This window comes from Rhodococcus sp. 15-725-2-2b, from assembly GCF_002259075.1.
GTDB lineage: Bacteria > Actinomycetota > Actinomycetes > Mycobacteriales > Mycobacteriaceae > Rhodococcoides.
Map to the genome: position 1 here is coordinate 1 of NZ_NPFL01000006.1, position 57,671 is coordinate 57,671.

At 62.4% G+C, this 57,671-nt stretch carries 56 protein-coding genes (1 of these 56 running past the window's edge); 25 read left to right on the forward strand and 31 right to left on the reverse strand.

The annotated features are described in order from the left end of the window. The 19 genes from CH306_RS05775 to CH306_RS05865 all read right to left on the reverse strand — a co-directional run. Positions 1–93, reverse strand: a 93-nt coding sequence (locus CH306_RS05775; protein WP_256981115.1) for a sugar phosphate nucleotidyltransferase, incomplete at its 3' end; no start/stop codon positions are given. Positions 94–229: 136 nt separating this feature from the next. Further along, positions 230–1,147: a glycosyltransferase gene (locus tag CH306_RS05780; RefSeq protein WP_094645984.1), complete on the reverse strand. Its 918-nt coding sequence runs from the start codon at positions 1,145–1,147 to the stop codon at positions 230–232. Continuing rightward, positions 1,116–2,384: a hypothetical protein gene (locus tag CH306_RS28770; RefSeq protein WP_143545371.1), complete on the reverse strand. Its 1,269-nt coding sequence runs from the start codon at positions 2,382–2,384 to the stop codon at positions 1,116–1,118. The genes CH306_RS05780 and CH306_RS28770 overlap by 32 nt, the downstream gene beginning before the upstream one ends. After that, the gene (locus tag CH306_RS29745) at positions 2,381–3,001 is read right to left on the reverse strand and encodes a CatB-related O-acetyltransferase (RefSeq protein ID WP_094645985.1); all 621 of its coding nucleotides are present in this window, start codon (positions 2,999–3,001) and stop codon (positions 2,381–2,383) included. Before CH306_RS29745 ends, CH306_RS28770 begins: the two co-directional genes overlap by 4 nt. Next, positions 2,998–4,269, reverse strand: coding sequence for an oligosaccharide flippase family protein (locus CH306_RS05790; RefSeq protein ID WP_143545370.1), 1,272 nt, complete (start codon positions 4,267–4,269; stop codon positions 2,998–3,000). Before CH306_RS05790 ends, CH306_RS29745 begins: the two co-directional genes overlap by 4 nt. Before the next feature lie 136 nt (positions 4,270–4,405). Next, positions 4,406–5,473, reverse strand: a complete 1,068-nt coding sequence (locus CH306_RS05795) for a polysaccharide pyruvyl transferase family protein (RefSeq protein ID WP_094645987.1) — start codon at positions 5,471–5,473, stop codon at positions 4,406–4,408. After that, a complete protein-coding gene (locus CH306_RS05800) occupies positions 5,470–6,357 on the reverse strand; it encodes a glycosyltransferase family 4 protein (RefSeq protein ID WP_256981053.1) in 888 nt (295 codons plus the stop codon). Before CH306_RS05800 ends, CH306_RS05795 begins: the two co-directional genes overlap by 4 nt. Positions 6,358–6,494: 137 nt before the next feature. Then, on the reverse strand, positions 6,495–7,526 hold the full coding sequence (locus CH306_RS05805) for a glycosyltransferase (RefSeq protein ID WP_256981054.1): 1,032 nt from the start codon (positions 7,524–7,526) through the stop codon (positions 6,495–6,497). A 300-nt stretch (positions 7,527–7,826) separates the two neighbouring features. Next, the gene (locus CH306_RS05815) at positions 7,827–9,338 is read right to left on the reverse strand and encodes a sugar transferase (RefSeq protein ID WP_094645990.1); all 1,512 of its coding nucleotides are present in this window, start codon (positions 9,336–9,338) and stop codon (positions 7,827–7,829) included. A 495-nt stretch (positions 9,339–9,833) separates the two neighbouring features. Next, the gene (locus CH306_RS05820; protein ID WP_094645991.1) at positions 9,834–11,153 is read right to left on the reverse strand and encodes a UDP-glucose dehydrogenase family protein; all 1,320 of its coding nucleotides are present in this window, start codon (positions 11,151–11,153) and stop codon (positions 9,834–9,836) included. Positions 11,154–11,311: 158 nt separating this feature from the next. Beyond that, the gene (locus CH306_RS05825) at positions 11,312–11,611 is read right to left on the reverse strand and encodes a hypothetical protein (RefSeq protein ID WP_094645992.1); all 300 of its coding nucleotides are present in this window, start codon (positions 11,609–11,611) and stop codon (positions 11,312–11,314) included. A 51-nt stretch (positions 11,612–11,662) separates the two neighbouring features. Further along, positions 11,663–13,168: a sugar transferase gene (locus tag CH306_RS05830; protein WP_230596900.1), complete on the reverse strand. Its 1,506-nt coding sequence runs from the start codon at positions 13,166–13,168 to the stop codon at positions 11,663–11,665. Positions 13,169–13,422: 254 nt separating this feature from the next. Next, positions 13,423–14,292 (reverse strand): sialate O-acetylesterase, encoded by an 870-nt coding sequence (locus CH306_RS05835; RefSeq protein WP_256981055.1) that lies wholly within the window; start codon positions 14,290–14,292, stop codon positions 13,423–13,425. Beyond that, complete coding sequence (locus tag CH306_RS05840) at positions 14,289–15,506, reverse strand: lipase family protein (protein ID WP_256981056.1); 1,218 nt, start codon at positions 15,504–15,506, stop codon at positions 14,289–14,291. Before CH306_RS05840 ends, CH306_RS05835 begins: the two co-directional genes overlap by 4 nt. Positions 15,507–15,510: 4 nt before the next feature. Continuing rightward, positions 15,511–16,782 carry an acyltransferase family protein gene (locus CH306_RS05845; protein ID WP_045197109.1) on the reverse strand — a complete coding sequence of 424 codons (1,272 nt, stop codon included), beginning with the start codon at positions 16,780–16,782 and terminating at the stop codon, positions 15,511–15,513. Positions 16,783–16,798: 16 nt separating this feature from the next. Further along, positions 16,799–18,037, reverse strand: a complete 1,239-nt coding sequence (locus CH306_RS05850) for a lipase family protein (protein WP_094645994.1) — start codon at positions 18,035–18,037, stop codon at positions 16,799–16,801. Further along, a complete protein-coding gene (locus CH306_RS05855) occupies positions 18,034–18,711 on the reverse strand; it encodes a YveK family protein (protein ID WP_052049840.1) in 678 nt (225 codons plus the stop codon). The genes CH306_RS05850 and CH306_RS05855 overlap by 4 nt, the downstream gene beginning before the upstream one ends. Further along, entirely contained in the window at positions 18,708–19,952 is a 1,245-nt protein-coding gene (locus CH306_RS05860; RefSeq protein WP_045197116.1) for an alpha/beta hydrolase family protein, read from the reverse strand. Before CH306_RS05860 ends, CH306_RS05855 begins: the two co-directional genes overlap by 4 nt. A 5-nt stretch (positions 19,953–19,957) precedes the next feature. Then, positions 19,958–21,418 carry a polysaccharide biosynthesis tyrosine autokinase gene (locus CH306_RS05865; RefSeq protein ID WP_094645995.1) on the reverse strand — a complete coding sequence of 487 codons (1,461 nt, stop codon included), beginning with the start codon at positions 21,416–21,418 and terminating at the stop codon, positions 19,958–19,960. A gap of 110 nt (positions 21,419–21,528) precedes the next feature. Between CH306_RS05865 and CH306_RS05870 the strand changes: the two genes are divergently transcribed. The 10 genes from CH306_RS05870 (at position 21,529) to CH306_RS05910 (ending at position 33,120) form a co-directional block, all read left to right on the forward strand. Then, positions 21,529–22,950 carry an O-antigen ligase domain-containing protein gene (locus tag CH306_RS05870; RefSeq protein WP_256981057.1) on the forward strand — a complete coding sequence of 474 codons (1,422 nt, stop codon included), beginning with the start codon at positions 21,529–21,531 and terminating at the stop codon, positions 22,948–22,950. Between the two features lie 138 nt (positions 22,951–23,088). Continuing rightward, positions 23,089–24,582, forward strand: coding sequence for a cellulase family glycosylhydrolase (locus CH306_RS05875; RefSeq protein ID WP_230596906.1), 1,494 nt, complete (start codon positions 23,089–23,091; stop codon positions 24,580–24,582). A gap of 427 nt (positions 24,583–25,009) precedes the next feature. Next, positions 25,010–26,143, forward strand: coding sequence for a glycosyltransferase (locus CH306_RS05880; protein ID WP_094645996.1), 1,134 nt, complete (start codon positions 25,010–25,012; stop codon positions 26,141–26,143). Further along, on the forward strand, positions 26,140–27,135 hold the full coding sequence (locus tag CH306_RS28775) for a GDP-mannose 4,6-dehydratase (protein WP_143545369.1): 996 nt from the start codon (positions 26,140–26,142) through the stop codon (positions 27,133–27,135). The genes CH306_RS05880 and CH306_RS28775 overlap by 4 nt, the downstream gene beginning before the upstream one ends. Next, entirely contained in the window at positions 27,132–28,106 is a 975-nt protein-coding gene (locus CH306_RS28780) for a GDP-mannose 4,6-dehydratase (RefSeq protein WP_230596908.1), read from the forward strand. The genes CH306_RS28775 and CH306_RS28780 overlap by 4 nt, the downstream gene beginning before the upstream one ends. Next, positions 28,103–28,720 (forward strand): acyltransferase, encoded by a 618-nt coding sequence (locus tag CH306_RS05890; protein WP_032396559.1) that lies wholly within the window; start codon positions 28,103–28,105, stop codon positions 28,718–28,720. The genes CH306_RS28780 and CH306_RS05890 overlap by 4 nt, the downstream gene beginning before the upstream one ends. Beyond that, positions 28,720–29,787: a glycosyltransferase gene (locus CH306_RS05895; RefSeq protein WP_256981058.1), complete on the forward strand. Its 1,068-nt coding sequence runs from the start codon at positions 28,720–28,722 to the stop codon at positions 29,785–29,787. Before CH306_RS05890 ends, CH306_RS05895 begins: the two co-directional genes overlap by 1 nt. A 30-nt stretch (positions 29,788–29,817) precedes the next feature. Next, positions 29,818–30,978, forward strand: coding sequence for a lipopolysaccharide biosynthesis protein (locus tag CH306_RS05900; protein WP_094645997.1), 1,161 nt, complete (start codon positions 29,818–29,820; stop codon positions 30,976–30,978). After that, positions 30,975–32,084, forward strand: coding sequence for a glycosyltransferase (locus tag CH306_RS05905; protein ID WP_094645998.1), 1,110 nt, complete (start codon positions 30,975–30,977; stop codon positions 32,082–32,084). Before CH306_RS05900 ends, CH306_RS05905 begins: the two co-directional genes overlap by 4 nt. Position 32,085: 1 nt before the next feature. Then, positions 32,086–33,120, forward strand: coding sequence for a hypothetical protein (locus tag CH306_RS05910; RefSeq protein WP_256981059.1), 1,035 nt, complete (start codon positions 32,086–32,088; stop codon positions 33,118–33,120). Positions 33,121–33,127: 7 nt separating this feature from the next. Here the strand turns inward: CH306_RS05910 and CH306_RS05915 are convergent, their stop codons facing one another. The 3 genes from CH306_RS05915 to CH306_RS05925 are packed head-to-tail and all read right to left on the reverse strand — an operon-like array spanning position 33,128 to position 35,965. Further along, positions 33,128–33,748, reverse strand: coding sequence for a GntR family transcriptional regulator (locus CH306_RS05915; RefSeq protein ID WP_032396563.1), 621 nt, complete (start codon positions 33,746–33,748; stop codon positions 33,128–33,130). A gap of 28 nt (positions 33,749–33,776) precedes the next feature. After that, on the reverse strand, positions 33,777–34,721 hold the full coding sequence (locus CH306_RS05920) for a pyruvate carboxyltransferase (protein WP_094645999.1): 945 nt from the start codon (positions 34,719–34,721) through the stop codon (positions 33,777–33,779). Further along, entirely contained in the window at positions 34,721–35,965 is a 1,245-nt protein-coding gene (locus CH306_RS05925; protein ID WP_045197130.1) for a CaiB/BaiF CoA transferase family protein, read from the reverse strand. Before CH306_RS05925 ends, CH306_RS05920 begins: the two co-directional genes overlap by 1 nt. Positions 35,966–36,133: 168 nt before the next feature. On the opposite strand from CH306_RS05925, the gene CH306_RS05930 reads away from it, so the two are divergent. The 5 genes from CH306_RS05930 to CH306_RS05950 all read left to right on the forward strand — a co-directional run bounded on the left by CH306_RS05930 (position 36,134) and on the right by CH306_RS05950 (position 40,693). After that, positions 36,134–37,480 (forward strand): 2-hydroxycarboxylate transporter family protein, encoded by a 1,347-nt coding sequence (locus CH306_RS05930; RefSeq protein ID WP_256981060.1) that lies wholly within the window; start codon positions 36,134–36,136, stop codon positions 37,478–37,480. Between the two features lie 72 nt (positions 37,481–37,552). Further along, the gene (locus CH306_RS05935) at positions 37,553–38,215 is read left to right on the forward strand and encodes a TetR/AcrR family transcriptional regulator (protein ID WP_094646395.1); all 663 of its coding nucleotides are present in this window, start codon (positions 37,553–37,555) and stop codon (positions 38,213–38,215) included. Positions 38,216–38,307: 92 nt separating this feature from the next. After that, positions 38,308–39,462 (forward strand): FAD-dependent oxidoreductase, encoded by a 1,155-nt coding sequence (locus CH306_RS05940; RefSeq protein WP_094646000.1) that lies wholly within the window; start codon positions 38,308–38,310, stop codon positions 39,460–39,462. A gap of 74 nt (positions 39,463–39,536) precedes the next feature. Next, on the forward strand, positions 39,537–39,821 hold the full coding sequence (locus CH306_RS05945; RefSeq protein WP_094630476.1) for a hypothetical protein: 285 nt from the start codon (positions 39,537–39,539) through the stop codon (positions 39,819–39,821). 86 nt (positions 39,822–39,907) lie between these two features. Beyond that, positions 39,908–40,693: a hypothetical protein gene (locus tag CH306_RS05950; RefSeq protein WP_094646001.1), complete on the forward strand. Its 786-nt coding sequence runs from the start codon at positions 39,908–39,910 to the stop codon at positions 40,691–40,693. Positions 40,694–40,695: 2 nt separating this feature from the next. Here the strand turns inward: CH306_RS05950 and CH306_RS05955 are convergent, their stop codons facing one another. After that, positions 40,696–41,103 (reverse strand): hypothetical protein, encoded by a 408-nt coding sequence (locus CH306_RS05955; RefSeq protein ID WP_032396566.1) that lies wholly within the window; start codon positions 41,101–41,103, stop codon positions 40,696–40,698. Positions 41,104–41,228: 125 nt separating this feature from the next. On the opposite strand from CH306_RS05955, the gene CH306_RS05960 reads away from it, so the two are divergent. Next, positions 41,229–41,672 carry a VOC family protein gene (locus CH306_RS05960; protein WP_094646002.1) on the forward strand — a complete coding sequence of 148 codons (444 nt, stop codon included), beginning with the start codon at positions 41,229–41,231 and terminating at the stop codon, positions 41,670–41,672. Here CH306_RS05960 and CH306_RS05965 read toward each other — a convergent pair. Further along, on the reverse strand, positions 41,669–43,429 hold the full coding sequence (locus tag CH306_RS05965; RefSeq protein WP_094646003.1) for a 2-isopropylmalate synthase: 1,761 nt from the start codon (positions 43,427–43,429) through the stop codon (positions 41,669–41,671). The two genes, CH306_RS05960 and CH306_RS05965, sit on opposite strands and share 4 nt — an antisense overlap. A 177-nt stretch (positions 43,430–43,606) precedes the next feature. Between CH306_RS05965 and CH306_RS05970 the strand changes: the two genes are divergently transcribed. Together CH306_RS05970 and CH306_RS05975 are read left to right on the forward strand one after the other, a co-directional pair. Beyond that, positions 43,607–44,287 (forward strand): FadR/GntR family transcriptional regulator, encoded by a 681-nt coding sequence (locus CH306_RS05970; protein ID WP_094646004.1) that lies wholly within the window; start codon positions 43,607–43,609, stop codon positions 44,285–44,287. Positions 44,288–44,314: 27 nt separating this feature from the next. Then, positions 44,315–44,797, forward strand: a complete 483-nt coding sequence (locus tag CH306_RS05975; RefSeq protein WP_256981061.1) for a hypothetical protein — start codon at positions 44,315–44,317, stop codon at positions 44,795–44,797. A 7-nt stretch (positions 44,798–44,804) separates the two neighbouring features. On the opposite strand, the gene CH306_RS05980 is transcribed toward CH306_RS05975, so the two are convergent. Next, a complete protein-coding gene (locus CH306_RS05980; RefSeq protein ID WP_094646005.1) occupies positions 44,805–45,185 on the reverse strand; it encodes a VOC family protein in 381 nt (126 codons plus the stop codon). Between the two features lie 102 nt (positions 45,186–45,287). Between CH306_RS05980 and CH306_RS05985 the strand changes: the two genes are divergently transcribed. The 6 genes from CH306_RS05985 (at position 45,288) to CH306_RS06010 (ending at position 50,618) form a co-directional block, all read left to right on the forward strand. After that, positions 45,288–46,340 carry a YihY/virulence factor BrkB family protein gene (locus CH306_RS05985; protein ID WP_032397217.1) on the forward strand — a complete coding sequence of 351 codons (1,053 nt, stop codon included), beginning with the start codon at positions 45,288–45,290 and terminating at the stop codon, positions 46,338–46,340. Between the two features lie 58 nt (positions 46,341–46,398). After that, positions 46,399–47,376, forward strand: a complete 978-nt coding sequence (locus tag CH306_RS05990; protein WP_094646006.1) for a bile acid:sodium symporter family protein — start codon at positions 46,399–46,401, stop codon at positions 47,374–47,376. 172 nt (positions 47,377–47,548) lie between these two features. Then, a complete protein-coding gene (locus tag CH306_RS05995) occupies positions 47,549–48,529 on the forward strand; it encodes an SDR family oxidoreductase (protein WP_094646007.1) in 981 nt (326 codons plus the stop codon). Continuing rightward, on the forward strand, positions 48,526–49,311 hold the full coding sequence (locus CH306_RS06000; RefSeq protein ID WP_094646008.1) for an SDR family NAD(P)-dependent oxidoreductase: 786 nt from the start codon (positions 48,526–48,528) through the stop codon (positions 49,309–49,311). Before CH306_RS05995 ends, CH306_RS06000 begins: the two co-directional genes overlap by 4 nt. A gap of 57 nt (positions 49,312–49,368) precedes the next feature. Next, the gene (locus CH306_RS06005) at positions 49,369–50,085 is read left to right on the forward strand and encodes a TetR family transcriptional regulator (RefSeq protein WP_094646009.1); all 717 of its coding nucleotides are present in this window, start codon (positions 49,369–49,371) and stop codon (positions 50,083–50,085) included. Positions 50,086–50,174: 89 nt separating this feature from the next. Further along, positions 50,175–50,618, forward strand: coding sequence for a GNAT family N-acetyltransferase (locus tag CH306_RS06010; protein WP_094646010.1), 444 nt, complete (start codon positions 50,175–50,177; stop codon positions 50,616–50,618). A 13-nt stretch (positions 50,619–50,631) separates the two neighbouring features. Here CH306_RS06010 and CH306_RS06015 read toward each other — a convergent pair whose 3' ends face one another. The 4 genes from CH306_RS06015 to CH306_RS06030 form a co-directional block, all read right to left on the reverse strand. Then, on the reverse strand, positions 50,632–51,375 hold the full coding sequence (locus CH306_RS06015) for an EAL domain-containing protein (protein WP_176459100.1): 744 nt from the start codon (positions 51,373–51,375) through the stop codon (positions 50,632–50,634). 45 nt (positions 51,376–51,420) lie between these two features. Continuing rightward, positions 51,421–52,713, reverse strand: coding sequence for a lipase family protein (locus tag CH306_RS06020; protein WP_256981062.1), 1,293 nt, complete (start codon positions 52,711–52,713; stop codon positions 51,421–51,423). Between the two features lie 21 nt (positions 52,714–52,734). Continuing rightward, positions 52,735–54,324 carry a GMC oxidoreductase gene (locus CH306_RS06025; protein ID WP_094646011.1) on the reverse strand — a complete coding sequence of 530 codons (1,590 nt, stop codon included), beginning with the start codon at positions 54,322–54,324 and terminating at the stop codon, positions 52,735–52,737. A gap of 102 nt (positions 54,325–54,426) precedes the next feature. Next, the gene (locus CH306_RS06030) at positions 54,427–54,978 is read right to left on the reverse strand and encodes a TetR/AcrR family transcriptional regulator (RefSeq protein ID WP_256981063.1); all 552 of its coding nucleotides are present in this window, start codon (positions 54,976–54,978) and stop codon (positions 54,427–54,429) included. A gap of 95 nt (positions 54,979–55,073) precedes the next feature. Between CH306_RS06030 and CH306_RS06035 the strand changes: the two genes are divergently transcribed. Then, complete coding sequence (locus tag CH306_RS06035) at positions 55,074–56,378, forward strand: carboxylesterase family protein (RefSeq protein ID WP_256981064.1); 1,305 nt, start codon at positions 55,074–55,076, stop codon at positions 56,376–56,378. Positions 56,379–56,400: 22 nt separating this feature from the next. On the opposite strand, the gene CH306_RS06040 is transcribed toward CH306_RS06035, so the two are convergent. Together CH306_RS06040 and CH306_RS06045 are read right to left on the reverse strand one after the other, a co-directional pair. Beyond that, positions 56,401–56,781, reverse strand: a complete 381-nt coding sequence (locus CH306_RS06040; RefSeq protein ID WP_094646012.1) for a hypothetical protein — start codon at positions 56,779–56,781, stop codon at positions 56,401–56,403. 11 nt (positions 56,782–56,792) lie between these two features. Further along, a protein-coding gene (locus CH306_RS06045; protein WP_094646013.1) for an NAD(P)/FAD-dependent oxidoreductase crosses the window boundary here: on the reverse strand, positions 56,793–57,671 show its 3' portion. Its footprint extends 264 nt past the window's final position; the window shows 879 of its 1,143 coding nt (coding positions 265–1,143); the start codon falls outside the window, past its right edge — the gene reads right to left on this strand; its stop codon occupies positions 56,793–56,795.

Here is a 57,671-nt window from a genome sequence, read left to right on the forward strand (position 1 = left end):
TTTGTCGTAGACCGGGACCAGCTGCTTGCTGACGCCCATCGTGATCGGATGAAGACGCGAGCCCGTGCCGCCCGCCAGAATGATTCCCCGCATGACGGCAACTCCCTTGTCTTTGGATCTTCAGGTTGGTCCGAGAAACGAAATGCAGGAAATCCGGGTAATATCTGGAACGCTTAAGCCGCACCGTGACGTCGACAACCGTTCGGACTTGGCAGCCCATTAAGACTGGTTAGGGACTGTACGGCGGTGCATCAGACATTAGACCCCACCGCCTTACCTGCTTGAGGCGGTCCAGCCGTGCGCGTCGAGTAGACGAGGAAGCACCGCCTGCCACAGCCCCTACCAACGTAATAATGAAAAGCTCAAATCGCTGCAAAAGACTAACGACCCTATTGCGATGATACGAAGTTATCCTTATTGCCGCATCGGCTCGTGCCTGTTCAACCAGAGACCCGTACGACTTTTGGGAGGACGCCGAAATATGTTCGACCGGGGCGTGTCGCGCCACCAAAAGGCGTACACCTAAACTAGCAGCGCGCCTGGACAAATCGGCATCTTCACCGTACAAAAAGAATCTCGGATCGAACGGGCCCAATTCCGCCAGCAGACGACGATCTGCAAACAATGCGCCACCACAGACTTTTTCGACATTAACGACATCCAACGCCGAATCCATCAACGTTGAGGCAAACCTCCCGCGACTCCAGAGCCGAGTGACAGAGAAGTCCCACTGCATATAGGCGTCCGACTGCACTTTGCCATCTCGTTGCAGCCACCCACCGACGAGCGAACGCGGCTGCTGCTTCACCACATCGCTCAAGCGGCGAATACCATCTGGCTTTATAGCAGCATCCGGATTTAGCAACAGAACGTGATCCGCGTCAGAAATCGAGACCCCGTGATTGACTGCACGCCCGAAACCAACATTCGAGTCCATTCTATAAACGCGCACACCAGACGCATCAATAGTGTGCTCGACCGGGATATCGCTGGCATTGTCGATCAATATGACAGTTCCTGGAATGTTCGACTCTGAATAAGAAGAGGACACCGAATCAACGCAGCCCTTAAGCAGAACAGGGTCAGAGTTAAAGCATACTATTATCACGTCGACACTAGCGTTCCGCTTCACGATCAACCCTTTCATTTTCAGTACACTTGAGACCAATCAAACCGATACCAATTCCAAAAAGCAACAAAACTGGACGAATGTAGAGCGCATCGTAGAACAGTCCAGAAAAGATAATTGACAGCACAATAACTGCGCCGGCCCGGTTTACCGCGAAGGGGGACTTAATCAGCACTCGCACTGCTATTACCACAAAGACCAAGACACCGAGTAGCAAGCTGATGCCGAAATCCCAGAGTAGACTCAAGAATAGGTTGTCTACCGTGGTGAAGCCCCTGAATCCCAACCCACTGCTGAGCGCCTCAAGTAGAGTCCGTGCCCCTGACCCGAAGAATTTACATGTGCCTTGACAGCTCGCACTCCAATCATCGAAAACAAGTGCAGCGTAGTTCCGATTATCAAGCGAGGCTGAACCCGATAGCGTTGAGAAGCTGAATACCCGCTGAGTAGCCAAAGCATTCCAACCAAAAGTAACCGCTCCTAAAACTACAGCTGCCGCCAAAGGAGTGGCCCAGGCCGCGATATTCCCGATCTTCAGACCACCGGATCGCCCACGGATATAATTCGCCAAGAGGACAACAAGCGCCATCGCTACAGCGCACAGAACCGCAGAACGCGTACCTGATGCAAACACCGACACGGATACCGATAGGACAATAACGGCACGAATGAAATTACGGTACCGGCGCAAATCAGCAGAAAGCAATATAGCGCCCGCCGCGAGTGCAACCGCGACCATGCTTGCGGGAACAGGTTGCCCCAAAATTCCTCTAGCTCGAAAGACATCCTGTGAATACGCGACATAGTTATCCGTACCGAACATCCTGCCGAAAACGTGATCCTTGAAAAATAAATCCACGAGCATCGAAACTGACAAAAAAACTGACGCCCAAACAAGAATCGACAATGGCCGTTTCACAGAAAGCGCAACGCCAATACCCAAGACAATGGGTGCCCACAAGGTGACGAATCCTATCGGGTTCAGCCTCACTACCTGATTCAGGCAGAGCACTATAAGTACAAACACAATCACCGGACGCACTATTACGGTCTCTTTTTTAGAGACTACCCAAAGGGCTCCTGTTGCACCCAATGCCAAACTAGCCAAAGACAGGTAGAGCCACCCCTGAGTGACCCGCACGAAGTCTACAGGGACTAGGGCCGCCAACGTTGCAAGAAGGAGGAGACCAATACGTACAATCCTTCCGGGTACATACGAGCGCACCTGAACATTTAAAGACGCTGTCATCGTCAAGCCGTATACCCCTCCTTTGTAATCCGTTTCAAACGAGATAACGCCTCCGGCATGTCCAAGGCAACAAGATCCGAGCAATTCTGGATTACGCTCTCATCGCTCCAATCCCACCACCTCATCGTCATTAACTGCTCAACGACAACCTTGTCGAATCGCATCCTAATAATTTTTGCGGGGTTGCCTCCGACTATTGCGTACGGAGGGATGTCGCCGACTACGCTGCTCCCTGCAGCTACCACGGCTCCGTCGCCGATCTTGACACCCGATACGATCGTGACGCCGAATCCGATCCAGACGTCATTCCCAATCCGCACATCCCCTTTGCTAGATGGGTATCCATCGGTGCCAGCGCCTGGAAGTCCAAGTTTGTGTCGCAAAGGAAAAGTGGTGATTCGGTCTGTTGGATGATTGCCGCCCAGTAATATATTCACCTCAGCTGCTATCGAGCAGTACTTACCAATATGGAGAGATGTATCTGCGTCGTTGTCGTAAAGGTGAAGTATTGGAACGCCATAGCTGTGATCACCAATTGACACGCGGCCGGCATCGGTCAACCGCCGAAGCTGGCGCTTTCGATAGCGCACTGGGTCCACGACACGCAGAATGCGGTCAATCATGAGAGCACCTCATTGATATATTTGTTGGACACTACGGAAAACCAAATCGAAGATATCACCATAGCGCCAGCCCAGATAGAGATCTGGACCATCCCATTGCCTGAGATAATTCCTACACCGTAAGAAATCGCTACAACACACGCGAGCGGAAGAAGATAGCGCAATTCGAAGTCCGGTCGGCCTATTCCTGACAAGATATTCACTGGTGCAATAGTTAGGCAATTTGATCCATGTGCCACGGCAACCAAGGTCACTACAAGCAATGATGGCACGGCCCCGATTGCAGTCTCTTGAGCCAGGAATGCAACCACCGACGCGGCAGCCAGCAGAGGAACCGTAGCGAATATCACCAACTTCTGAACTCGAAAGAGCAACAGTCGCCCCTGCGACTTGTCGTTCAGCCTGCTTGAATCTGCGACCAGACCTGCGGCCAAGGCTATGATGATGATTTTGGGGATCATTATGAATCTAGTAGCTATGTCATATTTCGCAAGGAGACTTGGATTTCCTATCAATCCCAGGCCCCATCTATCGAGTTGCGTGATAAACAAACCCAGTGTTGCGACTAAAAGTCGGGTTTTCATAAAAAGGATAATTGTATTCTTCACAGATACGGACTCGTCGCGTCTGAGTCGCGGATCGTTGCGGGAGGGCTGCCCTTCGAGTGCAAATCCGATCACAAACTGCAAGAAGCCCGCAGAAATTATGCCGATTCCAAGCGAGACTATACCGAAGCCGGATTCGAGCGACGCTATAGTAGCGATCAGCTGAATGGACCCTCCCAGAAATAGAATCGCTGTCCGTCGCATGAAGTGGGATCGCCCCAATGCAGCCGCACCATAGACTATCCCAATACTTCGGAAAACACCGCCTACCGAAACCAACAGTATCAGGTGCGTAGCACTTGAATCGTCCGTTACAAGGTTGGCTGCATGAGCGTAGTGCGGCCAGACAGCGATAGCGACGCAGCCCAGCACAATTGGAGGAATCGCAGAAAGCACGCACAACGTGAGTGCAGTACGGAAGTCCAACTTATTCGCCCCTGCAAGCTTGGTAGCTAGTGTTGGGGTCCCAAAATCAAATACAATAAATATGGTCGACAGTGTTGCAGCCAGCGCCCAAACAGCATATTCTTCCACGCTCAAGTATGCCGACCCGATAATCGGAACAAACGCCACAAATGCGCTCGCGGCAATGGCTGGAAGACCCCCCTTCATCAGTCTGCCTACGAGAGGGCCGGGGGTGGTGGCTGGTGCTACGGGCTCCATGAGGCTGCAGTCTCTCCACTGATAATCCCGCTAGAAGGTAAAGCCATCTCGACTTCGACCTCTAGTCGAAAATCAACGTTTGAAGATAAAATCGGATAAGCTGCGACTGTATCGAGACGCTGGTTGGCAGTTCCGCTCATTCGATACCTACTCCACTAAAAGCTCCCATTTCCCGCATCTCTTGAAGCAGATGTTGACGAATCGGCGCAAGACGTTCGGCGGCAGATTGAACTGTCGATCTATATAGCGCGCGCTCTTCCGGACTTTCGATAAGCCGTTTGACTTGCCGCATAACCCTCACTGGCTCAAACATGTTGACGTTGTGGACATACTGTTCGAGTCCTAAATCATTGAAGGCACCGAATCCCTTTCTCTCATATGCCAGGTGAATCACAAAGTGGCCAGCGCGAATTGCCATAAGTGCAGCATGGAGGCGAACTGCAATGACCACTCTCGGCTGCCCCTCATCGGACATAAGTTGTGGACGGGACAATATCTCCCGGGGACCTACTGACGTCATTGCATCTGTATCGTCGTTTCCACCTGTGGCACTTTGGATATACCCATCGAAAACTTCAAGCTGACGGGCAAGATCTAGTACTAAAGGACTTATCTTTCCACGGACTGCTCGTATCGATAGGACTGGGGTAGCGAAGACGTCCGACCTAGTGCGCTGGAGCTTTATCATCTGAAGAAGGGCCAAGTCACTCGACCTGCTGACACCTGCAATGCCAAAGTCGCGCAAACTTCGATCATCACGGACGTAGAAGCTGTCGATCTTGCGCATGCGGGTGGAAAGTAATCGCTTGCCGACCGACCCAGCTGGTCCGACGCTCTGTGGCAAATAGATTGAGGGGGCGCGGGTCCTCGCTGCCGCGCTCAATTGCGGCCCGTGAACCAAGACTGTCTTCACAGTTTCGACTAGGAAGCCGCCCCTTAGATATCCCCCGCCGACCGCCACCACGAGATCAAACGAATCCAAGGATCTCAGGAACCGAAGGTACTTCGAGCTGTAACCGGACCAAGACACCCCAGAGTCGACTATTTCAACATCTAGATTATCGAAGGTCATCGGGTGGGACGCCGCCATAACGATTTTGACTGTGGATCCGAAGGCGTCTCGAATAAGGCTGAGTGTTTCGTCCACCAGCAATCCGTCGCCTGCGTTTTTGGCGCTATAGCAATGCAGAACGGCAACTTTCATTTCTTCCCTAACGCGTTATAGATTGATAGATGTGCGTCGACGCTCTCGTCCCATGTGTATGCAGAACTCCATTCACGACCTCGATCCACTACATTGGTCCGCCAGGTGTCGTCTGTCAGCGCGTCCTCGACTCCGTACGCAATGGACTCAGCTCCGTATCCTTTCAGGATCTTCGACGGACCAGCCACATCTCTCAGCGCACCACCGTGCGTCGTAAGGACTGGGGCGCCTGCCGCCATGGCTTCTAGCACGGGAAATCCGAATCCCTCATACCTGCTTGGGAAGACAAATAGCGCACACTGCTGCATCAGCGCGACTCGGTCGGTGTCAGATACGAATCCCAGATAGATGACGTCTGCATCATGCTGGATTGCTGCCATTTCGGCATCGTAGTTCCATGCAGGCTTTCCTGCTATAACAAGTGGAACTCCCATCCCACGAGCAGGTGCAAGTTGCATTGCTTTCACTAGTTGTTGAATGTTCTTGCGTGGCTCGATATTACCCACGTAAAGAAGATATTTTTCGGGAATGAGATCACGAACCGTTTTGCTTAGGGTCGCCTTTCGTCTGAAATTATCGACATCAATCCCGTGTGGTATAACCGTTATGCTTCCCAGCGATATGTCGAATACTGCAGCGATGTCGTCCGCACTGGACGACGAGACGGTAATCAACGCGTCCGTACAGTCGATGGCTCGGCGAACACGGCCTCGCCAGATCTTTTCCTGACTGGAGCTGCGTACTCCGTCTAGCCATCTACTTGCGACGCCGTGAACAGTAACGACTGATGGCACGCGTGTTTGAAGAAGTGGACCGGTATCGGCCACGTAGTGAATCACATCGCCGTTTCTGCGCGACATACCGGCGACGGTCTCGGACACCATGGTGAGTGCAGGGTTACTGAAGTGGGGTACAGCGTCGACAGTAACTCCCCGACGGGTAAGCCCATCCGCTAAACATCGAGCGTAAGTCGTGTTGCCGCCAACGTTTTTGTTCAGAATTCGGCCTGGCATTAGAACCCTCAATATCCACCCCCATACAATATTGTTAACGCCTGTGATTGCGCTTCAGACGTGTGCACCCGTACCGACTCGTCGGTGAGTTTGCGCGTCTGTTCGTGATACGAACTGTCAGAGAAAAAGCGATCAACTGCCTTTGCGACGTCGGAAGGGGTTTCGCCTGCGAATGGATAGCCCAGCCCAACCATCGACTCGACTTTGCGGGCAAGTATAGGGGTTCCGAGCGCCGCCGCTTCGAGAAGCGTTATTGGTGCGCCCTCCCATCGTGCGGTGTGTAGGTACAAATCAGCCGATCCGAGATGCTTCATGACGAGCGCGTTTGGTAGCCACCCAGTAACGAAGACTCCAGCCTCGTTTAACGCAGCCCTTGCTTCTGGATCTCCGTCTCCGATCCACGTCCAACGCACGTCTGACTTCGACTTTCGTGCGGCCTCTGCAAAAAATAGAGGATCCTTTTGAGGGGAGATTCGGCCGGCCATAACGACCTCAGCTTTGGCTCTATCAACTAGACATCGCTGCGGATTATGATTAATTTGCTCTACAATATTAGGTAAGTACTTGACCTTTGTCTGCCGCCCTGCCAGTACCGCTGCCTGAGCAGCCTCAAAAGGACTTATGGCGGCAATAGTCTGTCGACGGACACTAAGCGCCATCTCAACGATCCTGAACATCCATCGCGAAATTAGGGAGCAATCCTGTCGGAGGAACGCATATGCGTGTGGTGTGTAGACAATCTGAATGTCAGGTCCGAAGTCGAAGACTCTGAGTAGACCGGCGAAGCTTGAATGTAGATGGACGACCTCGGGTCGCAGATCCAAAATATGACGACGAGCAGCCAGAAGGAATCCACCGACCGAACCTTCGTAATTGACGGTTTCGATTGAGAAATCCGAATCGATGTCATGTGCTACGCGGTCTCGGACTATCAAGCGGTGATTGAGTCCCGGCGAATTATTGGCGTACCGTTGAATTGCTGCTTGCACGCCCCCGCCGTACGCCTCGGATACGTGAAGTACGATCTTTTGATCAGTCACGTTACGATTGTGAGGCTTCATTATCGAGCATCCCCCGACTTTCGTCGTTGTCGCACATTGGCGCTTGTGATCTTGCATTTCACGAAGTCTTTACCTTAATTCACAGCGCAGATAGCACTTTGACCACACTCATACGCGCGGCCACATCCGAGAGGCGAGGTACCGAATTCACGCCGAACATTACGACGTAGGTGTACAGCTTCGACCGAAGAAAGGCACGATGATGGGTTCCGTAACCCAGGAGTTCCCGGTGAGTTTCCGATAATCCGGGAGCGTAGTGATGATGGCGCGTCTGAATCATCAGTAAGCTCCATCGCTGTCAACGACGGCTCGTGCCGTTTTGGCGATGATCAACAGATCCCCCACCATCGACCAGTTCTCCACGTACGAAAGGTCCAGTCGGACAGTCTCTTCCCACGACAGGTCCGATCGTCCACTGACCTGCCACAGACCCGTGACTCCCGGCTTGACCAGCAGTCGCCGTCGAACCTCGCCGTTGTAGGTCTCCACCTCACGCCGCAGCGGAGGCCTCGGCCCCACCACACTCATCTCACGCTTGAGCACGTTGATGAACTGGGGCAACTCATCGAGACTGAAACGCCGCAGCACCTTGCCGACCGGGGTCACCCGCGGATCGTCACGCATCTTGAACAGAACCCCGCCGGCACCCTCGTTCTGATCGAGAAGGTTCGCAACCTGCTTGTCCGCGTCGACGGTCATGCTGCGGAACTTGATCATCGAGAACGGCTTGCCGTCGATTCCCATGCGCTCGGACTTGTAGAACACCGGGCCACGACTCGTGGCCTTCACCGCGATGGTTACTGCCAGCAGAATCGGTGAGATCAGCACCAGAACGAGAGCCGCGAACGTGAGGTCGAATGCGGTCTTGCTGAAGCGCGTCGCGCCGTTGTACTGCGGCTTCTCGACGTGGATCAAAGGAAAGCCTGCGACGGGCCGCATCACCAGTCGGGGGCCGGCCACATCGACGACACCCGGCGCGACCACTAAGTCGACGTCCTTCTTCTCCAGATCCCAGATCATCTTTCGGATGCCCTTGTGGCCGAGGTGCTCGGTGGCCGTCACAGCAACGGTGTCCGCACCACATTCTTCGATCGCGTCGAGAACGTCATGCTCGTCGCCCAGCACGGGAATGTCGGTGCCTTCGACATGAACCACGCCGTCCCGCGGAGCCTCGTAGCCTGGCATGCAAATTCCGACCACCGCGTACCCCGCAGACGCAGACTTCTCGAACGACTGCGCCATCGACACCGCCGCCGCACGGCTTCCCACGATCAGGACCGAGGTCTTGTACTCGCCCTTGCCGCGAAGTCGGGTGACGATCTTGCGCCAGGCCCAACGGGTCAAGAGCAGTGCGAGAAGTCCGACGGGTAGAGCGATAGCGAGGTAGAGCCGTGCGATGTCGATCCGGAAGAGCAGCGACGCGATCGCGATCACCCCGAACAGGCGGAAAGTGGCCGACACGATGCGGCGGTACTCTTCGGCACCGTTGCCGATGACGCGAGGCGATCTGGTGCGGAAGATCGCGAGGAACGCGATCCACAGACCGGCCAGTGCGACGGAGACACCGGTGTACGTCATGGTCGAGAGCAAGTCCGTGGTCTCGACATCCCCGAACCGCACGATTTGAGCCAGAGCAACGGACAGGATCACGACCAGTACATCGGTCACCCGCAGGCGTGCGATGTACTGGCGCTCCCACACGTGCCGCGACGTCAGCGTGCGCGTTGCCACCACGTCCGAACGACGGGGAGATCCCCAGAGAGAGCGGTGTGCAGCCCCGACAGTTGCCACGTGCTCCCCTCCTCTGCACTAGTACGCACGCCACCGGCGAGCGGATGAATCCGATCGATACCCATCCGCTGTGCGACTGGTATCGAATTGAAATAGTCCCATGCCGTTCGATGTACCACCACGCGAGCGGTACAGATCACAAACCAATAACAGCATTGACGTTGTTTACCACATCGAAGGTAATGCTGCGATCCGCGAGAACAATCGAACAGCGCCAGCAATTTTTCCGCCCAAAACCGCTCTGCGACAAGCGGTTTGAACGTGAACTGTGACCAGTCACAGGTATCGAAGTTGTTTTTAAGGCATTTATCATATAGCGCAGCGTGTGCTTACTGCCGATAAAGGTCCACAGCACCTCTCACGCAGGTAGAAGCGAGCGAAGTACCCAATACGAGCCGGTAACCGGCGTGAAAATTGGATTCCTTCGGAGATGCCCGGTAGTTCCGAAATTCATTCCCTTGAATGAATTTCGGAGAACGCCCTCGCCCACTGCGATCAGGGACGCCCCAACCCTCGGTAGTTCCACCCCGCCGCACGCCACTGTTCCGGGTCCAGGCAGTTGCGCCCGTCGATCAAAGTCTTGCTGCGCACCGCACCCTCCAGATCCTTCGGAGCGAGTGCCTTGAATTCCTTCCACTCCGTCAGCACCAGCACCACGTCGGCGCCCTCGCAGGCTTCGAGCGCGGAACTGCTGTAGGTCAGGGTGGGGAACAGTGCACGGGAGTTCTCCATGGCCTTGGGGTCGTACACGTTGACCGCGGCACCCTGGAGCTGAATCTGCCCGGCGACATTGAGGGCCGGTGAATCACGAACGTCGTCCGAATCGGGCTTGAAAGCGGCACCCAGCACGGCGACCCGTGCACCGAGGAGAGACCCACAGGCCTCACGCGCCAACTCCACCATCCGTGTGCGGCGTCGCATGTTGATGTTGTCGACCTCACGCAGGAACGTCAGTGCCTGGTCAGCGCCCAGTTCACCGGCCCGCGCCATGAACGCCCGGATGTCCTTTGGCAGGCAGCCGCCGCCGAAGCCGATGCCAGCATTGAGGAACTTACGGCCGATGCGCTCGTCGTGGCCGATGGCGTCGGCGAGCACAGTGACGTCTGCACCCGCGGCCTCACAGACCTCCGCAATGGCGTTGATGAACGAGATCTTGGTGGCCAGGAACGCGTTGGCCGATGCCTTGACCAACTCGGCGGTGGCCAGGTCGGTGACCAGGAACGGAATCTTCTCGTCGAGCAGCTGCGCGTACACCTCGCGGGCGAGCTCCTCGGCGCGTCCCGGACGGGCGCGATCCACGCCGAGCACCAGGCGGTCGGGTCGCAGTGTGTCCTTGACGGCAAAGCCTTCACGCAGGAACTCCGGATTCCAGGCAATCTCGACGCCACTACCGGCCGGTGACAGCTCACGCGCCATATGCCCAAGCCGCTCTGCTGTACCCACGGGGACGGTCGACTTACCGAAAATCACAGCCGGCTTGGTCAACAGCGGTGCGAGCGTCTCGACCACTGAGTCGACATAATTCATGTCTGCCGCGTACTCGCCCCTCTTCTGGGGCGTACCGACACCCAGAAAGTGGATCTCGGCAAACGCGGCCGCCTCCTCGTACGAGGATGTGAAACGCAGACGGCCAGCCGCGATATTGCGCTGGAGCACCTCCCGGAGCCCAGGCTCCCAGAAGGGAACCTCGCCGGCCTCGAGCTTGCGTAGTTTCGCCTCGTCTACGTCGACGCCGAGTACGTCGTGCCCCAGCTCAGCCATACAAGCCGCATGGGTGGCACCGAGATACCCGGTTCCGAACACTGTGATGCGCATACTCCGGCAATCTCCTTGGTTTCGACCGCAACCACGACAAAGCCGCAGTATCGGTACGACACTGAGTGCTCAAGGCAAACGACCGGATACACCGAGCTGAACTGCACATGAGCATCAGGGAGTTACCCCTCGAGCAGATGGTCAAACAGGAAGGGTGTTCAGCGACGAACGGGAAACTGCGGGTTCTCCGGTTCTTCGACGGCCTCGGCGCAGCGGTGGATGAAATCGCTCAATTCGGAGCGGACCTCGGGAGCGAGTAGATCCAAGGGAACGTCGGTGCCGTGGTACTCCGCGAATGCCGAGGTGTAGGCATCGACGCTGTCGGAGATCACAGCGTGCAGCGAGGTGGACCTGTTCAGATGAACCTTGGCGATCACATCGATGCGATCGGCCAAGAAGTCGTGAAACGTATTCTGCGCCATGGTCACGTCACGTCCGTTCTCCGAAACAGTTGTCATTGCGTCATGGTACGAACAAAACCGACCGTCCGCAGGGTGAGCGTCCGAAAACTAGTACGCGCCGTCGCTCTTGGCGACGGCGACCGCGGTCTTGGCGATGATGAGCAGATCCCCTGTCATGGACCAGTTCTCGACGTACGAGAGATCGAGGCGAACGCTCTCCTCCCACGACAGATCCGATCGGCCACTCACCTGCCACAGCCCGGTGATACCCGGCTTGACGAGCAGTCGACGACGCACGTCGCCGTCGTACGTTTCCACTTCGCTGCGCAGCGGCGGCCGTGGACCCACCACGCTCATCTCGCGCTTGAGCACGTTGACGAACTGCGGCAGCTCGTCGAGGCTGAACTTGCGCATCACCTTGCCCACCCGGGTGACCCGTGGGTCGTCGCGCATCTTGAACAACACCCCGCCTGCCCCTTCGTTGAGCGCGGCAAGTTCCTGTACGCGCTTGTCGGCGTCCTGCACCATGCTGCGGAACTTGATCATCTGGAAAGGCTTGCCGTCGATGCCCATTCGCTCGGACTTGTAGAAGATCGAGCCCTTGCTGGTGAGCTTGATGATTGCGGCGAGAGTGATCAGGACCGGTGAGATCAGCAGGAGGACCGAGGCGGCGAACAGGAAGTCGAACGCCGTCTTGCCGAATCGCTTCGCACCGTTGTACTGAGGCTTCTCGACATGGATGAGCGGGAAGTTCGCCACCGGACGCATCACCAGACGGGGACCGGCGACGTCCACCACGCCGGGCGAGACCACGAGGTCGACCTTCTTCTTCTCCAGATCCCACACCATCTTTCGCAGTCCACGATGGCCGATGTGTTCGGTGGCGGTCACCGCCACGGTGTCTGCGCCGGAGGTCTCGATGGCCTCGACGACACTGTGCTCGTCACCGAGCACCGGGATCTCGACACCGTCGACGGTGAAGGACGTGTCGTTGCCGGGCTCGTAGTTGGGTAGGCAGATGCCGACCACGCTGTAGCCGGCCTCGGGGGAACGCTCGAACGACTTGGCCATGGCCAGGGCCGAGCTGCGGCTGCCGACGATGAGCACCGAGGTCTGGTATCCGCCACGAGCTCGTTTGCGTGACACCACTTTTCGCCACACCCACCGACTGAGCAGAAGTCCGATCAGGCCGACGGGCAGTGCGATCGCGAGATACAGACGGGCGATGTCCAGTTGGAACAGCAGGGAGAGGATCGCGATGGTTCCGAAGAGACGGAATGTGGCCGACACGATGCGGCGGTACTCCTCCGAGCCGTTGCCGATCACCCGTGGCGAACGGGTGCGGAAGATGGCGAGAAACGTCAGCCACAGAATCGCGAGCACTCCGGATATGCCGAGATAGCCGATGACGGACCACGGTTCACGAAAATCGATCTCACCGAAGCGGATGATCTGCGCAACCGTCACCGCACCGAGAACGACCACCGTATCGGTGACACGGAGGCCCTCGGTGTAGTGCGTCTCCCATTCACGACGCGATGTCGTTCTGCGTAACCGTCGTGCATCACGCCGCGAGACAACCGAACTCTGCGCTTCCAGATCGCTGACTGACACTAGTTTCCCCTCGGTACTTACGCGTTGCCGAACCCTTGCGTGATCGGCACAGCTCCGTGCCACCCCGTCGTGCAGATTAGCTTTTCGTACTTATTGTGTCACTTGGTAACGGTTTGTTGATCGGCGAGAACCCGCAGGTCGTTACATGTTTCTACTGCATTAACCGCACGCGTCCCCCGCGTTGCCGAATTCTCCCGGAAGCCCCCATACCGGCCTTTGTCGACCACCTATTAGTGCCACATTCACCTCGTGTGTCAAGCATTGTCGGTCGAACGCCGTACGTTCGGAGAGATATCTGCGAAGGCCTCCCACATTCGGCGGCCCAGTTCCCGTTGCCCCTCGCCGTTGTAGTGGATCTTCTCGGTCTCGCTGTTGTACAGCCCGCGCGGACCCGGCACGTACGCCACTTTCGCCTTGCGCCGGGGAGTATCGGCATGCACCGCATCGATGACGGCGTAGTTCGCCTCCCCCGATTCGATCTCGTCGGGCACCATCTGGCCCACCACGAACGGAACGTCACCGAACTCGCCACGGAGCGTGTCGATCAGGCTGTCGAGCTTCTCCGCGTACACCGGCCCGGTCAGCAGCGGCACATCGCTCTCACCCTGATGCCACAGCACCGCCGCGAGCTCGTTGCCGGGCTTCGTCGCCAGCCCTGTTCGGATGCGCTGCAGTGCATCCCAGAACAGATTGACTCGCGCGCCGGTATCGGCCGGATCCCAGGCGATGCCGTGGATCCGCGCGAAGCCCGAATCACCGCGCGCATACGGAACCAGCAACACCGGCCTACCCGTCGCATCGGCGAGGTGCGCGGCGAACGTCGGACCGAAGCCGACTGCCTTGGAGGGCACCTCGTGAAACAGAGGATTGCTGCCCGCCACGATGGTGTTCTTCGACCGGCCCGACCCGGCCCACTGATGCACCCGTGGATGCGGCGCATCCAGGCCTGCCCCGTCCAATCCGACGCCGGCACCGTGGGCATTGGACTGGCCCAGCACGGCAACCACCAGATACGGCTCGTCGATCGGTTCCACCGGAATGCCGCGTCCGAGACGCTTCTTCACGACGTCTTTCGCTCGCACCTTCGCGTTCTGCCGAAACCCCATGACGCTCCCCCTACTCACGTGCAGTCGTTCTGCGCCGGTACCCCGGCGAAACGATCCCCTATCCACTGATTGACGGCGTCGCCGTTCACATCCCCGTGCCCCCGGCCCGCCTGACGATCGATGGTGATGATGTCTCCGTACCCGCAGGCCTGCTCGAGAGCCGCGTCGGTCCATGCCGCATCGATGTACGTATCAGCATCGCCGTAGGCCACCAGCATCGGTGCCGACGCCGGTCCCTGTGGCACGGCCATCGCCGCCAGTGCGCGCCGGAGGGCATCTGCGGCCGCATCGGATTTCGGGGCGAAGTCCTTGTCGCCCAGCCTGTGCACCGCGTCCTCACGGGCACCGGCCTTGTCCGGCGTGCAGCCGGTGAGCGCGGCCCAGTCCTGAGCGGCGTCGCCACTGCGGTAGTCGTCGAGGTTCAGAGCCGGGTCGCGTCGCGCCAACGACTCCAGTACCCACTGCAGCAGAGGGCCTTGATCGTCGGTCAGTGTTCCCGCGATGGCCTTGTCCACCAGCCCCACCATGTTCGCCCCCGGTGCCAGCGCGACCGCGCCGACCAGATCCAGCTCGGGAGCGTAGGAATCGGCGAGTTCGTTCGCCGCCCACGCGGCACCCCCGCCCTGCGATCCGCCGAACGCAGCCCACTGCGTACCCACATCGGGAAAGACCGTCCGCAGTGCCCGTACGGCATCGATGACGTCGTAGCCGGCGGTGATGTTGTCCAGGTACGCATGGTTGCCCGGATGCCCGAGTCCCTCGTAGTCGGTGATGGCCACCGCGAATCCGGCTGTGGTGTAACCCTGTACGAGCGCCGATGCCCCCAGCAGCGACGCGGACCGCGACGGAGCGCATGCCTGTTCGATACCCGTGGTGCCGTGGGCGTAGGAGATGACGGGCCAACCGCCCTCGGGTGCCTCGCCGGACGGGGTGAACACCGTGCCCGATACCTCGCGCTCGCCCACCCCCGGTTGCACCGAGCGGTACACCACCCGCGCCGCGTTCACGCCCGAAAGCCGCACCTGGATCGGCAGATTGGGCATGGTCTCGGCACTGACGATGGACCCGCTACCGGTTCCCGTATCCGCGATCACCATCTGTTGGGGGTCCGACCCGCGCATCACCGCCGCGAGGGCTCCCTGCACCTGCCCGGCGACGGGCACAACGACCGCGCACCCGGAAAGCAGGGGTAGCAGCAACAGCGCTGCCAACCACCGCCGCGTCGTCGTCACGTCACTACTTGGAGGCCTTGAACCGACGCGCGTACGTCAGACCGGGCTTTTCGATGAATCGATACGTCAATGACCCGAACGCGATACTGATCGCGCCCACCAGCACGAAGTTCCGCAGGAGCCCCAGGGGGCTATCCCCGGCCATCCACCCGAAGCGCCCCACCATGATCAGGATGGGGAAGTGCCACAGGTAGACGCTGAGCGAGATCATGCCGACGTAGCTCAGCGGTGCCCAGTCGGCACGTTCGGCGAGCAGCGACTTCTCTCCACGTGCCAGCGGCACGATGATGAACAGGATCAGCAGCGCCGAGCCGAATGCCACGGTGGAGCTCTGCCAGCGTGAATTGTCGTCGATGAGTTTCAGCGAGATCGCGGCGGTGGGGATCATCGCGAGTCCGGTCCACCAGCGCATCCTGGTGGCGATCGCGCCCTTCAGCATCCCGTTGTCGATCGCGACGAACACCACGGCGGCGAGCATCCCGTACGTGAAATTGTCTGCCAGCGACCAGAAGCTGCGGCTGAGCACCGCGACCTGGTTGGGACCCCAATCCAACAACTTCGGATCGGTGATGCCCGACGGCCCGACGAGCGAGGCGGTGTAGAGCTTTCCGGTGATACCGATGACGAACATGATCACCACCGGAATCATCGCCAGCACCGGCGCCGAGATGGACGTGCGCTTGCGGAGATAGAACGCGATGCCCGTCAACAGTGGCAACGCAAGGTAGAACGCGAACTCCAGCGAGAGCGACCACGACGGGTTGATCCCGGTTTGCAGCATGCTCGGAATGTACGAGTGCAGCAGCGTGAGATTTGCCAGCAGCGTGAGCGGATCGGTGAGGACGCCCAGACCGTTGTCGGTGAAATGCCGTTCGGCGACGGCCGCGTTCTCCACGAACACCGCGCGCATCACGAAGTTCGCGAACAGGAAGATGAACAGATAGGCCGGGAACACCCGAAGCAGGCGATGCATCGCGTAGCTGAAGTTGTTCGGCATCGGCTTGCCTGCGAACAACTTTCGTACCATCGGCAGGAAGATCAGGAATCCCGACAGCGCGAAGAAGAAGATCAGGCCCTGCCCCAGCAACCCCAACTTGTACGTGAGCACGGTCTGCGGTGAGTAATGGCCACCGACGTGGACCGCGAGCACGCACAGGCACGCGAAGCCACGCGGGCCGTCGAGGCCGACGATGCGCGCGGGACGCTTGGACTCACCGGCCACCGAAGGCGCGGGCGCAGTCGCTGCGGCTGCGGTGCTGTCTGGAGTAGCAGTCATGGGTACCTTCTTCAGGTCACGGCGCTGGTGGTGGTGCTGGGCAGAAGTTGACGGCCTCGGTACCGGCGAACCGGTCGCCGAGCCAGCCGAACGCAGCAGCACCATCGATGTCTGCGTGACCGGAATTCGGTTGAAGCACATACTGGATGGTGTCGCCTGCGGCGCAGCCGGCACCGATGGCGGTGTCGGTCCACGCCTGGGAGATCAACGTGTCCTCACCGCCGTAGATCACCAGCATCGGTGCAGCGGCAGGAGACTTCGGCAGACTCATCTCCCGCAGGTATCCCTCGAGAACCGCAGTGGCCTCCGGCGTTGCCGGCCGCAGATCGTCGTCGCCGATCTGCGCGGCCAGCGACGTACGGTCGGCCGCGAGGACGCCCCCGCATGCCGAGAGCTCGTCCCACTTCTCGGCGACGATGCCGCGGCGATAATCGTCCAGATCCAGCTCGGGATGGGCCTGCGACAGGCCCACCAGCACCCACTGCAACAGCGGCTTCTGGTCGTCGGTGAGGGTTCCGTCGGCGGCTGCGGCCGCCAGGCCGGTGATGTCGGCTGCCGGCACCAGACTGACCGACCCGACCATGTCGAGTCCCGCGCCGTAGCTGCGCGCGAGTTCGTTTGCCGCCCAGGCTGCCTGACCACCCTGCGAACCACCGAACGATGCCCAGCGGGTCGACGTACCGGGCACCAACTTGCGGGCCGCACGCACCGAATCGATCAGGTTGTTCCCGACGGTCCTCGCATCGAGGTACGGGTGATACGTGCCGTCCAGACCGAGACCCTGGTAGTCCGAGACCGCGACCACGTATCCGGAGCGAACCAGCGCTGCCACGATCTGTGAGCTTCCGAGCAGTTCCGGATCGGTCGACGGTCCGCAATCGTTCAACACGCCGGTGGTGCCGTGACCGTAGGCGATGATCGGCCAACCACCCTCGGGTGCAGAGCCTTCCGGGGCGAAGATGGTACCGGAGACTCGTTGGGTGGACCCGTCGATCCCGGACGTCGACGTGTACACCACTCGAGCGGCGATGGAGGAGATGGCGCTCACCCGGCGGTCCACGGTGAGCAACTCTTCCGCACTCTCGAGCGAACCGGGGCCGTCGTCGCTGTAATCGGCGGACAGGGTGGCCCCGACGGCGACGGACTGCGGATCGACCACCGGATCGTCCGAAGAACATCCCGCGGCGACCAGTACCAGCGCCAGGGAACCTACCGTTGCCGCTCTGCGCAGCAGCGTCGTTCGTGTGTTCGTCATCGTCTCTCCCCCGTGACCTGCTTGACCAGATGTTCGACCTGATCGCGATGGTCGATCGAATCCCGCGCGATACCGAGCGCGAGAACCAGTACGCCGCCGAGCACGACCCCCATGCCCGCTCCCAGCATCACGTTGCTCTTGACCTGCGGTGTCGTGGCCGCACCCGGCGTCGTCGCCGCATCCACCAGAGTCAGGACCGACACCGGACCGTCGACCCCCAGATCGATCTCCCCGACCAACTTGATGAGCTGCACTGCAACGGAATTGGCGATGTCCCGTGCCTGCTCGGCATCGGCGTTCACCACCGAGATGTCGATCAATGCAGAACCGGGACTCGGCACCACCGTGATGTCCTGCTTCAGCACATCGGGCTCGACGGGCAGGTCCTGGGATGCGATGACGCGTCGCAACACCTGCTCCCCGGTGGCCAGCTCGACGTACGACTCGACGCGAACCAACGCTCCTCGGTTGCCGTCGAGCGAGTTCTTGGGCGACGGTGGTCCAGGGGTGGTGACGAACACTCGCGACACCGCGGTGTACGAGGGCTCGACGAGATAGGTCGCCAACCACGCGACGCCCGCCGACAGCACCGCGGCGGCCAGGATCGATGCCCAGCCGGACAACAGAATTCGGCCGTAGTCCTTGAGGGTCGGCACACCGGTCGGCGCGATCATTTGTTCAGCTCGCACGTGTTGACCGGGCGTTGGCCGGCGAACATGCCCTTGACCCACGGCAGCGATCGGCTGCTGTCCAGATTGCCGTGCCCCTCGCCCTGATGCAGCTCGTACTCGACGAGGTCGCCGGAGTCACACGCGCGCTGCAGCGCCTTCTCGGTCCACGGTTCGAGGATCAGATCGTCCTCGCTGCCGTACATGACCAGAAGCGGTGTCGTCGAACCCTGCTGCGGCAGCGCCATATCCGACAGGTAGCCGCGTAGCCGATCCGTGGCCTCGGCGCTGACCGGCTTCAGATCGGCGGGCTCGAGCTGTGTCTGCAGTTCCGGGACATCGAGCGACCCCGGCGGGACACACTCGAGCAGATCGTCCCAACGCTCCTTCGCGAAACCGGACCGGTAGTCGTCCAGGTTCATCTCGGGATGCGAGATCGCCAACGAATGCAGCGCGTACATCAACAGGGGGTACTGAGCACGAGTCAACGTTTCGTTCGCGGCCGCGTCGGCCAGCCCCGACATGTCCGACACCGGCACCATCGCGGCCGTACCGACCAGCTCCAGGCCGCCGCCGTACTCACCGTTGCGATCGCTCGCCGCCCATGCGGCCATCCCGCCGAGCGAGACGCCGTAGGCCGCCCACCGCGTGCTGAGCGTGGGCATGAAGTTCCTGGCCGCTCGTACCGCATCGATCATGTTGTAGCCGAACGTCTTCGAGTCCAGGTACGGATGGTAGTCACCGTCCATACCGAGACCCTGATAGTCGGTCATCGCCACCGCGAAGCCGTTCAGGGCCAGAGCCGCCACGATAGGAGCATTGCCGAGCAGGTTCGCGTACAGCGAGGGTCCACAGGCATTGAGTACCCCCGTGGTGCCGTGGCCGAACGACACGATGGGCCAACCACCCTCGGGCGCAGTACCGGCCGGAACGATGACGGTTCCCGAGACCTCGGTCGGTGAACCGGTGACACCCGAGGTCGACCGATACACCACCCGAGTAGCGGTGGCACCGAGCTCGGTGATGTCGGTCGCGATGTCCTCGATCGGCTCGGCCGAGATCAGCGAACCAGGAGCTGTACCACCGACATTCGACGGCGGAGGCGGCTCCGAGGCCGGAGCCTCGGCGGTGACCGGAGCCGTTGGCGCGTTGGGCGGAAGAACGACCGACGGCTGCTGAGAACAGGAGACCAGCACCGCGGCGGCGGTCAGCACGACGCCGACCTGTGCCGCGAACCTACCTGGCATCGAAGCTATCCTCTGCTCGCCGAGGAGGTCGCGGTATCGCTCTGCGCCGGCTTCGGCCTGACCGATGTGGAATGGGCAGGTGCCGAGGACGGTGCAGTGAACGGTTCTGCGGAAGCGGGAGTCTCGGCGGCACTCTCGGTAGGCGTCGCGCTGCCACCGAGGAGGCGTCGGGCTGCGGGTTCGAAGGTGGTCACGACGCCGAGCACGGTGGCCCCGACTCCGTCGAGCACCTTGATCGCACGCCTCAGCTTCTCGCGCGTCGTGCGGCCGGTGCGCGCGAGAACCAGTGTGCCGTCGGACAATGCGGTGAGAATCGCGCCGTCGGTGACCTGGAGCAGAGGTGGGGTATCGACGATGACGTAGCGGTACTCGCCGCGCAGCGACTCGAGTAGCTCCTGAGCGCGGTCCGACCCGAGCAACTCGCTCGGATTCGGCGGCACCGGACCCGAGGGCAGCACCGAGACACCGCCGAACACATCGTCCTGGATGGCATCCTCGATGCTGTGCTCGCCCGAGAGCACCGTCGACAGGCCGCTGCTCTGGTCGATTCCCAGTCGGGTGCCCAGGGTTGCGCTGCGAAGATCGCCGCCGACGAGAAGCACCCGGTGCCCTGCTTCGGCGAGAACGGCCGAGAGGTCGATGGCGGTGCTGGTGCGTCCTTCGCCCGCGGCCGCACTGGTGACGGTGATGACGCGAGGAGGAGTTCCCCCGCCGAGGAAGCGAATGTTGGTGCGCAGAGCGCGGAGTGGCTCGCCCATCTTCTGCATCGATGCCACGGCGGCTTTGGGTCGCGTCGCGTCGATCGGAAGGCCGCCGAGGACGACGCGACCCGAAATCTCCTCTGCGCGCGGCCTGTCCCGAATCGAACGATCCAGAAGACCGCGAAGCAACGCGAGTGCGATGCCGAGCACGAAGCCGATGGCAGCGCCGAGGCCGAGGACAGTGGTCAAGCCCATGCCGATCGGCGAGGTCGGTACATCACCCTGATCGACGACGGTGGCACCGGCTGCTGGGCTGCCGCCGCGCTGAGAGGTTTCCAGTTCCTGTACCAACTGGGTCAGCTGACCGGCCACCGCGTTGGTCAACACCTGAGCGACGGCCGGATCGGGATCGGTGGCGCAGAGATCGAGCAGCACCGTCTTCTCGATGGGGGTCGCAGTGACACGCGAACGTAATTCGTCCGGGGACATCTGCAGCTGCAACTGATCGATCGCGCGTTGCGCAACCTGTGTGCTGGTTGCCAATCCGGCGTAGGACGTCACGCGTTCCTGTGAGAACAGGTTGTTCTGGTACGCCTCACCGACCGAGCTGCCGCCCTCCGTGGTGACGAACAGACGGGCGCACGCCTGATACTGCGGCGTCGTGAAGAACGTGTAGGCCCAGCCTCCGGCGATGCCGATGACCGTCGCGAGCGCAACGATCCACCAACCCGCGCGAAGAATTCGCCCGTACTCTCGAATCTCCACGAGTGCTCCTATCGAATGACATCGGTCAAGGGGAAAGAATAAAGCGCAGCGAACGATTCGGCACGGCGTAGATGTTGCGAGTGCATGAAAGCGTGACAACATCAGAGCCTATGAGCATCACGCAACGAGCCGGTGCGGCAGCCATCGTGATCGTTCCCGTTTTCGTTACATTCGCCATGATCGTCGGCGGAACTCCAGCGAAATTGGGGGCGTTCGCCCTCGTCGTGCTGACTGTGGGAGCGTACATCGGCCTACGTCATCCGCTGTATCTGTCTCGCGCTCTTGCATTTTCACTCGGTGCGTTGCCGTTCGGATACGTACCCGGTGTTCACGCTCCGTTGGTTTTCGCGTTGGGTATCGCGGTCGTTCTCGCCACTGTGATCCACCGCACAGCCGTGAGCCGCATCACATGGCCGGAACTGCCCATGATTGCGCTCATCGCTGCGTCCGCGTTGTCGATATTCGCGACGAGTGGCGCTCTGGTCGACTACGTCGAATTCGGTCAATGGCTCGTTTCCACACTCGTAGTCGTCTGCCTGTTGAGAATGCAGCGTGACGAATTGGCATTGTTCGGGCGCATCTACGTCTACGCAGCCTCGGCCGCAGCCGCTTTCGCCCTGGTAATCTTCGCCGTCGACCCCGCCGGGAAACTCATCCGCTATCTGTCGATATTCGGCTACGGCAGCGAGGAGGAAAGCACTCGCTTCGTCTACAGCAGCACCGGAGCCGCAACCGTCCGATTGGCAGGCACGTACGTCGACCCCAACGCAGCCGGAATCGGATTCGTGCTGGCACTGATGTTGTGCGTGCTGCTCTTGCGCGGCTACCTGCGCACAGCCCTTGCGGCCCTGCTGTTCCTGTCGATCGTGTTGACGCTCTCGCGGGCCGCACTGTTCTCGGTGGTGTTCGGTGTGGTGTTGATGCTGGTGTTCCAGCAGCTACGCACCCGCGAGCGCCTCGCCATCGTCGGCGCGTTCGCGGCCGCCTTCGTCGGTGCCATCGCCGTACCGACCGTCCGCAATCGCGTCTTCTCCTCCTTCGGCAACGAAGACGCGGGCTCGAGTGCACGCGGTGACGCCCTCGTGGAATTCCCCGGTCACATGCAAGGCCACTGGATGTTCGGACTCGGCTGGGGCCGTGCAGAATTCAAAGACCCCACGGTCGCTTTTGAGGTCAACTACGTTGCCAACACCCCCCTGCTGACCATCTACCGCGGGGGTCTGGTCGCCGGAATCGCCTTCGTCGCGATACTCGTCGTCATCGCGATAGTGGGGTACAAACTGCTCCGCGCTCGGCAGTGGGAGTACGGGTTCTACGGCGGCGGAATGATCGGCTTCTCCGTCGTGGCACTGCAGCTCGACTTCCCGGTGGTCACCATCCCGGCCACGACGATGGCGTTTTCGGTCATGTACGCCTTTCTCGTCCTTGCATGGGAAAAGGCGTCCGAAACCGATCTCGACGGCGAGAACTCCGAGAGTTCCAAAACGAAAAGCTTGCTTTTACCGGACAGTACTCGACCAGCAGTTTCATAAAAATCGCGCCAATTCTTGTGATTTGTACAAAGCTGCGTTCGTAGTGCAATGATTCACCGCACCGGCCCGTCGATTGGTACGGACCCCCTGGTGGAGAGAATGATGATGGTTCACTTTCGCGGTGGCTTTCGCACAATAATGTCAGCGACAACGGTAGTGGTCGTCGCTGTCGGGCTCGCTTTCGGAACGACGTCCGTTCTCCTTTCACCCGACCACCTCGTCGGCTCCCAATCACGTGCCGAGGCGGCCCCGAACCCGCCCGGTGTCGGACTCTCCGACGGCGGCGGACTGCTCTGGGCCACCGACGCCGAACTCGATACGACCGTGCAGTTCGTGACCGCCATGGGCGTGAAGTCGATGCGCATCGCCATCCCATGGTCGACCGTCGAACCCACCCAGAATCAACTGAACTGGGCGCCCGTCGACCGGGTCGTGAACAAGCTGCGCGCAGCGAACATCTCCATGCTCGGCATCATCGCCTACACCCCGGCCTGGGCGACCTCGCCCGTGAACCAACCCATCAACACCCGACCGGCATCGCCTGCGGCATTCGGCACCTTCGCCGGAAAAGTCGCGGCTCGATACAAGGGCAAGGTGGCCGACTACGAGATCTGGAACGAGCCCAACGGGGCGATGTTCTACGCACCGGAACCCGACCCCGCCGGCTACACCGCGCTGCTCAAGGCCGCGTATCCCAAGATCAAAGCAGCCGACTCGGCCGCCACCGTCGTCGGTGGCGTCCTGGGCGCGGCCGAACAGGCATGGGGAATCATCAACCCCGTCGATTTCACCAACCAGATGTACGCTGCCGGTGCCGCAGGGTATTTCGACGCCCTCTCCTACCACCCGTACCAGTACTCCCTGAAGTTCTCCGAAGGACCGTACGTCGACCACTCACCGGCCCGGCAGGTCATGGACATGCGGACGGCCATGGTCGCCAACGGCGACGGCAGCAAGAAGATCTGGGCCACCGAGTACGGCGTGCCGACATCGGTGGCGTCCGAGGACCAGCAGAGCGCGATGATCACCGACTTCGTCACCAAGTGGCGCGAGCTGCCCTACACCGGCCCGATCTTCCTCTATCAGCTCCGTGACAAGCAGACCGGCAGCAACGACCCGGAGATGACCTTCGGACTGTTGCGCACCGATTGGTCGGCCAAGCCTGCCTTGTGGGCACTGATGAGTCTGTTGCAGAACAACATTCCACGGACCGCCGAGTACAACCGCTTCGCCGCAGCACCCAACAACTTCGGTGCCGTTCTGGGGCCGGTGTTCCCCGTCCGAGACACCTGGGCGCAGTACCGCCAGGATGCCGTCGTGTACGAGATGCCCAACGGATTCGTCGGAGTTCCCCGCGCGGTCGCAGAAGCGGTGCGCTACACGGGCTTCTTGCCCACCACGCCGTTCAACGGCACCTACCAGGACTTCGACAGCCCCTACGGCCTCAGGGTGTTCTCCACCGCCATCGGCGGCACCCACAACATCGGTGGTGGCATCTTCAGCGCCTGGGATCCCACTCTGGGGCCGGCAACCAGTGACGAGGTGCCGCAGTACGGCGGCGGCGTGCGGGTGACGTTCCAGTACGGCGCGATCACGTGGGCACCGTGGGTCGGCACCACCGTCACTCGTTGAATTCACACACATCTGATCGATAATTCACAAACCGCGCGGACCTTTTCTTTCGATCCGTGCTGCCATTTCTCGGTGACTTCGTTGCGGCCACGTTAACTCTGCGCAAAGGCGCGGTTTCCGTTCTCTGTAAATCTATTTTGCCTTGTGAACCACCTCACTTAGCGCTATCTATTTGTCCCCGAAACGGATATTCATATACAGCGAACGAATGACTCTTCGTGGCAGGATTATGTCCAGTGTTCGCACGTCTCGTCGGGGGACGCCAGCTATTCGACGCTCTTGTTGTGCATCGGCGCACTACGGGGCGCTATTCGGCGTGCGGGAAGCCCCAGCTCCATTCGAGTACGGACCGACACGATGGGTAGCTCATGAAGACCGAAGTTTCTGTGTTGCAGCCGGGTTCACTGCTCCATGACGCGGCGGCAGCATGACCGACCGCCTCCGCGTGGCCATTGCGCACGACTACCTCACCCAGCGCGGTGGTGCCGAGAAGGTCGTCCTGGCCATGGCCCGCGCCTTCCCCGACGCACCCATCTACACCACGCTGTTCGAGCCGTCGACGACGTTCCCCGAGTTCTCCGATCTCGACGTACGCCCGTCGTCCTTGAACCGAATCGGTTTCCTACGCAAGAACCACCGTGCCGCGCTTCCCTTGCTGCCCTTCGCATCCTCCTCGATCGAGATCGACGCCGACGTGGTGCTCACCAGTACCAGCGGTTGGGCACACGGCTTTCACACCTCAGGACGCAAACTCGTCTACTGCTATTCACCTGCTCGTTGGTTGTACGAATCGCAGATGTACCTGGGAGAAAGTCGCAGCCCCGTCAAACGTGTTGCCCTCAAGACGCTTTCGTACCCGCTTCGCCAGTGGGATCGACGGGCGGCCTTCTCGGCAGACCGCTACCTCGCCATCTCCACGGTGGTGCAGCAGCGCATCAGCGACGCCTACGGCATCTCGTCGACCGTCGTACCCGCACCGTTCACCGTCGAGACAGCGCCTGCCGAATCGATACCCGACGCCGCCGCGTGGCTGGGCGCAGACGGCTACTACCTGTGCATCTCCCGCCTGCTTCCGTACAAGAACGTCGACAAGGTGATGGCGGCCTTCGCCGACACCGATCGCAAGCTGATCGTCGTCGGTCGCGGCCCGGAGGCCGATCGATTGCGAAAGCTCAAGTCCGACAACGTCCTCATGCTCAGTGACCTGACCTCGGGACAGATGACCTGGCTCTACCAGGGCTGTAACGGTTTGATCGCCGCAAGCTATGAAGATTACGGATTGACCCCCATCGAAGCGGGTCATCACGGCAAGCCCAGCGCAGTGTTGCGCTGGGGCGGCTTCCTCGACACCGTCGACGAGGGCGTGACCGGAGTGTACTTCAATGAGCCCCAGCCGGATTCGATCGCCAACGCGGTCGACGCCCTGGAACGCACGCACTGGGAGCCGTCGAAGATCCAGAACCACATGGAGCAGTTCAGCGAAGAACGCTTCGCAGCCGAGTTGGACGCCGCAGTGACAGACATTCATGCAGGACATATGGAGAGGACGGCGTCGCGATGACCAAGCGCGCACTGATCACCGGCATCACCGGGCAGGACGGCCTGTACCTTGCCGAACTGCTACTGAGCAAGGGCTACAAGGTGTTCGGTCTGCTACGGGGACAGAACAATCCGAAGGCAGCGATGATCGAGCAGGTGCTGCCTCAGGTAGAGGTGTTGCACGGCGACCTTCTCGACCTCTCGGCGCTGATGCGCGCCTTCGCTGTGGCCGACCCCGACGAGGTCTACAACCTCGGAGCCGTCTCCTTCGTGGCGTACTCCTGGGAGAACGCGCGCCTCACCACCGACGTCACCGGCGGCGGAGTGCTGAATATGCTCGAATCCACCCGACTCTACGAGCAGGTAGCGGGCAAGCAGGTTCGCTTCTACCAGGCCTCGAGCTCGGAGATGTTCGGCAAGGTCCAGCAGGTTCCCCAGCGCGAGGAAACCTTGCTCTGGCCACGATCGCCCTACGGCGTCGCCAAGGTCTACGGCCACTACATGACCATCAACTACCGCGAGTCCTACGGCATGCACGCCAGCTCCGGAATTCTGTTCAACCACGAATCACCCCGTCGTGGACCGGAATTCGTCACACGCAAGGTGTCCCAGGCCGTCGCGCGCATCGCACTGGGGCTGCAGAGCGAGCTCTCGCTCGGCAATCTCGACGCCAAGCGCGACTGGGGCTTCGCCGGCGACTACGTCGAAGCCATGTACCTGATGCTGCAACAGGACCAGGCCGACGACTACGTCATCTCCACCGGGGAAACCCACTCGATTCGCGAACTCCTCGACCACGCGTTCGCCGCCGTCGACATCGACGACTGGGAGCCCTACGTCAAGATCGATCCCCGCTTCTTCCGGCCCGCGGAGGTCGACCTCCTCGTCGGCGACTCGGCCAAAGCCCATGCCGCACTCGGTTGGAAGCCGAAAGTCGGCTTCCCCGAATTGGTTACGATGATGGTTCAGAACGACCTCGTCGAACAATCGCCCGACACCGTCAAGATCGCGTGAGTGCCGGACATACCCCGACTGCGCTGATCACCGGAGTGGCCGGCCAGGACGGCAGCTACCTCGCCGATCTGTTGCTCGAGCGCGGTTGGACCCTCCACGGTGTGGCCAAGCCCGGCGGGAACGACGGGACGGTGAACGTCCACGTCGAGCAGCACCGCGTCGATATCAGCAAGCCGGGTGTCGCCCAGGTGCTGATCCACGAAGTGCAGCCCGACTACGTTTTTCACCTCGCCGGGATCTCCTCGGTGTGGCGATCGTGGAACGACCCGGTCCTGACCACTCAGGTCAACGGGCTCTCCGCTGCGGCACTGCTCGATGCCTGCTACACCGAGCAGGAAGCATCGGGTAAACGCATCGTGCTGGTCAACGCATCCAGTGCCGAGATCTTCGCCGGCTCCGGGGTGCCATTGCAGAACGAGGAAACGCGCGTTGCGCCCACCTCCCCCTACGGGGTGTCGAAGGCACTCAGTCACAACATGGTCCAGGTCTACCGAGCCCGAGGACTCGAAGCCACCAACGCCATCCTGTTCAACCACGAGTCACCCAGGCGACCGGAGACCTTCGTGACCCGCAAGATCACCAAGGCCGCCGTCGCCATCACCCGGGGCACCCTCGACACGCTCGAGCTCGGCAACCTCACCGCGGAACGCGATTGGGGCTGGGCCCCGGACTACGTGGATGCAATCGCCGCCATGGCCGACTACGGCAAGGGCGACGACTTCGTGGTCGCCACCGGACAGGCTCACAGCGTCGCCGACTTCGTGGCCGCCGCCTTCGCAGCCGTAGGTATCGAGAACTGGCGTGACTACGTGCGCAGCGATTCCGAGATGCTCAGGCCCGCCGACTCGGCAAGAATGGTCGGTGACGCCGCCAAAGCCCGTGATCTGTTGGGCTGGGCACCGACGAAGGATTTCGACCAGATCGTCGACGCGATGGTCCAATTCGACATGACCGAGGAGATGGCAGCATGACAGCGGTGGAACGGCCTGTGGGCGAAGCGGAGCCCGAGATCTACGACGTGTCGAACTACAAGATGCAGGACATCACGTTCAAGCGGAAGCTGCGCAACCGCATCGGCACCCTCGGCTTCAACATGATCGTCACCTTCATCCCGTCGCACTGGATTCGGCAGAACTTCCTACGTGCGTTCGGGGCGACGATCGGCAAGGACGTCTCGATCTTCCGCGGCACCACCGTCCTCGACCCCGAGGGCCTGACCATCGGCGACGCCTGCTCCATCGGATTCCGCTGCATGCTCGACGCCCGCGGCGGAATCACGATCGGCAGTAACGTTGTCATCGCCAGCGATACACACATCATCGCCGGCTACCACGATCACAACTCACCGGAATTCACTCCGATCCTCGAACCCTGCGTCATCAATGACTACGTCTGGATCGCCAGCCGCAGTACCCTTCTCAGCGGGGTGACCCTCGGTCGCGGCGCCGTGGTCGGTGGTTGCTCGATGGTGCGCGGAGACGTCGGCGAACTCGAAGTGGTTGCCGGAGTGCCCGCGAAGGTGCGAGCGATGCGTGACCCGAAGGCACTCGCCTACCGCCCCAAGTATCGGCCGCTGTTCTACTGATGATCCTGCGTGACTGCCGACTCGTCTACGTCGCCCCCCGATCCGGGGTCGGCGGCGTGGGCGACTACGCCGACGACTTCGCCGACGCCGTGCGGCCACACTTCGCCGAGGTGATCGAGTACCGCCACGACGGACCCGGATCTCACTCGGTGCGCGATATCGTGCGACACCGCAAAGCGATTCAGGAGCTCGTCGACGCCGATCCGGGCCGTGTCATCGTGCACTGCGAACTCAGCGGCGGCTCGGTGATGCCGTTCTGGGCCACAGCTCGGCTCACCGGCAACCCAATGGTGACCGCGACGGTGCACGACCCACCCGGAATCGTCTGGTGGCCCGCCCGCACCAAGTTCCTCGCGGGCAAGAAGGTCCTCAATCACGGCCTGCACTACCCACTTCGAGCGGCCTGGCGTCGCCTCGAGCGCACCGTGGTGGGCAGCCGGACGCTGTTCGCGCTCACCCGTTCCGGTGCCGACTCCCTCGAGCGCAGCTACCCCGAAGTGACGGCCGAGGCCGTGATGCACTTCGTTCCCGAGCGCCCCGACATCACCCCCGCCGAGGATCGCCCCCTGGCCGTCGGCCTGTTCGGATTCGTCTACCGCGGAAAAGGATTCGACCAGCTCCAGCAGCTCCGCGATCGTATGCCGAACGACATCGCCATTCGCATCGCCGGCCGCGGAACCGAACTACTCGACCCCGTCGACGGCGTCGAGATCCTCGGTGAGGTCAACGGACCGGACGAGGACGCCTTCTTCGATTCCATCCGTGCACTCGTGGTGCCCTACGGCAAACGATCCATCTACGGTGACGCCTTCCCCGCCTCCGGTTCGGTCAGTCGCGCCATCGCTTATCAGACCCCGGTGGTGTGCCTTCAGGAAGGCGCACTGTCCGAAACCGATGGCGGTGCACTGGTCGTCGCGGGAGGAACGAACGAGATCGCCGACGCCACCGCAGCCCTCGTCACCGACCGGGTGGCACTGACGAGGCTGCGCCGCGAAGTGGAGACCCTGCGCCGCGCCAACTCCCCCGACATGGTGGCTCAGAACTTCGTGGCTGTGTGGTCCAAATGATGCGGTGGTCCCGATGATGCGGTGGTGCGAATGAACGGCAACCTGATCAAGGCCGGGATCGCGGCCCTGTGGACCTACGGCGGCCGCGGCATCGGCCTGCTGTGGACAGTCGCGCTGATCGCCAAGCTGGGGATCAGCGATTACGGCCAGTACGCGATGGCCTTCGCCCTCGCCGCGATTCTGGCTGCGCCACTGGATCATCCGTTCACCGTGCGCTCGATTCGCGTGACCGAACGCGATTTCCTGGGCGAGCGCACTACCCGCGTACTCGTCGGTGCCGTGCTCGTCGTCGCTGGGCTGTGTCTGGTACAGGTCGGTTACATCGCCTGGTTCGCCCTCGTCATCGGCGGTGGCGAGCTGGTCTTCAACGCATACAAGAGCAGGGCACTGCGCGACGGCCGTCCCGACCTCACGCAACGACTGGACACCACGAGGCAGGCAACGTCCATCGCGCTGGCGACGGCGTACTTGTTCGCCGTTCCCGACCCCACGTTGACAATCGCCAGCCTGCTCTACGCCGCACCGTATTTCGTGATCGCACTGCTCGCAGCCCTGCAGGCCCGGGTAGCCGCGCCGCGCGTTCCCGGCTCGTGGCGCGAGATGTCGATGCTGTTCTCGGAGAACCTCGCCAACGCGGTCTACATCCAAGGCGACGTGCTGCTGCTCGGCTTCCTCACCGATTCCACCATCGCCGGCTACTACTCCGTTGCCGCGGTGACCGCCTGGGCGGTGGCCTTCATCGGACAGGCCTTCGGCAACACATTCCACGAAAAGCTCCGTGCAGCAGACGGACTCGTCAGCGCCGGACCGGCGTTGAAGCACACCGCGGCTCTCGGCACCGCAGCGGGCTCACTGCTGCTGGTGGCCGGCCTCCTGCTCTTCTTCACGCCCGCGTCGGATCAGATCGCGGGCGCCCTGGTGGTGATGTCGCTGTTCGTGGTGATGCGGGTGATGAATCACGTGTTCACCACCGTGCTCTACCTCCAGCACCGCGACCGCACGCGAGTGCTGGCGGCCGCAACCCTGGCACCGCTGAAAATGGTCCTCGTCCTGTGTCTGTTCCCGTTCGGTGCCGTCGGCGCAGCCGTCGCATCGGTGATCACCGACGCCGTACTGCTCGTCTGGTTCATGCGCGCCCTGTACCGCACTGCGGTGAAAGACAATTCGGTGAAAGAAGAGGTGCCGCAATGAGACGCGCGACGTTCCTGCTGTCCAAGGACCCCGTCACCGAGCACGGCGGCGACATCGCACTGTCCCGTTTGATGATGCAGCTCGCCCGTGAGGCGTTCGAAGTGCGATCGATCTGCCTGTCCAAGGAGACCGACGTCGTCCCCGACGTGGTGCGCGTCCCCAAGCCGACCGTCGACGTCGCTCTGCTCCTGAAGTCGGTGCGGCCGACGCGCTCGGTGGTACACGGACGCTACGACGTCGACGCCTTCCGCGACGCCATCGACGCATCCACCTCCGATGTGTATGTGGCCGAACACAGTTACATGGCCGAATCGTTCCTCCGCTCTGCCAAGATGGGGTCACCGTTCGCGATCAACACCGTCAACACCGAATCGCAGGTGTGGAAGGTGACCCGTGGACTGATCGGCCGTATCGAGGCACCCCGCATCCTGCGGGACGAGATCCGCGTCGCCCGCGCGGCCCATGCCGTCGGGACCTACGACGCCGACGAGGCCCAGATGTACCGAGACAACGGAGTCCGCGACGCTCGGTGGATCGACCTCACCCTCGAACCCGCGCCGCAACTCGACCTGTCCCAGACCGCGAAGCGCTTGGTGTTCATGGGGACTCGCGATTGGCCACCGAACCAGGAGGCCTTCAAGATCGCGCTCGAGTACTGGCCGGCGATCTCGGCGGGAATCGAGGGTGCCGAACTGTGCATCATCGGCGCCAAGGCTCCCGGTGCCAAGGATCCCGTCTACCCCGCCGGCGTGCGCGATCTCGGCTTCGTCGACGATCTGCAGGAATTCCTCGGCACCTGCCGGGCACTGATCGCCCCGGTCGCCACCGGCGGCGGCGTGCGCGTCAAGATCCTCGACGCAGCCAGCAAGGGACTCCCCGTCGTCGGTACCTCGGCGGCCGTCGGATCACTGGATTCGATCTTCGAGCTGCCCACGTTCGACGACAAGGAGCAGTTCGTCGCCGAATGTCGCCGCTACCTGCTCGACCGCACCGCCGCCGTCAAAGCGGGGGAGCGAATCTACGAGCTGAACACCGCGCGGTGGAACGACCGTGTGCCCCATTCGACCGTCGAAGCACTGATCAGCGCCCCGTTGACGAGCACTTAGGATGACCGCCATGACCTTCCGCTCACGCCTGCTCACCGTTGCCGCAGCCGCCGCGATCGCTGTCGGACTCTCCTCGCCCGTCGCGCAGGCGGCCCCGGCCGACCTGGGCTTCACCGGTGGCGCACCGTTTCTGACGCTCGACGACGCCACGCTGAACAACGAACTCGGTGCCGGACGTGACATCGGTGCCTCGTGGGTACGGGTGGTCGTGAACTGGGCCGCAATCGAGTCGGCCCCGGGAGTCTTCGACTGGGGCAACACCGATCGCGTGATCAATGCCGCGAGAGCGCAGGGCTATTCGGTGCTGGCCGTGCTGGGCGGAACCCCCGGATGGGCGCAGGGCGGCATCGCCTCACCACTGCCCGGCGCAGTTCCGCTCGATCCCAACACCTTCGGCGCATTCGCCGGCGCAGCCGCTGCGCACCTCGGTGATCGCGTCGACCACTACGAGGTGTGGAACGAGCCCAACATCCCCACCTTCTTCGCACCCGTCGATGCAGTCCGCTACACGAACATGCTGCGCGCGGCCTACCCCGCGATCCACAACGCCGACGCCGGAGCTACCGTGCTGAGCGCCGGCCTGGCGACCACCATCAACGCCGGAGCCTGGACCGTCGCGCCGGTGACCTTCCTTCAGCAGATGTACGCCGCCGGAGCAGCCGGGTTCATGGACGCCGTCGCCATGCACCCCTACACCTTCCCTTTCACCGTCGAGAACGACCCCAACGGCCAATGGGCACAGGTGGATCAGGCCTACGGCACGATGGCGGCCAACGGAGACGGTGGCAAGAAGATCTGGATCACCGAGCTCGGCGCACCCACCGGCACCGGCGCGGGAGCTGTTCCCGAGGATCTGCAGGCCGCCATCATCGGCTCGAGCCTGGCCAAGGCGTCGTCGCTCCCCTACGTCGGCCCGGTGTTCGTGCACTCCCTGCGGGACTCGGGAACCAACCTCGCCGACACCGAACAGAACTACGGACTGCTGCGTAGCGACTTCAGCGCCAAGCCGGCCTACGACGTGGTGCGGGGTTCGTAGCGGACGATCAGTCTTCCGCGGTCGCGCTGTGACAGCCGGCGCGAATGTGTGCACGCATGATGGCCTCCACCCACTCGGCGTCCTCGCATTCCAACGCGTCGACGATCTCGAGGTGATGTGCTGCGCTGCGCGAGATCTCCTTGGCGCTGTACTTGCGAAAAGTTCGTGCTGCAACAAGAGGTTTGAGCAACGCGATGGCCATCTCCGCCATTCGCGCGTTCGGACACTTCGACAGCACGGCGGTGTGGAAGGCGTTGTTCAGACGCGCGATCTCCGGCAGGTCCTCGGCCTCGACGACGATGTCGTGCATCCGCTGCGCCGTACGACGTAGCTCCGCCAGTTCCTCGACCGAGAAATGGCCCGTGGCAAGCTTGGCGGCGTGCGGTTCCAGGAGCGACCGAGACGAGTAGATCGCCTCGACCGTCTCGCGGGTGAACTCGGTGACCCTGGCCCCCTTGTTTTTCTCCACCGTGACCACGCCCGTGGTGGCCAGAGTGAGAAGCGCTTCACGCACCGGAGTCCGGCTGACGCCGAGCCGCCCGGCGAGTTCGGCCTCGTTCAGCTTCTCGCCCGGGCTGTACAGACCCGAGACGAGCAGGTCCAGGATCTTGTCGCTCAGCTCGGACACTGTGTGTGCCCGGCCGTCGGAGGTGTTCTCACACGGGCCATTGTGCATCAGCGAGCTGTTGCCTGGTGCCACCTCGGGAGACGAACGAGTACGACGGCGTTCCGGTGAACCTCTCACCGGCCCGCACCATTGCCAGATAGGCATCGAGGTCGATGCCCGTCTCGATCCCGAGCGAATCCAACAGCGCCACCACGTCCTCCATCGGGACGTTGCCCAGAACGGACGGGTCGCCGGGAAACCACATGTCTCCGCCGAGGCCCCCGAAGGACGCCTCGATCCAATCCGCTCCCGCAGACAGGCTCGCCAACGCGTTGACGGTGCCGAAGCCGTTGCGGTTGTGCAGATGAACCCCCACCGGGATCCCGGGGTGACGGCCCTTGACGCGTCGAACACCGTCGTAGAACTCGTTGGGAGTTTCCACCCCGCTCGTGCCCGCCAGGTACAAGGAGTCCGCTCCGGCATCGACCACGCGCTCGATCACCGCATCGAGCTGGGCAGCGTCGACCGCGCCGCGGCACGGAGCGAAGAAGGCGGTCGCCACCGCCGCGCTGACTTTCTTTCCCGAGCGATGCCCCTGGTCGACGATCGCAGTGAAATCGTGCAGCAACTGCTCGGGCGTCGAATTCTGGTTCTTCGCGGCCATCTCGCGATCGACCGGGATGATCGCGACGATCTCCTCGATCTGCGTGTCGCAGGCCCGTTGTGCGCCGCGAACATTGGGTACCAGCGCCTTGTAGTGGACGCCGTCTCGTCGCGGTGCCTGCTCGATGATGCGTTCGGCATCGCTGAACTGCGGCAACACTTTCGGGTGCGCGAAGGACGTGATCTCGACGGTGGTCACACCGGAATCGACGATTCCGTGCAGCAGCTCGAGTTTGTGGTCGGTGTCCACGAACTGCGATACCGCCTGCAGACCGTCTCGTAGGCCGACCTCGACCAATCTCGCGCTCGTGGGCAACCCGTCGAACACCATCAGATGGTCCCCGCGGCACGGAAGCCGTCGATGGCCTCGCGCGTGAATTCGCCGACGGTGCTGAGGATCTCGTCGGTGTGCTCGCTGAGCTTCGGGCCGGGCCAGCGCACCGACCCGTCGGTACGACTGAGCCGGGGGAACGTGTTCTGCATCGGCACCTCGCCCAGGGTCGGATGCGGGGTGGTGATGATGGATTTGCGGGCGATGAACTGCTCGTCGCCCAACATGTCCTCGGGTCGGTAGATCTTGCCGACCGGAACCGAATGCGCGAGCAGCAGCTCTTCGAGCGCACGCGCATCGTGCTCGATGGTGAACTTCCCGACCATCGCATCGAGCTGTTCCTGCCGCTCGCCACGCGCACCGTGCGTGCTGAACTGCGGATCGGTGGCCAACTCCGGCATACCCATCGCCTCGGCGAGACGTGCGAACACCGTGTTCTGGTTGGCTGCGATCAGGACCCATCCGCCGTCCGCGGTGGGGTAGACGTTGCTGGGCGCGACATTCGGCAGAATGGCACCGCTGCGTTCGCGCTGATAGCCCGAGATGACCCACTCCGGCACAATCGATTCCATGATGCCGAGTACGGCCTCGTAGATGGCCGAATCCACCACTTGTCCACGGCCACTGCGGGTTCGTTCGTACACCGCACCGAGTGTCCCGATGGCGGCGAACACCGCAGCCAGGGTGTCACCGATCGAGATTCCGACCCGTGACGGCGGCGTCGAGGGATCTCCCACCACGTAGCGCAGTCCACCCATTGCCTCACCGATGGAGCCGTAGCCTGCGCGCGAGGAGTACGGGCCGCTCTGACCGAATCCCGAGACCCGAGCCAGCACCAGACCCGGGTTGTCGGCCGAGAGCGTGTCGTAGTCCATCCCCCACCGCTCCAAGGTTCCCGGGCGAAAATTCTCGACGACGATGTCGGACCGCGAGATCAACGTCCGCGCGATGCCCTGCCCCTCGGGGGTGCGCAGGTCGACCGTCACCGATTTCTTGTTGCGACCGACGACCGACCACCACAGCGATTCGCCCTGCGGACGCGTCCGACCCCACTCACGCAATGGGTCTCCGGTTCCCGGCTGCTCGAGCTTGATCACCTCGGCACCGAGATCGCCGAGAATCTGCCCGCAGAACGGCCCGGCGATCAGCTGACCCATCTCGATGACGCGCAGGCCCTCGAGGGGGCCGGTTGACGCCGGCCGAGGTGTACTCGTCTCATCCGTGGCTCGATCGTCGACAGTCACAGCTTCTCCTCTATTGCATGCAATCAATGTTTCGTTCCAGGCTCTGGCCCAGTTCTACCAGCAATCGGTGTTCTTTTGCATACAATCAGGTTGACGTAGTGATCCGCAACACATACCGTTGCGGCAGCCCGATCCCCTCATCGCGCACCGAGATTTCAGGAGAGTTCGTTGACGTCAACCCGCCCGACCGAATCCGAAGTCGACACCCAGGACGGTGAACGCGCGTCGGACATGAATTCGACCCTCGGTTTGCCGATGCGCTGGTTCGTACCCATGGCGCTGGCGATCATCGTGCTGGCGTACCTGTTCACCCCCGCGAAGGGAATGACGGCGGGCTTCGCCACCACGATGGCCCTCGGCGGCCTGCTGATGGTGATCGGTAACGCGATCCCGTGGTTCAACCGCATCGGCGGTGGCGTCATCCTCGCCATCCTGGTTCCGGCCGTGCTGTTCAGCTACAACCTGATGCCCGAGCGCACCGCTACGGCGATCGACGACTTCTACACCCTGTCGGCGTTCGGTGAATTCGTCGTCGCCGCATTGATAGTCGGCAGCATCCTCGGAATGGACCGCTCACTGCTGATCAAGGCGGGTTCGCGCATCATCGTGCCGATCGTGGCCACCATCGCGGTGTGTTTCGCACTGTTCGGATTCATCGGGTATCTCACCGGATACGGACTCGGCAAGATGTTGTTCTACGTCGTCGGGCCCGTTCTCGGTGGAGGCGTTGCGGCAGGGGCCATTCCGATCTCCGAGATCATCGCGCAGAACACCGGCGGAGCCTCGACCGACTACCTGTCGATGCTCGTGCCCGCAGTCGTCGTGGCCAACACCGTCTGCATCGTCGTGGCGGGTGCGCTGGCATGGCTCGGCAGGCGAAAGCCGAACCTGTTCCCCCGCTTCAACGGCAACGGCGAACTTGCCGTCACGAAGTCGAAGATGACCGTGCCGGTGGGCAGAGCAGTGTCCTCGGCAGACGCCGTTCGCAGCTCCATCATCGGATTGTTCACTGCCGGAATGCTGTTCATGATCGCCGACGCCATGTCGTTCTACCTCCCCTCGATCCACAGCTACGTCTTCCTGATCGTGTTGTGCGCCATCGCGAAGATCTTCCTGCCCATCCCGGACTTCCTGGTTCAGGGTGCGGACATCTGGTACAAACTCGTCGCAAGCGCCTTCATCCCGGCCATCCTGGTGGCAGTGAGCATCGTGGCGATCGACTTCAAGCAGGTGCTGACCCTGCTCAACGATCCCGTGTACATGTTCTCCACCATCGCAGTCGTTTTCGTCGCCCTGTTCGCCGCCGGATTCGTGGGATGGCTGGTACATCTGCACTTCATCGAATCGGCCATCTCGGGCGGACTCGGTCTGGCCGACTTCGGCTCGAGCGGCGACCTGGCCGTACTGGGTGCCGCGAATCGACTGGAACTGCTTCCCTTCCTGTCCATCTCGTCACGCATCGGTGGCGGACTGGTGGTGTTGACTCTGTCGATCCTGGGGCCTCTCGTGCTGTGACGCGTGACCTGGCACCCACCCGCCGATGCCGAGCAGTATGGAACAACGTTCCAGTTGTGGCAGGATCTGGCCATGACGAACACGAAGCCGACATCAGCTCGACGTTCGGATGCTCTGTCGAAAGAGCGCATCGTGACGGTGGCGATCGAGATGCTCGATGAGGGCGGAACCGAGGCTTTGACGTTCCGCACTCTGGCCGCACGTTTGTCGACAGGCCCCGGAGCGCTGTACCACCACCTCGGCAACAGAGACGATCTGCTCGCGGCGGCGGCCGAAACCGTCATGGCATCGGCCTTCGAATCATCGTCCGAGAACGGTGCGGCAGAACATGATGTTCGCGGCCTGATGATGAGAGTGTTCGACGTGATCACCACTCGTCCATGGGTGGCAACGCAACTCGCCGCCGCTCCGTGGCAGCCGGCCGTCCTGCATCTGTTCGACCGCATCGGAACCGAACTCGACGCACGCGGAGTTCCGAACGATGCGCAGTTCGACGCCGCATCCGTCCTTCTGTACCACGCTATCGGGGTTGCGAGTCAGCGCGATGCCGGGAGGGAACTGGCCGCCACGGTGACGGACCGTGCGGCATTTCTCGACTCCACGCGCACAGCAGTGACGGACACCGGCGACTATCCGTTCCTGACTCGGATCGCGTCGCAGTTCGCACGCCACGACGACCGCGAGCAGTTCCAGGCCGGAATCGACATCGTCCTGGCCGGCATCGACCGAGGTTGAACCGAACGCCAGCCGACACCCCCGCTTGACAGGCTTGGAACAGTGTTCCATTCTTGGTTGGAACAGCGTTCCAACAACGAGCGGAGACAGTCATGGGTTCATCCATCTCGATCATCGGTGCAGGCCTCGGCGGCCTGGCGCTGGCACGGGTTCTGCACGTGCACGGAATCGCCGCCACGGTGTACGAGGCCGACGCCACGCCTGACGTGCGCACCCAGGGCGGGCAGCTCGACATCCACGAAGGGGACGGGCAAGTCGCCCTCGCCGCGGCCGGGCTGACCGAGCAGTTTCGGGCCATCATTCACGAGGGAGGCGAAGCGACTCGCGTACTACGCCCGAACGGCGAGGCTCTGTTCGACGAATCCGACGACGGCACCGGGGGTCGACCGGAGGTGCTGCGCGGCGACCTGCGACGCATTCTGCTCGACTCACTGCCCGCCGACACCGTTCAGTGGGGACACAAGCTCACCTCCGTGCGCCCGCTGGGCAATGGGCAACACGACATCGAGTTCGAGAACGGAACCACCACGGTCAGTGATCTGCTCGTCGGCGCCGACGGCGCGTGGTCACGAGTCCGATCTCTGCTCTCCGCCGCCGTGCCCGAATATGTGGGCACGGTCTTCATCGAGACCTACCTGCACGACGTCGATGCGCGTCACCCCGCCACCGCCCGGGCAGTCGGTGGTGGTGCAATGTTCGCCGTCAGCCCGGGTAAGGGAATCACCGTGCACCGAGAGGTCGGCGGCATCCTGCACACCTACGTTCAGCTCAACCGCAGCCCCGAGTGGCTCGACTCGATCGATTTCTCCGACGCCGCTTCCGCCAAAGCAACGATCGCAGCCGAGTTCGACGGGTGGGCAACGGAATTGACGGCGTTGATCACCGACGGGGAGACCGCGCTGGTTCCCCGCAGGATCTTCACGCTGCCCAACGACCACCACTGGGATCACACATCCGGAGTGACACTCCTGGGCGACGCCGCACACCTGATGCCGCCATCCGGCGACGGCGCGAATCTGGCGATGTTCGACGGTGCCGAACTCGCTCGCGCGATCGCCGATCACCGCGGCGACCTCGACACAGCTCTGTCGGTCTTCGAGAAGGCCATGTTCACCCGCAGTGAAGCGGTGGCCGTCCAGGCACACGAAACGCTCGACCTGTGTCTCGGGGAACGATCACCGTTCGGGCTGATCGACCTGATCACCGGCGTCACCACCGGCAGCTCCGGTGATCGCCTCGCGCAGTAGCGCATTCGCTGTCCGCCGCGATGTCGAGTGCGAGGGTGGGACCCGACCGCCTCCTTGTCGGTCATGATGTACCGGTGCCGACTACCGATCCGTTCCATGCCCTCGTTCTGATGAACGCAGTGTTCGCCTCTGCCGCATGGAGTCTCGCCAAGCCCTCGTGGCCCGCAGCGATATCGCTGGTTGTCGCCTCCATCCTGTGGTTGTTCTTCAACGCCCCCATCGAAGGCGCAGTGTTGTACGTGGTCGACGCGGACAGAGGGTTGACCGAATCCGACTTTCTCACTGTTGCCGGGGTGATCCTGGCTGGGGTGACTGTTGCCAGAGTCCGTCGCGGCCGGCGACCGGGCGTCGACTCCTGAGCTGGTACCTCGTCGGTCAGATGTAGTCCTGTAGATGGATGCGCAGTCGAGTACCCGGTGATTGACTCTTCCCCGTGAGTCGTCCGATGAGTGTGTCCGTCACCCGAAGTCGCTGGTCGATCGTCGTATTGGCATGCGGCGGGGCGGCGTTGGTGGCCGCGTTCGTACTCGGCCCAGCTGCGTTGCTGCGCGGACGCTATCCGCAGTTCCAGGATCGATCCGTCATGAGTGAGCTGCTCGGCCGCGGCTTGGTCGAGTACTGGGGCAGCGGCGTCCGCACCTATCCGCCCGGCTTGGCGGAGATGGTGGACTACTGGTTCGAGTGGCACGCGATCAAGATCGTCATCTCGGTGCTGCTGACCGTGGTTCTGGGTCTGCTCGCGGCGACTCTGTGGCGGCGATCTCTGACGGCAGGCGTAGGTTACGTGGTCGCTGCGGCCACTACGACTGTGCTGTCGTTGTTTTCGGTGTTCGTCGCTGTGCTCAACATCCAGTCGACGGTCGCACCCGTGATCGCCCTGCTTCCGATGCTCTCCGCTGACAACGTGGACGCGCGAGCGGCGCAGTCTCTGATCGAGAACGGCGTGCAGAGTGGAGACACCAGGCCGCCTCTGCTCGAGTTGCTCACACAGGTCGAGCACTACAACTGGGCGGTGATCGTCGCTACCGCAGTGGTGATCGCGGTCGTCGGTACCGGAACCGTCATCGCCTTCCGACGCCACCGGTCGTCGGACGGTGCTCACCGCCGGATGTTCGTCATCCTCGGATCACTTGGTGCAGTGATGACGATCGCGATGGCGCTGCTGTTCGTCGCGGCCGTTGTTGCCGTCGTCGATCCTGGAGCAGCCCTGCTCGGCGCGGTCGGTTTCTGACTCTATTGCCGGCTGCGATCGCGGGCACGGGCACGGAATTGGCCGAGTGCGAGGACGATCAACGCGACCCCCAACAGGGTGAGGGGAATGTGGGCGAGGGGAGCGTAGATGTCGAGTACGACGAGCTGCCATACCACCCACCCGATGGTCACCAGCCCCACGCACGCGACGTACACCGCCGCTTCGGACGCATCGACGAGCACCGCGGCCACGCAGATCAACGGCCCGAGGCCGAGAAAGAACAGCACGAACAACCCGGATACGCGGTAGTCCCAGGTGTGCCACGAAGGGAGCATTCCGACGTCTAACCCGAGCGACCGCCCACTGGGGTCGGAGGTCAAGGACAGTCCGTTGAACATCCCGGCTGCACCGAGCACGATCAGCAATGCCACCGTCGAGAGCTTGTTCACGGTGGCGTCATGAGTTGGTCGTCCTTCGGTCGTGGCCGCCGCACCCCGGCGTAGCTGTTGATCCTGCCAGAAGGAGGCCGCTCGGTCTTGTTCTATCCGAGAAAGCACTATGCGAGACTCAGCGTATGAGCATCAAGCTCGAAAACGTCGGCATCGCCGTCCGCGACATCGAAGCCACGATCGACTTCTTCACCGAGCTCGGCCTCACGGTCCTCGGCCGCGACACGGTCAGCGGTGAGTGGGCGGACACCGCCGTCGGTCTCGACGGCAACCACGCCAAGATCGCAGTGCTGCAGACCCCGGACGGCCTCGGCCGTATCGAGCTTTTCGAGTACATCCACCCCGACGCCATCGAGACGACGCCGACGCTGCCCAACGAGATCGGCATGCACCGCATCGCGTTCTCGGTCGACGACATCGACGCCGCTCTGGCGATTGCAGCCCGCCACGGTTACTTACCCCTGCGAGGCGTGGCCGATTACGAGGGCGTCTACAAGCTCACCTACCTCCGCGGGCCGAGCGGCATTCTTCTGATGTTCGCCCAATCGCTTTCGACTCCCGAAAGCTAAGTCACCGCGTTGGCAGCTCGAACAACCGCGTCGAGGGTGGCAGACAGAACGGAGCGATCGATACCGGCCGCCCACTCGGAGCCTGCGGCAGTGCGATATTCGAGCATCGTGACGGCATCGCTGTCGTTGCCGGCCCGCACACTGGTCTGGGTCAGGCCGAGAATCTCCACGTGACGGCCCTGCGCGGCCAACGCGTCGACGAGTGCCTCGACCGGCCCGACGCCCCCGTGTGACGTGCTGTAGGACGTCCCGTCGATCTTCAGTGTGACGCAGGTGTCGGCGGAACCGTTGTCATCGTGAGAGTCGAAGCCGATCAGCGTCACATCTGCATCGTCGATATCGATGTACTCCGCCCTGAAGATGTCCCAGAGCTGCTCGGTCGACAGTTCGGTACCGATCGAATCGGTGCGGTTCTGCACGTGCCGGGCGAGGTCGATCTGAAGGCGACGCGGGAGTTCGATGCCGTAGCCGGTTTCCAGAAGATAGGCGATTCCTCCCTTGCCCGATTGCGAGTTCACTCGAATGACAGCGTCGTACGAGCGACCGATGTCGTTGGGGTCGATCGGCAGATATGGCACCCGCCATTCGATCTCGTCCTCGGAGCGACCTTCGCTCACCGCTCGCGTGCGGTGCTCGGCGAAACCCTTCCTGATGGCGTCCTGGTGCGTACCACTGAAGGCGGTGTGCACCAGATCGCCCACATACGGGTGCCGAGGATGGATCTCGAGTTGGTTGCAGTATTCGACGGTGCGGCGAATCTGGTCGATGTCGGAGAAGTCGATCATGGGATCGATACCCTGTGCATGCAAATTGAGTGCGAGAGTGGCGATATCGACGTTTCCGGTGCGTTCGCCGTTGCCGAACACACAACCCTCCACTCGTTGCGCACCGGCCAGAACTGCCAGCTCGGCGCAGGCAATGCCCGTGCCGCGGTCGTTGTGCGGATGGACCGAGAGGATCACGCTGTCTCGACGCGCAAGGTTGTTGTTCATGTACTCGATCTGGTCTGCATAGACATTCGGTGTCGCCACTTCCACGGTGGCAGGCAGATTCAGGATGACCGGCCGCTGCTGCGTAGCGTCCCACGCAGTCGTGACTGCATCGCAGACGTCGAGAACATAGTCGGGTTCGGTGAGATTGAAGACCTCGGGTGAGAACTCGAACCGCACGTTGGGCAGGTCGCCGGCAAGTTCGAGAACGTCGGCCGCACCCGAAAGTATCAGTGAGCGAAGCTCGTTGGCCTCGCGGCCGAGTACCACCTCACGCCACGTCGGAGCAGTGGCGGTGTACATGTGGATCACGACGTCGTTGGTGATGCCGCGAATCGACTCCACCGTTCGCTCGATCAGGTCGCGTCGAGCCGGGGTGAAGACCACCACGGTGACGTCGTCGGGTGCGAGATCGGTGTGGGCAAGCAGTCGCACGAAATCGAAATCGGTTTGCGAGGCCGACGGATAGCCGACTTCGATTTCCTTGTAGCCCATGGCAACCATCAACTCGAAGAACTGCTTCTTGCGGGCAGGATCCATCGGCTCGGGAAGCGCTTGGTTACCGTCGCGGAGATCGACAGGTACCCACAGCGGTGCCTCGGTCAGCCGTCGGTCCGGCCATTGACGTTCCGTAAGCGGAATGTCGACCTTCGAGTAGACGTCACGGTAACGATGTGACGGCATCTGGGAGCGCCGCTGCCGATTCCAGGTGGGCGCACCGGAGGGGACGGGACCAGCGGGAGTGGACAGGGTGGGAAATGCAGACATGGTGGAGGTACCTGTTCTGATCGGACGGTGAGGCGAACCGGCAGGCATCGGACTCCACGACGGGGTTGCCGGTCCTGGCTATGCCCCGTCGTGGCCGATAAGGAGAAGGCCCGTGAATGTGCGCATGCGAGCAATGTATCACTACTCCTCAGACAAGCTGAGGAGTAGTGTTCCAGTGTGACCGCGATACGCCGAACATCCTTGGCCGATCAGGCCGCCGAACTTCTGCTTGCACGAATTCAGTCCGGCGAGTGGCCGATCGGCACCAAACTGCCAGGTGAAACCACCCTTGCCCCCATGTTCGACGTCGGTAGATCGACGATGCGCGAGGCCATCAGACAACTGGCGGGGCGCGGAATCCTCGTCACCCGGCAGGGCTCCGGAGTCTTCGTCGAATCACTCGACGAGGCACGGACGGAATGGGACCGAGTTCTGCAGCGGGTTCACATCACCGCAGTCCTCGAAGCCCGCCTCGCGATCGAAGGTGAGGCCGCCGCCCTCGCCGCAATCAGACGCACCCCCACCGATCTCGACACCATTCGCAGCTCACTCGAAACGCGCAACACCGCTCGCAGCGACGCAGTCGATCTGGTGAACGCGGACATGGCTTTTCACCGCTCCATCGTGGTCGCGTCACACAACGACATTCTGCTCGGACTCTTCGACTCCATGGCACCACGTCTCCGCGACGCCATGATCGACGTGTTGCGAATGGCCGGATCGTTCGGCGACAAGGCCGACCACGACACGCACGCAGACGTCGTCGAGGCAATCGGGGCCCGCGATTCACAAAAAGCTCACGTCCTCACACGCGCGCACCTGCTGGAGTTGTCGGAGTCGATGAATCCGTCGATGTAACGGGCCGGCAGGTAAGGGAGGAACAAGGTGTATCCGGGATGGGACTACATGCGGAGCGACAGCTTGGTGTGGCGACTACCCATGTACGCGGGGACAATTGGCCCTGAAGGCAATCCAGCGTTCGAGCCACCTGTTGCGTGGACACGCGCGCTCGAGGCCGTGGCACGGGACCTGGAGTGCCTGCGGTTCGGGCGTGAAGTCAACCTGCGCCCACTCGTATGGGAGTTCGAGATCACCCCCCAATACTGCGTGATAATCGGGTGGGCCGGAGCCAAGGGCATCGGAGGTTTCGGCCGAGGCGACGGTATGTCGATGGATTCGACCTACCCCGACGCCGCCGTATGGGTGGCCGAGACAGTACAAACGGAGTTGGGCGGATACGAATTCGTGCAGTGGCCGAGCCACGGCAAGCACTTACTGAAGCCGTCCGCCCACTCGAACGTTGCGCGATGGATAGATCCGCACGACAACACCGTGGTGGCCGATATCGGATCTCTCTGCCTTCCCTGAGGAGTTTTCACACAGGGCTGAGTCGTGTTCGCAGCAAACAGAATTCGTTACCTTCGGGATCGGCGAGCACGTGCCACGACTCCTGGCCGGTCTGACCGATGTCCACTCGTCGTGCGCCGAGCGCGAGAAGTCGTTCCAATTCGGCGTCCTGATCCCGATCGGTTGCGCTGACGTCGATATGCAAGCGAGGCTTCGCCTTTTCGGGATTCTCGTTACGACTGAGGATGATGGTCGGCTGCGCCCCTCCGAACCCGTCGCGCGCACCGATCTCCACGGAACCGTCGTCCTCCCTGTCCAATACGACGAAGCCCAACACCTCGCACCAGAACGTGGCCAAGGCCTCGGGATCGCGACAATCGAGTACGAGTTCACTGATTCGACATGCCATGGGCGCGAATCTACACCTGGCACAGGGTCGAAAAGCGCGTTGACGGTGGACCTCCGCCGAACACCTTTGTTTTCATAGGAATTGCCCGGGTATGCGCCCTTGATGCCCGATTCAGCGACATCACCCGCACCGACCGAAGCAGACCCCGACGACCCCCGTAAGGCGGATTCACCTGCGGATCTGACCAAGCCGTCCTGGATCTACGTACTGAAGAAGACCGCCCGTGAGTTCTCCCGCGACCAGTGCACCGACCTCGCAGCCGCGCTGACCTACTACGCCGTCCTCTCGCTCTTCCCCGCGATCCTGGCCATCGTGTCGTTGCTGGGCGTGTTCGGTCAAGGGCAGGCCACGGTCGACGGAGTACTGCAGATCGTCGGCGATCTCGGACCCCAATCGGCGGTCGACACCCTGCGCGAGCCGATCGAACAGCTCGTCCAGGCACCTACCGCGGGCTTTGCGTTGATCATCGGTATCGCCGGTGCGCTGTGGTCTGCGTCCGGCTACGTCGGCGCATTCGGCCGCGCGATGAACCGCATGTACGAGGTGGACGAGGGCAGGCCCATCTGGAAGCTGCGTCCGGTGATGCTTCTGGTCACGCTCGTCGCTCTCGTACTCATCGCACTCGCCGCCGTCATGCTGGCGATCAGTGGGCCCGTAGCGAAAGCTGTGGGCGACGCCGTCGGACTCGGTGATACCACTTTGACGATCTGGAACATCGCGCGCTGGCCGCTGGTCCTGATCGTTGTGGTACTTGCGGTGGCGATCCTGTACTACGCAACACCGAATGTGCAGCAGCCCAAGTTCAAATGGATCAGTTCCGGTGCCGCCGTCGGCATCATTGTGTGGATTCTGGCCACCGTCGCGTTCGGCTTCTACGTCGCGAACTTCTCCAGCTACAACAAGACCTACGGATCCCTCGCTGGAGCCATCGTGTTCCTGCTGTGGCTCTGGATCACCAACTTGGCCTTGCTGTTCGGAGCCGAGCTGGACTCCGAACTCGAACGTGGCCGTCAACTCCAGGCAGGCATCGTCGCCGAGAAGCGCCTGCAGCTGCCGCCCCGGGACACCCGCGTCTCGGACAAGAACGACGAGAAGGATGCGCAGGCCGTGGAGCAGGGTCGCGCACTTCGGGAGCAACACAACCCGGAACAGTGAGCTCAGCGAAAGAGCTAGACTTCGCGACGCCGTGCCCAACCACCTTTGGAGTCTCCACATGCCCCAGCTGAAGACCGTCAGCGAATTCACCGGCAAGTGGTTCGCCCTGATCGTCGTGGCCGCAGGAGCGCTGGCCCTGATCACTCCCGACACGTTCAGCGGCGGCACACCGGCCGTTCCGTGGCTGCTGTCGATCATCATGCTCGGCATGGGAATGACGTTGCGGCTCTCCGACTTCGCTGTCGTCGCCCGGCGACCGTGGGCACTGTTGCTCGGGGTCGCCGCGCAGTTCATCGCGATGCCGCTCCTCGGACTCGGCATTGCCAACGCACTCGGACTGTCGGCGGCACTGACCGCAGGCATGGTGTTGGTCGGCTCCGCACCGGGCGGTACCGCATCCAACGTGATGGTCTATCTGGCCAAAGGCGATACCGCACTGTCGGTGGCGATGACGTCGGTGTCCACCCTGCTCGCACCGATACTCACGCCGCTGCTGGTGCTCTGGCTCGCCGGTGAGTATCTGCCGGTCGACGCCGGTGGACTGTTCGTCTCGATCCTGCAGATCGTGCTGGTACCAGTTGTGCTGGGAGTTGTTCTGCGCCTGCTGTTTCCGGCGATCATCGACCGCATGCTCGACGCCCTGCCGCTCATTTCCGTCGCCGGAATCACCGCCGTTGTCGTCCTCGTGGTGGCCGCCAGCGCCCCGACTTTGCTGTCCATCGGCGCTCTCATCGTCGTGGCCGTGGTTCTGCACAATTCGCTCGGACTCGCGGTGGGGTACGCCATCGGCAAGGCGTGCGGACTCGATGTCGCCAGCCGACGCGCGATCAGCATCGAGGTGGGTATGCAGAACTCCGGCCTGGCCGCAGCACTCGCGTCGGTCCATTTCAGTCCCGCGGCGGCTCTGCCCGCCGCCATCTTCTCCGTGTGGCACAACGTCTCCGGCTCACTTCTGGCCAGCTACTGGTCCAGGCGATCGATCGAACCGCGGCCGGCCGAGCGCACGCCGGAGTCGACACGTATGACGACCGAGTAGAACCCGCACGCTGGATTTCGACACAGAATCCGGTGCAGCCGACCGCGCTGAGCGCGGTCGGTTGCACCGGATTTTTCGGTTCTGCTCCGCACCTTCCTTGCGTTATCTGCATTCATTATGCAATATATGCATTATGCTCGGTGTCCGCCGAGCTCGACGTCGAGGAGGCCCCATGATCACAGTGACCAGCGCCGCGGGTGGTGTCGGCCGCTTGCTCGTTCGACAGCTCGCTGCGCAGAACGTGCCGGTTCGGGCGGTGGTCAAGAACACGACGCAAGCCGAGACCACGCGCGGGGACGGAGCCATCGAGGTCGTCGTGGGTGATCTCCGATCTCAGGACACGCTCCATACCGCCCTGGCAGGGACCGACGTCCTCTACCACGCTGCACCGACGCAGATCATCGACGAGAAGCCGATCATCGATCACCTGATCGCAGTGGGACCGGCAAGCGGATTGCAGCACATAGTTTTTCATTCCGTGATCCATCCGAACCTGCACCAACTGACGCACCATCACCAGAAGGACATCGCCGAAGGGATGCTGCGCGACTGCGGAATTCCCACCACGGTGCTCAGACCGTCGCACTACATGCAGAACTACTTGGAAGTGTGGGAATTTCTGCAGGCCGGAGTGATGCCCTACCCGGTTTCTCCGGACAGCGTCATGGGCGTTGTCGACGTAGCCGACGTGGCCGAAGCCGCCGCGAACATCCTGATCGACCCATCGCCGCACAAGGGTCGCGTCTACGACCTGTCCACCGTGGAACTCACGCGTCACGAGATGGCAGAGATCTGGTCCGATGTGCTCGGCCACAAGGTGACTGCTCTTCGAATCCCGCCGTCGTCGCTGACGAACTCACTGACGGTGCTGCCTGCGCTTGCCCCGGTCATCGGACATGCGTTGGTCTCGACCAAACTGAAATCCATCGGCCACCTCGTTCGTGGTGCCAAGGCTGCGTCCAACCCGCGTGACATGAAGAACTGGCCCGCCGACGCACGCACGGCGTACCGAACGATGATGACCCACTACGACGGCTACGGCCTACCGGCAGGAGACCTGAAGGTTCTTCCGACGCTGCTCGGCCGTGCTCCCACATCGTACGAACAGTTCGCACGGCGTTCGGCCGCTGAGCTCGGGCGGTCGGACCGATGATCCGCCGAGGGCCCCACTACCGTCCCGGCCGGTCGTTGGTCACCGGCGCGAGTTCCGGAATCGGTGCCGAATTCGCCCGAGCGCTGGCGGCACGAGGATCCGATCTCGTACTCGTCGCACGACGAGAAGAGCGACTGACCGCTCTGGAGGAGGAGCTCGAGCAGAAGCACGGAATCCGTTGCCGCACAGTGGCCTGGGACCTGTCGGAAAAGTCGAGCGGACGCCGACTGCGCGAGCTGGTGCCCGAGCGGGTCGATCTCGTCGTCAACAATGCAGGGTTCGCCGTACAGGGACCGTTCGCGGACGGCGATGCCGACGACTTCGAGCGCCTCGTCGCCGTCGACATCCGCGCGGTCGTCGACATCTGTTCGGCGTTCCTGCCGGACATGATCGACCGCAGGGACGGGACCATCGTCAACGTGGCCAGCACGACTGCGTTCCAGCCCGTTCCGTCGCTCGCGGTGTATGCGGCCGCCAAAGCATTCGTTCTGAGCTTCAGCCAGTCCCTGTGGTACGAGTCTGCGAAGAACGGAGTCAGGGTGTTCGCACTCAATCCCGGGCCGACCCACACCGAATTCTTCGACGTCATCGGAGACTCCGCCGCAGCGACCGGTACCTACCAAACACCGAACGAAGTCGTGGACACTGCCATGCGCGCACTCGACGCCAGAAGGTCTCGGCCGCAGGTGATCTCGGGCCGACGAAATACTGTTCAGGCCATCGCGGCGGGTCTGGTCCCCGCGCGAATTCTGTTGCCCGCCCTCGCGCGCATGCTTCACTAGTACGGTTCCGGACGCGGCGTTCTCCCGACTCTCCCACCGAAATGTAGTGTCACGAACATGGCCAGGGTCTCCAGATTCACACTCGCCGATCGGCAGGAAGCGGTCGCGCGCGCCTTCGGCGGTGCCGAAAGCCCAGCGAGCGTGGCGACCTCGCTGGGTATCCACACCACCACGCTCTATCGCTGGGCCGGATCGTCGACCACCGACGAGCCCGGGCCCGCAGCGGCCCGACTGATCGAGGCCACCCAGGAGCTGTTGCGTCACGCCGACTACTCGGACATCACGATCGAAAGCGTTGCTGCCCGATGCGGTCTCGCACCGAGAACGGCGTTCCACCACTTCCCCACCAAACGTGAGCTGTTCCAAGCGGCGGTCGACGACGCCGCCACCGTACTGATCGGCCGCATTCACGAGGGCTCGATCACCGCGACGTGGCCCGACTCGCCCCTCGAGCAATTGCAGACGTTTCTACACATCGCGGCAGCGAGCATCTACGACACCCCGCGTACCCATGTGCTGTTCCGCAATCTCGGAGTACCGAGATCCGAGGGCTCGGCAGAACGCTGGCACGACAGCTTCGTCGATGCGATCGCACAACTACTGAGGGCCGCGGCGGAAGCACGACAGATTCGCAGCGACACGGACATCGTCGCGACCGCGCATCTCCTCACCGGAGCCATGCGAGGGATTCACACAGCAGTATTCGAGGGCACGGACCCTGCCACCGCATTGAGCCTCGTCGACAGGGTTCACTTGATGGTCCCACCGCGCTGACATCGGATACGAGTCGATACCGGTCGACGTGGGAGAATCGCCCGATCCATCAGCGCGCCAGCTCCGCACCCCTCCACGAATGGACCACAGTGTCGAATCTTCACCATGCACCGCTTGCGGGCGTGACCCCGAATACCCTCTATCGCATCATGGCGCTTCGGGTCGCGGTGTTCGTCCACGAGCAGAAGATCGTCGACGAGGCGGAACTCGATGGCGCGGACCTACTTCCGACGACGGAGTTGTTCTGGATCCAGGACGACCACGGCGAGGTGTTGGCCACTCTTCGCGTCCTCGTCGACGACACGGTTCACATCGGACGGGTCGCGACCGCAGCTCATGCGCGCGGTAGCGGCTACGCAGGCGAACTCGTCGATGCCGCACTGACGGCCCACCCCGGGGTAGTCGAAATCTCCGCGCAAGCGCACCTCGAGAAATGGTACGAGCGCTTCGGATTCGTTCGAGTGGGAGAGCAGTACCTGGAAGCGGGAATCCCGCACGTGAAGATGCTCACCCGGGATGCAGACCCCCGATAGATCACGCGGACGACTACGGCTGCGCAGGGCGGCCCAGTCGGTAGCCCTGCAGCAAGTCCGCCCCGATCGACATGGCCGCCGCGAGGTCCTCGTCGGTCTCCACACCCTCGAACACGCATCGGGCGCTGGTCTTGCGCGCGAACTCGAGCACCAGTTCCGCCAAAGCCAGCTTCGCCCGATTCGCCCTCATCTCGTGGACGACGAAGGCATCGAGTTTGACGATCTCGGGTTCGAGCAGGACGAGATGCCGCATTCCCGCGTACCCCGATCCCAGATCGTCGACCGCCACGGCCACCCCGCCGCGTCGAAGCTCGGCCAGGACGGACACCACCGCGTCCTCGTCGACGAGGGCGGCATGCTCGGTGATCTCGACAACCAATGGCCGACGTCGCCCGACATCGAGCAGTACGTCGACCAGAGCCGAGTCGACCAACAGCGTTGCAGCGCTGAGATTCACCGCAACGAAAGGCCCACTCGGCAGACGAACGGATTCCTCCAGTGCTCTGACCGCCGCCGACCTGTCGAGCGCAGGACCCAAGCCACAGTGCGCAGCATCGGCAAACCATGCTTCGGTGTCACCGCCGCCGGCCGGAAAACGAGAAAGAGCCTCGTATCCCTCGATCGCACCGTCATCGGCTCGAACGATCGGCTGAAAGACGATCTGCGGACCACCGCACGCAATCACGGCCTCCACCCGACGCCTCGCACGCAACAGTGTCGAATGCAGCGGCGTCGAGGCACCTCTAGTCGACGACACGGGTCGTCGAATACATCGGAGAAAGCAGTTCGGCCGCGACCTCGATCAGTCGACGCTGCATGCTGCCAGAGGAAGATCGGCGAATCGGTCCATCAGGAACTGGGCAGCCTCGCCGCCGTAGCCGTCGATCAGCTGCGGACCGAAGTGGTTGGGCAACACCGCACCCTGCAGGATCGGCGGCAACGAATTGGTTCGGAACTCCACCCGGGCACCGAGCGCACACCAGTCGTACGCCAGTTGCCTGGCCTGGCCGTACGGCACCGTGTCGTCATTTATTCCGCTGGTGATCATCACCGGAGCATTCGGCGTACTGCGGCCGATTCGTTGCTCGTCGAAGATCGCCCCGGCCTGCGGGATCCCACGCAGGTTCTCCAACATGGACTTTCCGTCCTTCGTCAGCGTCTCCGTGCGCAGGAACGGGTGCTCGAGAATCGTGTCGCCGATGCATTCCGTCGACAGCTCGTTCAGCACCGCCTTGCCCTGATCGGTGAGTCGCTCGTCGATGAGCGGGCGCAGACTCGGGTCACGTTCGACGAATCCGTTGAGGGCATAACCGATCACACCACCGATAAGTGTTCCGTCGACGGTCTTCAACACCTCGAGCAGATCGGCCGTCGGAGCCCCGGCCCACGTCCCCTTCAGATTCAGCTCCGGCGCGTACTCGCCGGCGAGTTCCGCGGCGGCCGCGGCAGCCCCACCGCCCTGCGAGTAACCCCAGATGCCGATCGGTGCATTCGCGTCGCCGCCCAATTCGACTGCAGCCCGAGCACCGTCGAGAACTGCGTGCGCCTCCTCCACCCTGTTCACGTACGTGTGTAGGCCAGGAGTCCCCAATCCGATGTAGTCGGTGACGAACACGTTCGCCCCCATCGACCCCCACAGAGTCGACGACAGCAGTTCCTGATTGAACGAGATCGACAGTGGTTGTGTCACAGCGTTGATGGAGGTGGGAAACGCTCTCGACGGGGCACATTGATCGCCCTGCCCGACGGTTCCCGGGGCGACGACGATCGTCGGTCGCGGGCCTGCTCCACGCCAGGGCACCTCGGTCTCGACGAACGTGCCCGACACTGCCACCGGCGTATCGTCCTGCGTACGCGAGGTGTACAACACCCGCTGCGCCTGGGCCGGATACGAGCCGTCGTTGCCCGGCAGTGCAGCGAACAACGACATCGGCTGGGTTCGATCGACGGATCCAGGGCTGTCGGTCGGCTGGGCAGGCGGGACGTAGAAGTCGCCGACGGGATCGGCGTGCGCGGCCGAGGCACCGAGTGCGGTCACCGAGGACGCGAGTACAGCGGTGACGACAACACCGATCATGCTGCGATACAGATGCATTGGGCTCTTTCTGCTGAGGGGTCAGACAATCGTGCCGAGGTCGCGGGCGACGATGTTGTCCAGCGCTCGTTCGGCCAGCGCCGCGATCGTCATGGACGGGTTGCAGGCCGCAGTGTTGCCCGGCATCAACGCACCGTCGAGAACGTACAGTCCGCGTTGACCGTGAACACGGCCGTCGAGGTCGCACACCGGGCCCATGTTCGCCCCGCCCAACGGATGCCAGGTGGAGGGGAACACGGCATTGGTATCGGTGAGGATGCTGCCCGAACCTGCAATGCGACGCACCGTCGGATCGATGGAACCGTCCTGAATGACGGAGTCGCCGTTGACCGGCCAGTACAGCTGGGCTCGATCGCGCGTGGAATCGTAGGCGAAGTGGCCGCGACCGTCACTGACTCCGTAGCCGACGATCATCGTGCTGTGGGCATCCACACCCAACGGCGGAATGGATGCCTGAATGACCGTGTGCGCGGTGCGCGGATCGTCCCAGTTCAAGCTGCCGAACACCACCGGACCGCCCTGCGGCGTACCGAACTGCTGCTCGATACTCGACCACACGTAGATGCGATCGGCATTGGTACCCCAGCCCTGCCCGAGCTGGTCCGGTAGATCCGGGATGGCACCGGTGGCCCCGGCGCGGACCAGCAGCTTGGTGGTGTTCAGACTGCCTGCGGCCATGATCAGCGCACCGGTGGTGAGTATCTTGTTCTCCAACACCGTTCCGTCGGAATCGATTCGGTCGACATGGACTGTCCAGCGACCGTTGGTGGCGCGCTCGACGTGCGTGACGTTGTGCTGCGTTGCCACGGTGGCCAGCCCGGTTGCCTCGGCAGCGGCGATGTAGGTGACGTCGACGGAATGCTTGCCGCCGTTGTTCACTCCGAATGCGCCCGCACCGTTGGTGTACGACGGCTTCATCACCCCGCGGGTTTCGTCGAGGGCGTAGTTCCAGTCGATCGGCATCGGAATCTTCGACACAGGCAGACCCGCCCGCCGCGCACTGTCCGCGAACACCCGTGCCGCTCGATAATTGGGCGTTGCGATCAACTCGTCAGGGGCCTGCGCGAGCTGCAGCATCCGCGCGACGCGGGGGTAGTGAACCGCGTTCAACGTGGCCCAGTCGAGGTCGATCGGAAAGTGAGTCTCGAAGACGGCCTGCGAGGGCTGCAGCGTCATTCCCTGGTAGATCAGCGACCCGCCGCCCACTCCGGCTGCACACAGAGCGGTCATGTTGTCGCCTGAGACTGCCTCGAGCAGGCCGACGTACGGATCGAACGGAACCGGTCTCCCGAACAGGTTCGGGCTGGAGCCGTACCAGAGCATCCGCTTGTCCGGCGCGGTCGCGTTGGGGAAGGTATCGGCATTCGGCCCTGTGGGCCAACGCCTTCCGCGTTCGAGCACCAGAACCGGGATGCCTGCCTCCGCCAAGCGCAGCGCCGCGACACCGCCCCCGAACCCCGATCCGATGACGATTACGCGATGGTCCTCGCGGGTGAGCGGAATCCGGGTCCTGGCGCGGGTGCCCGCATGGGCTACGCCGGTCCCCGCCACTACAGCCAGACCGGCAACCGCAGTAGCGCCCAGAAATGACCGACGGTTCAGATTCGACACGTTCCCCCCACGCTCGCTGACGTGCACGCATCGAGACTCGGGTCACATGTACGTGCGGTGCCAAACTAGACAGAGTGAGGCTTGGGTGTCAAGTTTTCGATGCTAAGCAAAGGGCAGGACCGGAATCAACCACCGTTCGAGGTAGCGCCGCAAACCGTCGTCGTCGTGAATGGACGGGTCGTCGAACAGGATCACCGACAGCCCCACCCGCACGATGGCGCCGTCGATGCCGTGGAACTGCGTGGAATCGAAGCCCGGATTGCGCTCGATGTAACCGTCGAGAAACTGGCGTACCACCGGTTGTGCGCGATCCATCATGTCCGGGTCGAACAGTGGGTTCGCGTTGCCCGAGCGCAACAAGGAGTTCAGAACCGGTTCGCGCCGAATGAGATTGCGCGCAGCGACCACGGTCTCGACGATGAACTCCGTCGGAGTTTCCGCCTGATCGGCCTTCTCCGTGATACCGCCCAGCACGTCCACGATCAGTCCCACCATCGCCTCGGAGACCATGTCCTCGCGGGTGGTGAAGATCGAATAGACAGTCTGACGCGTGACGCCCGCAGCGCGCGCCGCCGCAGCGATCGTGACACCCTCGAAGCCGGTCTCGGCGATCAACCCGAGGGTGGCATCGAGAATCTTCTGCTTGGACCGCACCGTCCGAGTATGACGGCAACCCGGCGTTGCGGCCGCATCCGATGACGAGCCGAAGACGATAAGCTCGGTCCTGTTCATCGAATGGGGGTTCACACGTGAGCGACGAGACGACGGCCGGGGCAACACTGCGCACGATCACCGGCACCACCAGCGGAGACCTCGAAGCAGTCGAATTCGACGGGCTGATCCACGCCCGGGGAATTCCCTATGCCACCGCCACGCGATTTCGTCGGCCCGAACCGATCGACACCCCGGATACGACGCGCGATGCCACCCGCCGCGGACCGGTCTGCATTCAACTGCCGTCCCGGATAGACAATGTCACGGGCCCGATGGTCGACGGGCTCGAACAGAGCGAGGACTGCCTCGTGTTGTCGGTGACCGCTCCCTCTGTGGCGGAGGGACTTCCGGTGATGGTGTGGCTGCACGGCGGCGGCTACGTCTCCGGCGGCGGGGAAGCCGAGAGATACGACGCCGACCACCTCGTTCGGGAGGGCGTCGTGGTGGTCAGTGTCACCTTCCGGCTCGGTGGATTCGGTTACCTGACCCCGAAAGGCTCAGGGGACAGCAACATCGGGGTGGAGGATCAGATCGCAGCACTGCGCTGGGTGTCGATCAACATCGCTCGATTCGGTGGTGACCCGCGCAACGTGACGTTGTTCGGTCAGTCTGCGGGCGGCGATGCCGTCCTCGCGCTGATGGCGTGCGAGTCGGCTGCAGGGTTGTTCTCGAGGGCAATCGTGCAGAGCGCGCCCTTAGGGTTGCGATCGGGCCGTTCGGCTCTGTACGACACAGCCCGAAAGGCTTTCGCAGCGCACTTTCGTACCGACCCGGCCACCGCTCCCGCGTCGGATGTGCTCGATGCGGAGCGTGCCGTGACGCGTGCCGTGCGCAGGTTCGGTGCCGCAGGCGGAATGCCGTTCGGGCCGGTTGCTCACCTCGAGCCCCTGGCCGGTGACCCCGACGCCGCCCTACGCAGAACTGCTCCTGGCGTCGAACTTCTGATCGGTCACACCAGAGACGATGCTTCACCGTTCGTGGACGTCGTATCGAACATGTTGTGGCTGAACAGGTTCGGTATCGTCAGTTCGGTACTGACCGCTCCGGTCGTCCGTCTCGTCACCAACCTGTTGTTCGGCGTCGACGGCATGGTGAAGATGTGGCACCGCGCCGGTGGTCAGGTCGCGTCGTACCGAATCGACTGGGCACCGAAGGGCGCACCCTTGGGAGCCTGCCACAGCATCGATTTGCCGTTGCTGTTCGGTGACGCGTGGTGGGACGCACCGATGTTGGCCGGCCATGCTCCGCCGGAGGCATTGGCCGCCAAGGTACGGCGGACATGGGCCGCGTTCGCCAAAGAAGGAGTGTCCGGGCTACCTGGGCGCTCCATGGTGTTCTGACCGGGCCCACCCTCTCCGACTTTCAGAGCTGCGTTTCGGCGAGCACACCGGCAACGACGAAGCCTCCGGCAATGGCGCAGCCGGCCACTCGGGTGCGGCGCGGAAGGTACGCGGTCAAGGCGAATGCACCGGTGTCCCATACGTCGACGGCCACCCCGGCACGCAGCAGGGGGCGCACCAACTTCGGTGCGTACTTCGTGGCTGCGTACAGCCCACCACCGATGTAGATCTCTCGAATCCCGAAGGTGCGTGCGGCAGCTCGCGTGGTCGCCACTGCGGCGTCGGGACCGGCGAGGAGTTCGTTGGCCCGCGTGGGGGCGATCATGTGGGCGACGCCGATTGCGGCGCGGCCCAACCCGACGATCTCGGGAAGGCGTCGTACGAGTGTGGAGCCAGTAGCCATGAATACGTTCCTCAGGTAGTGGAGTGAGTGTTCTCGCGGGCCAGCCGCCGGAGCAGGCCGACGGGTTTCTTGATGCCGAAGGCCACGATGGTGGTACGGCCGTCGTCATGACTCCATTGCAGAAGGGCCGATCCCTCGTCCACGGACCCTTCGAGAACGGTCGGTTCTCCGTCGAGCGGAAGGGGGCCCACAACTTTGATGGACAGCCCGAGGATCTCGGTCCAGAAGTAGTCGTCGCTGGGTGCACACGCCGGGTCGAGGCCGAGCACGGACGCAGCCGCCACTTTGCCCTGCGCGACGGCGTTGGACCAGAACGGAGCTCGGGCCGACGCGTCACGGAAGTAGGTGACGTCCCCGGCGGCGAACACGTCGGGAGCGGTGGTGGCACACTGCTCGTCGATGGCGACGCCCCGAGCATCTGCGATCCCGGTGCCCTCCAACCAGTCCGTCTCGGGAAGATCGCCCGCGCAGGTGACCACGAGATCGGCTGTGCGCGTGCCGTCACCGAGTTCGATGCCGGTCACCGGATCCCCGGTCAGGCCCACCGGCCCGTCGGCCAGGACGAACTCGATCGACCATTCCTTCGCGCGCCGGGCGATCGCCTCGGACAGAAACGGCCCGAGGAGCCGCTGCAGCGGTGGATCGACATCGACGACGGTGACCTCGACACCGCGAGCGGCGCACGCGGTGGCAACTTCCAGACCGAGGAAGCCCGCGCCGACGACGATTGCGGTTCGAGCCTCGTCCAGCTTCGGACGCAGCGCCCGGACGTCGGCGAACGTCCGTAAGACGTTCTCGCCCATCTGATCCGGGCCGGCGATACGACGGGCCGACGCCCCGGTCGCCACGATGAGCGCGTCGTAGGCGACATCGGTGCCGTCGGCCGTGGT

Bases quoted from the DNA above. Each gene is read 5' to 3' on its own strand.
- CH306_RS05780 (WP_094645984.1), bottom strand. From the start codon at position 1,147: ATGAAAGGGTTGATCGTGAAGCGGAACGCTAGTGTCGACGTGATAATA.
- CH306_RS29745 (WP_094645985.1), bottom strand. From the start codon at position 3,001: ATGATTGACCGCATTCTGCGTGTCGTGGACCCAGTGCGCTATCGAAAG.
- CH306_RS05790 (WP_143545370.1), bottom strand. From the start codon at position 4,269: ATGGAGCCCGTAGCACCAGCCACCACCCCCGGCCCTCTCGTAGGCAGA.
- CH306_RS05795 (WP_094645987.1), bottom strand. From the start codon at position 5,473: ATGAAAGTTGCCGTTCTGCATTGCTATAGCGCCAAAAACGCAGGCGAC.
- CH306_RS05800 (WP_256981053.1), bottom strand. From the start codon at position 6,357: ATGGTGTCCGAGACCGTCGCCGGTATGTCGCGCAGAAACGGCGATGTG.
- CH306_RS05820 (WP_094645991.1), bottom strand. From the start codon at position 11,153: ATGCGCATCACAGTGTTCGGAACCGGGTATCTCGGTGCCACCCATGCG.
- CH306_RS05825 (WP_094645992.1), bottom strand. From the start codon at position 11,611: ATGACAACTGTTTCGGAGAACGGACGTGACGTGACCATGGCGCAGAAT.
- CH306_RS05845 (WP_045197109.1), bottom strand. From the start codon at position 16,782: ATGACTGCTACTCCAGACAGCACCGCAGCCGCAGCGACTGCGCCCGCG.
- CH306_RS05850 (WP_094645994.1), bottom strand. From the start codon at position 18,037: ATGACGAACACACGAACGACGCTGCTGCGCAGAGCGGCAACGGTAGGT.
- CH306_RS05855 (WP_052049840.1), bottom strand. From the start codon at position 18,711: ATGATCGCGCCGACCGGTGTGCCGACCCTCAAGGACTACGGCCGAATT.
- CH306_RS05860 (WP_045197116.1), bottom strand. From the start codon at position 19,952: ATGCCAGGTAGGTTCGCGGCACAGGTCGGCGTCGTGCTGACCGCCGCC.
- CH306_RS05870 (WP_256981057.1), top strand. From the start codon at position 21,529: ATGAGCATCACGCAACGAGCCGGTGCGGCAGCCATCGTGATCGTTCCC.
- CH306_RS05875 (WP_230596906.1), top strand. From the start codon at position 23,089: ATGTCAGCGACAACGGTAGTGGTCGTCGCTGTCGGGCTCGCTTTCGGA.
- CH306_RS05880 (WP_094645996.1), top strand. From the start codon at position 25,010: ATGACCGACCGCCTCCGCGTGGCCATTGCGCACGACTACCTCACCCAG.
- CH306_RS28775 (WP_143545369.1), top strand. From the start codon at position 26,140: ATGACCAAGCGCGCACTGATCACCGGCATCACCGGGCAGGACGGCCTG.
- CH306_RS05890 (WP_032396559.1), top strand. From the start codon at position 28,103: ATGACAGCGGTGGAACGGCCTGTGGGCGAAGCGGAGCCCGAGATCTAC.
- CH306_RS05895 (WP_256981058.1), top strand. From the start codon at position 28,720: ATGATCCTGCGTGACTGCCGACTCGTCTACGTCGCCCCCCGATCCGGG.
- CH306_RS05900 (WP_094645997.1), top strand. From the start codon at position 29,818: ATGAACGGCAACCTGATCAAGGCCGGGATCGCGGCCCTGTGGACCTAC.
- CH306_RS05905 (WP_094645998.1), top strand. From the start codon at position 30,975: ATGAGACGCGCGACGTTCCTGCTGTCCAAGGACCCCGTCACCGAGCAC.
- CH306_RS05910 (WP_256981059.1), top strand. From the start codon at position 32,086: ATGACCGCCATGACCTTCCGCTCACGCCTGCTCACCGTTGCCGCAGCC.
- CH306_RS05920 (WP_094645999.1), bottom strand. From the start codon at position 34,721: ATGGTGTTCGACGGGTTGCCCACGAGCGCGAGATTGGTCGAGGTCGGC.
- CH306_RS05935 (WP_094646395.1), top strand. From the start codon at position 37,553: ATGACGAACACGAAGCCGACATCAGCTCGACGTTCGGATGCTCTGTCG.
- CH306_RS05940 (WP_094646000.1), top strand. From the start codon at position 38,308: ATGGGTTCATCCATCTCGATCATCGGTGCAGGCCTCGGCGGCCTGGCG.
- CH306_RS05950 (WP_094646001.1), top strand. From the start codon at position 39,908: ATGAGTGTGTCCGTCACCCGAAGTCGCTGGTCGATCGTCGTATTGGCA.
- CH306_RS05960 (WP_094646002.1), top strand. From the start codon at position 41,229: ATGAGCATCAAGCTCGAAAACGTCGGCATCGCCGTCCGCGACATCGAA.
- CH306_RS05965 (WP_094646003.1), bottom strand. From the start codon at position 43,429: ATGTCTGCATTTCCCACCCTGTCCACTCCCGCTGGTCCCGTCCCCTCC.
- CH306_RS05980 (WP_094646005.1), bottom strand. From the start codon at position 45,185: ATGGCATGTCGAATCAGTGAACTCGTACTCGATTGTCGCGATCCCGAG.
- CH306_RS05985 (WP_032397217.1), top strand. From the start codon at position 45,288: ATGCCCGATTCAGCGACATCACCCGCACCGACCGAAGCAGACCCCGAC.
- CH306_RS05990 (WP_094646006.1), top strand. From the start codon at position 46,399: ATGCCCCAGCTGAAGACCGTCAGCGAATTCACCGGCAAGTGGTTCGCC.
- CH306_RS05995 (WP_094646007.1), top strand. From the start codon at position 47,549: ATGATCACAGTGACCAGCGCCGCGGGTGGTGTCGGCCGCTTGCTCGTT.
- CH306_RS06000 (WP_094646008.1), top strand. From the start codon at position 48,526: ATGATCCGCCGAGGGCCCCACTACCGTCCCGGCCGGTCGTTGGTCACC.
- CH306_RS06005 (WP_094646009.1), top strand. From the start codon at position 49,369: ATGGCCAGGGTCTCCAGATTCACACTCGCCGATCGGCAGGAAGCGGTC.
- CH306_RS06020 (WP_256981062.1), bottom strand. From the start codon at position 52,713: ATGCATCTGTATCGCAGCATGATCGGTGTTGTCGTCACCGCTGTACTC.
- CH306_RS06040 (WP_094646012.1), bottom strand. From the start codon at position 56,781: ATGGCTACTGGCTCCACACTCGTACGACGCCTTCCCGAGATCGTCGGG.